The sequence below is a fragment of the Flaviaesturariibacter aridisoli genome (genome assembly GCF_004343705.1).
Classification (GTDB): domain Bacteria; phylum Bacteroidota; class Bacteroidia; order Chitinophagales; family Chitinophagaceae; genus Flavisolibacter; species Flavisolibacter aridisoli.
Window position 1 is genome coordinate 173015 of sequence record NZ_SKFH01000003.1, and the last position, 43762, is coordinate 216776.

Here is a 43762-nt window from a genome sequence, read left to right on the forward strand (position 1 = left end):
GTCCTTGAAAAAGGCCAGGGCCTCCTCGAGCTTTTCCTTCTTCGCCTTGTCCACCTTGTTGAGCACAAGCACACAGGGCACCCGCAGGCGGAGGGCGGAAAAAAGAACGTCGTTCTCCTCGAGGTTGTCCTGCACGTCTACGAGCAGCACGGCCACGTCGGCGTCTTCAAGGGCACTTTTCACGGCACCCATCATCCGATCGTGAAGCTTATAGCGGGTTTCGCTGATAATGCCCGGCGTATCCGAGAAGATGATCTGGTAGGCGTCGGTGGTCAGGATGCCCTTGATGCGGTGGCGGGTGGTCTGCACTTTGGGCGACACAATGGCCAGCTTCTCGCCGATCAGGGCGTTCAGCAGGGTACTTTTACCCGCGTTGGGCTTCCCGAAAATGTTGACAAAACCGGCTTTCATCGGCGCAAAGGTAAGGCCATCGGCGCGGACGGTCCGTTAAAATGCCCTGCCGGCCGCAGTTGACGGCCCCATTCCGGCAGTTGGCGCAGGCTGCCGGGGTCATGTCCCGGCCACCGGGAGACCTTTACACCATGATCCAGCCAGACAACCTCCTACCCTATGCGCATCCCTCCGTTCCCGGCGGCATCCAGCAGCCGGGCACCCACGACTTCCAGGAGATCCTGGACGTGTGGGAAAACTCGGTGCGGGCCACCCACTACTTTTTAAAGGAAGCGGACATTTTGCTCTTCCGGGCGCTTATCCCCCAATACCTGGAGCTCGTTGACCTCTATTGTACCCGCGATGCCACGGGGGCCATTAGCGGCTTCCTGGGCGTCGCCGCCGCCAAGATCGAGATGCTCTTTATTCGCCCCGACCAGCGGGGCCTCGGCATCGGCGGTACGCTCCTGTCTTTTGCCCTACACCGGTTGGGCCTCCGCCGCGTTGACGTGAACGAACAGAACACGCAGGCCTGTGCCTTTTACCGGCATGCCGGGTTTACCGAGACAGGCCGCTCGGACAAGGACGGTATGGGCATGCCCTACCCCCTGCTGCACTTTACCTACGACGCCGGCACTGCCTGAACAGCGCAGTTGCAGGTGGATATAGTGCTCCTACGGAAAAAAGAAAGGCGCCCATTGGGCGCCTTTCTTTTGGATGGTTGTTTACACGAGGCTTTTCTTTTTCTTGTCGCCCGACAGCAGCCAGGCTACGACACCTACTACGGCCAGGGTGGTAGCCACTTTGCGTACCAGGTGCCAGGGGGCGTGCTTCCACTCGGCCTTCCAGCCGTGCTCGGCGAAGATGTTGGGAATAATCCCTTTGCTGAAATCGTCGAGGTAGCCCTCGATGACGTTCACTCGGTCGGCGAAGATGAGCGGCAGCCAATGGCCAAAAGACCCTTCGCTGTACTTGAACGCATAGCGGCGGATGGCGCCGCTGAGGCCCGAAGGCGGCGTAGAGGTGCCGAAGACCGCTGTCACGTTGGGTCGCTCGTTTGACTTCAGTACTTCTACGGAAAGCGGCTGCAGCGTAGGCCGGTCGTAATGGATCCGCTGGTGATCATCACCCGTATAGTGCTTCATCGGGTACGTCGGCTCATTCTCGGGGTCGGCGTCGATGCCCCAGCCGTTGATGTGCTTGTATTTTTCACGCAGGCTTTCGATGTCCTCTGCTGTTTTATGTACGTGTTCCATATGGAAAAGTTTATTGGTTTTTTGGTCTGTTGGTTTATTGGCAACCAGTACCTGCCAGCCAATAACCCAAACGGATTACTCACTATTCATTACGCAGCCGACGGGATGAGAATCGGCTTGATACAGTTGTCGCGCTTGGCCGAGAAGATGTGGTAGGCATCCGACACCTCCGCGAGCGGCACGCGGTGCGTGATAATCTCTTTGGGGTTGAGCCGCCCGGCCATCACGTGCTCGATCAGGCGCGGCAGGAGGCGTTTCACCGAAGCCTGGTTGGCACGGATCGTGAGGCCCTTGTTGACCACGTTGCCGATGGGCACCATGTTGAACGTAGGACCGTATACGCCTACAATGGAGATGATGCCGCCTTTCTTCACCGAGTTGATCGCCCACTGGAGCGCCGTGGCCGAACCCGCCTGCAGCATGCCTTTGCGACCCGTAAGCGTTTGCAACATGGAGCCGGCGGCCTCGCAGCCTACCGCGTCGATGCAGACATCGGCGCCGAAATAATCCGTGGTTTTTTTGATGAACAAGACGGGGTCAGCGATCGACTCAAAGTTGTACGCTTCGCACTGGGCATAGCGTCGCACGAAGTCTAGGCGATACTCCAGATGGTCGATGACGATCACGCGGCCGGCACCGAAGAGCCAGGAGCATTTGGCGGCCATGATTCCGATAGGGCCGGCGCCGAACACCACAACGGTGTCGCCGGGCTTGATGCCGGCCATCTCGGCAGCCTGGTAGCCCGTGGGCACCACGTCGGTCAGCAGCACGGCGTCGTCGAGGTCCATGCCCTCGGGAATAATAGTGGGGCCTACGTTCGCATAGGGCACCCGCACATACTCTGCTTGTCCGCCGTCATAGCCGCCCGCGGTGTGCGAATAGCCGAAGATGCCGCCGACCGCCGTGGCCTGCGTGTTCGATTCGTGGCAGTTGCCGAAGAGCTCCTGCTTACAGAAGGGACAGCTGCCACAGGCGATGTTGAACGGCACCAGCACCTGGTCGCCGACTTTGATGTGCGTTACTTCCGGTCCTACTTCTTCCACGACGCCGGTAAACTCGTGGCCGAAGGTCATGCCGACACGGGTATCGGGCACGAGGCCATGGTACAGGTGCAGGTCGGAGCCGCAGATGCAGGAGCGGGTGACGCGGATGATGGCGTCCTGCGGGTGAAGGATCTCGGGCATGGGCTTGTTGCGATCGGCGCGCACGCGGAAGGGCCCGCGAAAGTTCATTGCTAGCATGACAGATTTTGTTTTGTTATGAAATCACTCTTTGCGCGTGATGGAGCAGGCGGTTATTTCCGGTAAAAAGCATGCCAGTTAACTGGCATCCCTACGCGCAGATGCAGGCGGGAAGCCCATCCGCGCTGATTTCTTATTCCATGGCCACCACTAAGCACAATTGCTTAACGGCCCGAAAATCCGTGTGGATAGTAAAAAAAAGAGGGTACCTTTTCCTACGACTAAATGCAGCCCGCTGCCACTGCCATGAGTCTCCTGCTAAACCAGCCAACGCCTCCTGCCCAGGTACCCGACGGGTCGGCCGCCCCGCTACCCGCCTCATCCTATTATTATGCCCTAGAGCGCCTCGAGCGACGCCTCTTCGAGATGAATGCCGAAGGCACCCATGCCCTGCATGAACTGCTGCAGGCCTACATCTGCGGCATCGAAGAGATGCACCCCGGCATTCATTGCGTGCTGCTCCTGCGGCGCGGCCAGAAGCTGTACCCTTTTGCCTGCGGCAGCATAGCGTCGGGTTTTATGGACAGCCTCGCCGATGGGGTCGACATTGCCGACAACACCGGCACCTGCGGCACGGCCGCCTACCTGCGCCGCATGGTAGTGACCACCGACATCAGCAAGGACGCACGCTGGGACGCCTGGCGCGACCACGCGCTGGCCCACCAACTCCGCGCCTGCTGGTCCACCCCGATCCTCGATAACACCGGCGAAGTGGTGGCCACCTTCGGTATGTATTACCACGACGTTAAAGCACCCTCCTCGCTCGAAGAAAATACGATCCTCCGCGCCGTGCACCTGCTCCAGGTGCTCCTCGACAACCAGCGCCGCGCCGAGCAGCTCCACCTCTCGCATATGCGCTATGAGCTCCTCTCGCAGGCCACCCATGACGCCGTGTGGGACTGGGATATCGCCAGCGACAACTGCGATTACAACTCCGCCTTCGAAACCCTGTTCGGCTACGGCCGAGATCGTACGAAAAACGTCTGGTCGGACAACCTGCACGCCGACGACCGCGACCGCGTGCTTGGCGGCTTATTCCGGGCCCGTCAGGACCCGGCGGTCTTCACCTGGGAAATGCAGTACCGTTTTCACCGCGCCGACGGCCGCATCGCCAACGTGCTCGACCGCGCCTCGATCGTGCGCGACGGATCGGGGCAGGCAATCCGCATGGTGGGGGCGATGCAGGACATCACGCCCATCAAGGAAGCAGAGCTGGAACTGCAACATCTCTCGCTTATTGCCAAGGAGACGGTCAACGGCGTGATCATGACCGACGCGGAGGAGCGCATCACCTGGGTCAACAAGGCCTTTACCGACATAACGGGCTATACCTCCGCCGAGGTGCTGGGCCGGAAGCCCGGCGATGTGCTGCAGGGACCACAAACAAGGCCACATGACCGGCGCTGCGTGCGAAAGAGCCTCGCCGCCCGCGAGTCTTTTACCTGTGAAATGCTCAACTACAACCGGAGCGGCGCTCCCTATTGGGTGGAGATCAAGGGGCAGCCCGTGCGCAACCAGCGGGGTGAGCTGGAGTACTACTTCGCCATTCTTACCGACATCACTGAAAAGAAAAAGCTGGAGCAGCTGGTGATCGAAGAGAAGATCGAAGCGCAGAAGGAGATCGCCAAAGCCATCATCAACACCCAGGAGCTGGAGCGCAGCGAGATCGGCAAGGAACTGCACGATAATGTCAACCAGATCCTGACCACGGCAAAGCTGTACGTGGAGAACATCTCCTATTACCCCGCACAGGGCGCTGAATTCGTAGCGCGCAGCTGTGCGCTGCTGCAGCGCTCCATCAACGAGATCCGCTACCTCGCACGCCAGCTGGTGACACCGGTGCTGAACGATATCGGCTTTCGCGCCACCATCGACGAGCTGATTGCTCATTACCTGTCGCTGGGCACCTTTCATGTGGACTTCCGTTACAGCCTCGGTGAGCGCAAACTGCCGCGGGAGCTGCAACTTACCTTGTACCGAATAGTGCAGGAGCAGCTCAACAACATTGTCAAGCACGCCGACGCCACCAGCGTGGAGCTGACGATCGGGATTGATTCCGGTCACCTGCGGCTCGCCATCAGCGACAACGGCAAGGGTTTCGACCCGGGAAAGACGGCACGCGGCGTTGGCCTGAAAAACATCCGCAACCGTGCCGACGTCTACCATGGGCAGCTGCGCCTGCAGTCGGCGCCCGGTTCAGGTTGCCACCTCACCGTGGATTTTCCCGTTCCGCAAAAGGCGCGGGCGCAGCCTTCGCTGCGCTTCCCGGATAGCGACTAAGGCCACGGCACTGAAATTGAAGCGTCCGTAGTTCTACAATGCCTTCCATGCTCTTATTTTCCTTCGCTCCCTGGCTGGGCGCACTGTTCTGGGGTCTTCTGTCGGGATCGGCGCTGCTGCTGGGCGCGCTGGCCGGCTACTTCCGCAACGTACCGAAGCGCAGCATCGGGCTCATCATGGCCTTTGGAAGCGGTGTGCTCATTTCGGCACTGGCCTTCGAGCTGATGGATGAAGCCTACCGCAACGGTGGCTTCATTGCCGCCGCCTCCGGTTTCCTTGGTGGGGCGCTGCTTTATTCGGGGGCCAACTGGGTGTTGAGTCACCGCGGCGCGCGGCACCGCAAGCGCTCGGGGCCCCTGCAGCCCAATGAATCGCAACACCCCGGCAGTGGCACGGCCATCGCCATCGGCGCCCTCATCGACGGCATTCCCGAGTCGGTGGCCATCGGGCTCACGATGACCCATGGCGGTAGTGTGAGTATGGCCGCGGTGATCGCCATTTTCCTGAGCAACATTCCGGAGTCGCTGTCAAGCTCGTCGGGGATGAAAAAAGCGGGGCGATCGGCCCGGTACATCTTCACCATCTGGGGTGCCATCACGCTGCTCTCCGGGCTGGCCGCGGTTGCGGGCTATAGTTTTTTCAGCCAGCTTTCCCCGGGCTGGACGGCTTCTCTCATCGCTATGGCCGCCGGCGGCATTCTGGCCATGCTGAGCAGCACCATGATCCCCGAGGCCTACGAGGAAGCGCACGATTTCATCGGCATCGTTACGGTAATGGGATTCCTGGCGGCATTCTTCCTGAGTAAAATGGGCGGATAATCGTTGAACCGGCTGATAAAAACCCGGCGATCATGAAATGAGAAAAGCCTCCAAGAAGGAGGCTTTTCAGGTAGTTGCGAAGACAGGGATCGAACCTGTGACCTTCGGGTTATGAGCCCGACGAGCTACCGCTGCTCTACTTCGCGTTGCAAATATAGGAGCCTTTTCATTCCCACCAAAAAAAAGTCCTGTCTTTTTTGACAGGACTAAAAATTCTTTGAAACAAGAGGAACCCGACAGGTCGCGCAAGCATGGGCGGCGGGACAAAACGCAAAGCCCAAAACTCCAAACCGCAAACTGTTTTTACCCTCGCTTCTTGATGTCCGAACCGCCCGACTTGTGGCTTTCGGCCAGGGTGGCGCTGCCGCGGTAATAAACATCGGAGCCGCCGGAGGCAGAAGCCCGGATCTCGCGGTTGACGGTCACATCCACATCCGAGCCGCCGGAAGCGTCGGCCGTGCAGGAGTCTACGGTCAGATCGCCGCCATTGAAATCGGATCCGCCCGAGGCAGACACCTTCAGCACGGTTGCTGTGCCTTTGATGTCGACATCGGAGCCGCCGGAAATGCCGGCTTCAAGCGTGCCCTGCACTGCAACGGAGCCTTTGAAGTCGGCGCCGCCCGAAAGGTCGAGCCGCAGCGAAGGGCTGTGCAGCGTGCCGTCCACGAAGACGTCGGAGCCGCCCGAGGCGCTCAGCTGGTCGATCATTTTGGCGGAAACATAGGCCTTGAGGTTTTTGTTGTTGCCCCAGACCATACCCTTGTTGTCGTTCCATTCATACCAGATGCGGAGGACGCCGTTCTCGACCGTGGTGCGGATGCGGTCGCGGAGCTCGATCGAGCGGGCCGATACGGCAACGGCCTCGTCGCCTTCACTGAGGTAGAGATCGATGCCGGCCGACACACGGACACCGTGAAAAGCCGCAACGGTGCGCAACTGCGCCATGTCGTCGTGGATGGTCTTTTGCGCGGAGGCGCCGAGCGAGAGGGTCAGCAGGGCGCCGAAAAGGAGTTGTTTCATATTGGAATGCATTGTTTTCTGTGGATGAGACGAACGGGGTTAAAAAATGTTACAGCCGTTGGAGCGGCCGGTGTAAATTTGCGCCGACATCCTCGGGGTGCCTCCCCTCGCCGCGGCGAAGGGAAGCTGAGATCATACCCGTCGAACCTGATCAGGGTAATGCCTGCGCAGGGAAGGCTGAACACTTCCTGTTCCCCCCTCTCCTATTCGCACCCGCATTTCCCTTTCATTTAAAACCCGTTTCAAATGAAAAGGACTGCCATTTTTCTTCTCCTCCTGCCCGCCGCCGCCGGCGCCCAGGATCGGCCGGCCCCGCCGGCCGACACGCTCGAACTGCTGCCCGTAGAAGTACGGAGCACGCGTGCCTCGCAAAAAGCGCCCTTTGCCCGCACCGAACTGGGCCGCGCTGCTATTGAACGACAGAACCTGGGCCAGGACCTGCCCTACCTGCTGGCGCAAACCCCCTCCACGGTGGTCTCTTCCGACGCCGGCACAGGCATCGGCTACACCGGACTCCGCATCCGCGGCACCGACCTCACCCGGATCAACGTCACGCTGAACGGGATCCCCTACAACGACCCCGAGTCTCAGGGCGTGTTCTTTGTCGACCTCCCCGACTTCGCCTCCTCGCTCGGCTCCGTGCAGGTGCAGCGCGGCGTGGGCACCTCCTCCAACGGCCCCGGCGCCTTCGGCGCCAGCATCAACCTGAGCACCAACGAAGTGCGCAAGACCGCCTACGCGGAAGTATTCAACACCTTCGGGTCGTTCAACACCTGGCGCAACACCGTGAAGGCCGGCACCGGCCTGCTGAAAGATCACTTCACCGTAGACGCCCGCCTGTCGCGCATTTCCAGCGACGGCTTTATCGACCGCGGGAGCAGCGACCTCAAGTCCTACTACCTCTCCGGTGCCTGGCTCGGCACGCGCAGCAGCCTCCGGTTCAACGCGTTTTCAGGCAACGAAAAAACGTACCAGGCCTGGAACGGCATTCCCGAATACAAGCTCTTTTACAATGCCGACAGCCTGCTGACGCATTACTACAACAACCTGGGCTCGCTGTACTTCACGCCCGCCGATTCGGCCAACCTGTTCGGCGCCGACCCGCGCCGTTATAACGGGTACCTCTACGCGAACCAGACCGACAACTTCAAGCAGAACCATTACCAGCTCTTTTTAAACCATCGCCTCAACAGCGGCCTGGCACTCGGGGCAGCGCTCTTCCTGACGCACGGCGAAGGGTATTACGAGGAGTATAAATACGGTCAAAAATACAGCAGCTACGGGCTGCCTAATTACACGCTCGGCGGCAACACGCTTACCCGCACCGACCTCGTGCGCCAGCTGTGGCTAAAGAACGACCTCTATGGGGCAACTTTTTCTGCCGAATGGAAGCGCCGCAGCCTCGAGCTCACCTTCGGTGGCTCCTGGACGCGCTTCGACGGCCAGCATTTCGGCACGATCATCTGGGCGCAGCAAGGCGTGGACAAAGACCACGAATGGTACCGCTACCCGGCGCGAAAAGACGACGCCAACGTATACGGCAAGCTGGGTTATACGATCGCTAAAAACCTTTCTGCCCTTGTGGACCTGCAATACCGGAGTGTGAATCACCTGGTGCGCGGCACGCGGAAGTTTCCCGGGCTGCTGGTGAACCGGAGCTGGAATTTCTTCAACCCGAAGGCGGGTTTGCGCTATGAAGGCCGCGGCTGGAGCGCGTTTGCGTCGTATGCCGTGGGTCAGAAAGAACCCAACCGCACCGACTTTGAAACCGGCGCCGGCATCACCGATCCGCGCCCCGAAAAGCTCCATGATTTTGAGTTGGGCGCCGAACACCGGGGGGAGAAAGCGCAGTACGGCGTCAACGGGTATTATATGCGGTACAAAGACCAGCTGGTGCTTACGGGCAAACTCAACGACGTGGGCGACGCTATCCGCGTAAACGTACCGAAAAGCTACCGCCTCGGCATCGAGGCCTGGGGCGGCGGGCGCATCAACCGCTGGCTGTCGCTGCAGGGCAACATCACCCTCAGCCGGAACCGCCTCTCGACCTTTACCGACTACGTGGCGCGCTACGATGCCGCCTTCGACTTCACCGGCTACGACACACTGAACTTTTCGAATACGCCCATCGCCTTCTCGCCCGATCTCACGAGTGCCGCCACCGTGGTGCTGACGCCTGGCAAAGGACTCGAGTTTTCGCTTGTCAGCAAAAGCGTGAGCCGGCAATACCTCGACAACACCGGCAGCGAGCGCAAGCAACTGCGCGGTTATTTTGTACAGGACGCCGAGCTGCGCTACACCTTGCCCCTGCGCAAGGCTTCGCGGAGCGTCGAGCTGTTTGCCCGCGTCAACAACCTCTGGAACAGGAAATACGAATCGAATGGCTATACCTATTCGTATGTATACGACAACAACCTCGTTCGCGAAAACTTCTATTACCCGATGGCGGGAACGAATGTGCTTACGGGGCTGAACATCCGGCTATAAGTAATAAGTAATGAGTGCTTACGCCCGGTTACGACAAAGCCCCCGCCGTTGGCAGGGGCTTTGTTCTTTACTCATTCCTGATTACTTATGGCTCATTTCTGCACCGGGTACTTTTCCTGCCAGGCCAGGATACCGCCCACCAGGTTGTAGGTATGCTTGAATCCCAGCTGATCGAGCACCATGCAGGCCATCATGGAGCGGTGGCCGCTGCGGCACTGGATGATCACTTCCTCGTCCTTGAGGTCTTCGAGCTCGTCCACCTGCATCGTTTGGATCTTGCCCAGCGGGTACAGGCGGCTGCCGGCGATATTGCCTTCGGCGTACTCGTGGGGCTCGCGCACATCGATCAGGTTGATCTTTTCGCCGCGGTCCATTTTGGCCTTGAGCTCGTCTACGGTCATATTGTTCATATCAAAACGGGTTTATTGGGGTTGTTGATCGACCGGAGCGGCCGGCGGCGGCGCTGCCGACGTAGTGTCGATGCGTACCGGCGGGTTCGCATCGAGCCAGAGGTCTACCATCTGGCCCGGGCGGATGCGGAAGGCGCGGCCCTTGCTGTCGCGCACTTCAGGGCTTTGGCGCACCACGTAGGCAGCCAGGGAGTCGCGCACACCGGTAGCCACCACCGATCCGAGAATATAACCTTCGCTCTGAATGAGCGCACGGGCCTGCTCGTAGGTCATTCCCACAAACTGCGGCACCTCCTTGGCATCCATCCCTACGCCCGAGCCCACCACCAGGTCGATGGTGCTGCCCACGCGGATCTTACTGCCGGGGCTGATGGGATTGCCGTTGACGGTCTGCTCCAGCACGGTTCCCTTGGCAAAATCCGGACGCGAAGTGGTATCGCCAAGGCGCAGGCCCAAGTTGCGCAGCAGCATTTCGGCGTTGCGCAGGTTGTAGCCGCGCAGGTTGGGCATATCCACGTCGGGCGGGATCACGCGGTTGACGGTCAGGTACACGGTGCGGTTCACCTTCACCACCGCATCGGCCTCGGGCACCTGCTTGATGACGGCTGAAGGCGCTAGGGAATCATAGTACACCGAGTCCTGGATCACGTAGTCGAAACCGCCGGTTTCCAGCAGCTTTTCCGCTTCGGCGAGGGTCTTACCGGTAACGGCGGGCACGTTGCGCGCCACCCCATGACGGGTGATGCCGTTGAGCGATAGCACGAAAATGAGCAGCAGCAAGAGCACCAGCGCCAGCGCCCACAGCAGGTTTACCCAAAGGGGGCGGCCGGTGATATTGCGGTGAATGAATTGTTTCAAGACCGGGTTGGATTTGAGGGTGCAAGATAAGGATTCGCTTACGAGCGGCTCAGGCACTCCTCCAGCAGGCTGCCGTAAAAATCGGTAAGCGTCATCCCGGCGGCCCGCACCTGCTGCGGGATTACCGAAGCCTCGCTCTGCCCGGGCACGGTGTTGATCTCGAGCATATGGGGACCGGTTTCGTTATCGTAGATAAAGTCGATCCGCACCACGCCGCTGCAGTTGAACACCTCGTAAATACGGCGGGCGGCGTCTTCCAGCGCCTCCTTCCAGGCCGCATCGATGTCGGCGGGCGTCACCTCGGACGACTTCCCTTCGTACTTCGCCTCGAAGTCGAAGAACTCGTTGTGGGCAATAATCTCGGTGATGGGGAGCACGCGGATGGCGCCACCGGCCTTATAAACGCCGACGGTGAATTCGCGCCCGCTGATCATTTCCTCCACCAGCACCTGGTCGTCTTCGCGAAACGCCTTATCGAGTGCCGCTGCCAGCTGCGTGCCTTCCGACACCTTGCTCATGCCGATGCTGGAGCCACCGTTGTTGGGTTTTACAAATACGGGCAGCTGCAGCCGGCCAAGGATCTTGTTCACATCGTAGGGGGTGTGCTTGAACAGGTGCACCGACTTCGCCACCTGGATGCCGCCCATCGCGGCAACGGCCACCGTATAGCGCTTGTTGAAGGTGAGCGCCGATGTAGCGGCATTGCAGGACGTATAAGGCAGGCCGATCATATCGAAGTAGCCTTGCAGCTTGCCGTCCTCGCCGGGTGTGCCGTGCAGGCCCACGAAAACCGCATCGAACTGCACCAGCTCGGCGCCCAGCGTGAGGGTGAAGTTCTCGCGGTTCACCAGGGTCTTCTGGCCGTCTTCGTGCTCGAAGTACCAGCCGTTCGGGTTGATATCAATGGTATAGACGTCATATTTCGCTTTATCGAGGTGGTTGTAGATGGTGCGGGCCGACTTATAGGAAATCACGGCTTCGCCCGAATAACCGCCGGTGATCAGTGCGATCTTCTTCTTCATGCTTTCAAAACTAGGGAGAAAATGGCACGCAGATCGCGCGGATCACGGCGGATCAAAACAAAAGGCATCGCGTTGCGATGCCTTTCTCTTTCTGCGTGATCCGCGCGATCTGCGTTCGTTACAGATGGAGGCGTTCTTTTTTCTCCATCAGCTGCGCCACGGTTTCCTGGTACATTTCGTCGGGCACGCAGCAATCTACCGGGCAAACGGCCGCGCACTGGGGCTCTTCGTGGAAGCCCTGGCACTCGGTGCACTTGCTCGGAACGATGTAATAGGTATCGTTGGCGATGGGCGCGTTGCGCTGGCCGGCGTCGACGGTGCTGCCGTCCACGAGGATATAGATACCTTTCACGGAGGTGCCGTCGGAGATCGACCATTCGACGCCGCCTTCGTAAATCGCATTATTGGGGCACTCGGGCTCGCAGGCTCCGCAGTTGATACATTCGTCCGTTATCTTGATCGCCATAAAGTCGGTTTGAAGTTACTTTTGTGCGACAAAAATAAAGGGTGCTCATGAATTTGCAAGAACGGATTGACGGGCTCGTACGCCTCGGCGAGTATATGGGCAGCGACGATCCCCGGTGGGAAGCGGCAAAGCGCAAGGCGTATCTCGACAACAACTGGTTTACTGAAGACTACATCAATCTCTCCGTAAACAACATCCGCTCCGCCTTTCTCCGCCGCGAGGCCCTCGAAGCCCTGGCGGAGCGCTACGCCATTCCGCACCTCCAGCCCCATCCCAAAAAGGTCGGCCTCGTGTTGGCCGGCAACCTCCCGCTGGTGGGCTTCCACGACGTGCTCTGCACCTTTCTTTCCGGGCACAAAGCCTATATCAAGCTTTCCTCCAAAGACGCCGTACTCCTGCCGGCATTGCTTGCACAGGCGGTGGAAGAGGCGCCGGCGACCGCTGAGTTTCTCGTGCCCAGCGAGCGCCTGACCGGCTGCGACGCCTACATCGCCACCGGCAGCAACAACACGGCCCGCTACTTCGAACACTATTTCGGCAAACACCCGCACATCATCCGCCGCAACCGGACCTCCGTGGCCCTGCTTACGGGCGACGAAACCCCGGGCGAACTGGAAAAACTGGCAGATGACATTTGCCAATATTTCGGTCTGGGCTGCCGAAATGTTACCCAGCTCTGGGTTCCGAAAGATTACGACTTTAAACCGTTGTTAACGGCGCTCGACAAATACAAGGAGCTGGAGCACCACAATAAGTTCCGCAACAACTACGATTACAACCTGGCCGTACATATTCTCAACAACCATTTTTATATGACCAACGGGACGGTATTGCTGGTCGAAGCCGCGAGCCCCTTTGCCCCTATCAGCCAGGTGCATTACCAGCACTACGAAGACCGCGCGGCGGCCGCAGAAGCGCTCGGGGCGCGGGAAGACATCCAGTGTATCGTTGGTGCGGGCCATACACCTTTCGGCGGGGCCCAGTGCCCGGCGCTGGACACGTTTGCGGATGGGGTGGACACGATGCAATTCCTGCTTTCGCTGTAGCCCGAAAGAACTACGAAGGTCTTAGTAAATGTTTGTTAAACTGAACAGTCGGTATCGGAAAACGCGCCTCCCTATTGTTATTTTGTTGGGCAGAGGCATGCATTTTGACAGTAATTGATAACCCTATTCAATAGCACACTATGAAATGGAAGCAAGTATTGATGATCGTTGCGATTAGTGCTGCGACCACTTTCGGCAGCATCTTCGCGTACCAGAAGTTCCTGTCGCCGGAGCGTTACAACATCGGCTCGGCGGAAAAAGGACTTCCCGCCAACTACGCGGGCTTTTTCAATGGCAGCCCCGGCGGCGCCGAGCCCATCGACCTCACCAGGGCGGCCAACGCCGGCGTTCCGGCCGTGGTGCACATTAAGACCAAGATCCCCGCGAAAAAGGTCTCCAACAACATCCAGCGGCCCCGCCAGGGCAGCGGCTTCTTCGACGACTGGTTCGACGACCTCTTCGGCCAGGGCCCCAACGTGATCCCCGAGCAGCGCGCTTCCGGGTCGGGCGTCATCATTTCTGAAGACGGCTATATCGTGACCAACAACCACGTTATTTCCAACGGCTCCGACGGCATCGCCGACGAGATCACCGTGACCCTCCACAACCGCAAAACCTACAAGGCCCGCCTCATCGGCCGCGACCCGAGCTCGGACCTCGCCGTGCTGAAGATCGACGGCAACAAGTTTCCCTTCCTCGTTTACGGCAACTCCAACAACGTGCAGCTCGGCCAGTGGGTACTCGCCATCGGCTACCCGCTGACGCTCGAAACGACCGTTACGGCCGGTATCGTGTCGGCAACAGGCCGCTCCATCAACATCAACCGCCGCCAGAGCGAAACGCCGGTAGAGTCGTTCATCCAGACCGACGCCGCCGTTAACCAGGGCAACAGCGGTGGTGCGCTCGTGAATACCAACGGTGAGCTCATCGGCATCAACTCGGCGATTCTAGCCCCAACGGGTACCTACGCCGGTTACTCCTTCGCCATCCCCGTGCAGATCGTCAAAAAGATCGTGGATGATATCGTGCGCTTCGGCGACGTGCAGCGCGGCTACCTCGGCATCACTTACATTGCCACCGACGACCTGAGCGAAGAGCAGATGAAGGCCCAGGGCCTGCAGGTCAACCAGGACGGCGTACTGGTGTCGGGCGTTTCGTCTGATGGCGGCGCCTTTGCCGCCGGCATCCGCAAGGGTGATATCATTACGAAGGTGAACGGCGCGGGCGTCAACTCGGGCATCCAGATGAGTGCCCAGATTGCTTCCTTCCGCCCCGGCGACCAGGTGGCCGTTACCTACCTGCGCAACAACAAGGAGATGACCACGCAGGTAACGCTCAAGAAAAAAGGCGACGTGGTGACGCAGAATATCGGCAACCGCCTCGGCGCCGACCTCGCCACGCTCGACAAGACGAAGGCCCGCCAGTACGGCATTACCGGCGGCGTGGTGGTGGAAAAGATCACCGACGGCGGTGCGATCAGCAACACGCGCATGCAGCCCGGCTTCGTGATCACTTCGGTCAACGGCCAGGAAGTAGCCTCGGTGGAGCAACTGTCGCAGGTCATCGCTACCCTCAGCGACCCGCGAATCCGCATCGAAGGCATCTATCCCGGCTATGACGGGTCGTATACCTACCCGATGACGCTGGATCAGTAAAACAGTCGAACAAGGAATAGTGAATTTCGAAGGGAAGTCTGAATGGGCTTCCCTTTTTCATTGGACCAGCCCGCATCACCATTCCTTGTTCTGCGGTTCATGGTTCTTCTGGGGCCCAGTGCAGAAATTAGGGGTTATTATACCGTCGCTCAGCCGTAAATTGGAGCTCCTAAAATGCACATGTAATGAAACGTCTGGCATCTCTTACCCTGGTGGGCCTTTCCGCAGCCGCGTTGCTGGCCTTTACGCCGCCGGGTAACGACAAACCCAAGAAGAAAAAATTCATCGACCCGGCCAATATGGACCAGAGCGTCCGGCCCGGCACCAACTTCTACCAGTATGCCAACGGCGCCTGGCTGAAGAAGAACCCCGTGCCGCCTTCCAAAACGCGCTGGGGCTCGTTCAGCGAGCTGCAGGAAGAAAGCAGCCGCCGCCTCCGCACGCTGCTGGAGGAAGCCGGCAAGAACAGCGCGGATCCGAAGCTGCAAAAGGTGGGCGACTTCTACCTCAGCGGCATGGATACGCTGCGCCTGGAAACCCTGAGCTGGACACCCATCAAAGAAGACCTGCAGCGCATAGACGCCATCGGCTCGGCCAGCGACTTCCTCAAAGAACTTCAGTTGGAGCGCACCCAGGGCATGGGCAGCGGCCTGCTGTCGGCCAGTGTGGGCCAGGACCGCAAAAAGGTGGAGCAATACATTCCTTCCATCGGCCAGGGCGGCATCACGCTCCCCGACCGCGACTATTACCTGAAGAACGACAACCGCAGCACCACCATCCGGAATGCCTACCGCGACCACGTGGGTAAGATGTTCGGACTGATCGGTGAAGATGCCGCTACGGCCGCCCGTCACGCAGACGCGGTGCTGCGCATCGAAACGGCCCTAGCTAAGGCGCAATACGCCCGCGTGGAGCTGCGCGATCCGTACAAGAGCTACAACAAATACGCGGTAAAAGACCTCGCCCTGCTTACCCCCGGCATCGACTGGGGCTGGATGCTGGACCAGGCGCGCATTAAAGGCGCCGACAGCGTGATCGTGAGCAATCCCAACTACCTCCGCACGGTAGACGTGTTACTCTCCGCCTTACCCATCGACGACTGGAAGACCTACCTGAAGTGGAACACGCTGAACAACACGGCGGCCTACCTCAGCACCGACTTCCGCACGCAGGACTTCAAGCTGCGCCAGGTGCTCAGCGGCCAGAAAGAGATGACGCCCCGCTGGCAGTTTGTAAGCGGCCTCGTAGACCAGCAGCTCGGCGACCAGCTCGGCCAGCTCTATGTTTCCCGCTACTTCAAGCCGCAGGCCAAGCAACGCATGCTCGACCTGGTAAACAACCTGCAGGAAACCTTCGCCGGTCGCATCCGCGGTCTTTCGTGGATGAGCGAGGCCACGAAGACCCGCGCACTGGAGAAGCTCAACGCCTTCGCCAAAAAAATCGCCTACCCCGATAAATGGAAGGACTACAGCAGCATCAGCATCGACAAGGGCGACCTGCTGGGCAACGTGCGCCACGCCGCACAATGGCGCTACAACGAGATGGTGGGCCGCATGGGTAAGCCCGTTGACCGCACCGAGTGGGGTATGACGCCGCCCACGATCAATGCCTACTACAGCCCGAGCAACAACGAGATCGCCTTCCCCGCCGGCATCCTGCAGTTTCCCTTCTTCGACTTCGCGGCCGACGATGCCATCAACTACGGCGGCATCGGAGCCGTAATCGGCCACGAGATTACCCACGGCTTCGACGACTCGGGCCGCCAGTATGCCGCCAGCGGCAACCTGAGCGACTGGTGGACAAAGGCCGACGCCGACCTGTTCAAGGAGCGCGCTGACCAGGTAGTAGCCCAGTACAACGGCTTTACCGTGCTCGACACCGTGCACGTGAACGGCAAGCTGACCCTCGGCGAGAACCTCGCCGACCTCGGCGGTCTCAGCATCGCTTACGAGGCATTTACCAAAACGAAGCAGTTCAAAGACGGCAAGAAGATCGACGGCTTCACGCCGCAGCAGCGCTTCTTCCTGAACTGGGCCCAGGTATGGCGAAGCAATTCCACTCCCGAAGCGCTGGCCCAGCAGGTGCTCACCGACCCGCACTCGCCCGGCGAGTACCGCGCCAACGGCCCTGTGGTGAACATGGACGCCTGGTACGCGGCCTTCAACATCCAGCCCGGCGAGCCCATGTACAAGGCTCCGGAAGCCCGGATCCGCATCTGGTAATCGATCCGTATTATTACAGGAAGGGCCTCCATCGCGGAGGCCCTTTGTTTTTACCGGTGCCGTGTAAGCGCACCGGGATTGTTTCGCTATATTAGCAATATCAAATTTTTTAAACCAAAACCGTTCTTTATGGGCTTTGTAAAAGAATTCAAAGAGTTCGCCTTAAAGGGAAATGTAGTCGACCTGGCTATTGCCGTTATCCTCGGTGCCGCTTTCGGCGCCATTGTCACCTCGCTGGTGGAGAACATTATCACACCGCTCATCCTGACGCCGGCGCTGCAGGCGGCGCACCTCAGCGACATCGAGCAACTCTCCTGGGGAGCGGTAAAGTGGGGCAAATTCGTGTCGGCCGTGCTCAACTTCCTGATCGTTGCGCTGGTGCTGTTCCTGGTGATCAAGGGCATCAACCGCATGAAGCGCCGCAAGGACGCTCCCGCCGTTGACGCACCCAAACCTCCGGAATATTCCCTGCAGGAAAAGCTGCTGATGGAGATTCGCGATGCGCTTTCGCGCAACAAATAATGTCTGTTGAATCGTACCAAATGAATAAGGAGAATCTCCCGGTCCAGGGCGATGCTCCTTATTTAATATTCAATAAACGTTATTTATTATTCAAAGGCAGCAGGCCTCACGGTCGCTCCTGCGCGCGCAGCCAACGTTCGGGAATATCGTTGTTGCTGGCCTGCTGGTAATCCTTGTAGGAGCAAGCGATGAATTGCTGGTCGGGCAGCTGCATCCACCAGCGGCCGGTGCGCTTGCTTTGCAGAAATACGGTATCCACCTCCGCGAACAACGTGTGAAATTCGTTGAACGAATCGCGGTCGCTGAGCGGCACTTCGCGATTGCCGCGGCTGCAGCCATCCACGAAATACCAAAGCATGTGCGCGATCTGCTGGGCCGTGAGCCCGTCGCGGTCCTTCTCGGGCTGGAAGTTGTAGATCCCGAGGCTTTGCAGCTCGGGGCTCATACCGGCATATTGCATCAGGGTACAGGCTTCCTCGCCGTTGAGCCCGTTGGGCGACAGCGTGGTGGCTGGGGCGAAGGCGCTGGCGAAAGCCGAAATGTCGAAGGTCAGGATCTGGCAGTTGCGGATCACGGGCTCCATCTCTTCAAGGTGTTCCTTCACGGTGCCCACGCGGAAACAGTCAAAGCGCAGCTTGTCCATGGTTTCGAGCATGCGCGGATGCACATAGTAGCTCTGGAAAGCCAGGTGGTTATAATGCTTCAGGAAGTTGGGTTCCGCCGTCAGCAGCTCCATAAGGAAGTTGTCGCTCCGCAGCGGCGAGTCAATGTGAATGTCCACCACGGCATCGATCCCAACGGCTTCCACCGTCTTTTTCTCATCGGCAAATGCATAATACTGCGCCAGCGTCAGGTCGTGGGCGCCGCCGAGTACGACCACGCGCTTGCCAATAGCCATCAGCTCGCGCAGCACGATCTTCAGCGCGGCCTGCGTATCGGCAGGGCTATTACCCGCTTTTACGTTGCCGATGTCGGCCAGCCCCACATCGGTGTGCCAGTAATACAGGTTATAAAAGGCGGCGCGCACCGCATCGGGCGCAGCGCTGAGCCCGCGCCGGCCGGCGCCCCGTTGCTCACCGCACCCCACCAGCACCACCTGGGCGGCATCAAGGTCGGGAAACTGCTCTTCAAAAACGGAGATCACCTTGCCCACCTGTCCTTCGCGATACCCCTGGTCATCGGAAAGTATCGAGGTATTGACCGGTTCAAGAAAGTCCACAAGGTTCAGGTAGTCCGACATCGCTTCAATTTGCGGCAAACTTAAGGAATGCGGCTTTAGCTTTACCGCTCAAACACTCGTATGGCCCGGCCATTCCTGCTCCTGTCGCTGCTGTTCACCCTCCCGGCTTTTGCACAGGAAAACCGGCGCATCCGTGTTGCCGACAGCAATAGCGGCAAAAGCATTCCTTTCGCAACGGTTGCGGAAAAAGGAGCCCGTACGATTGCCGCCGACAGCGCCGGTTGGGTGAATACAGTCGTTACCGGCAGCACGCCGCTGACATTGAGTGCAACCGGCTACCAGCCTAAGACCGTGCGCCCCGATACATTGACAAATGGCGCCACCATTTTCCTGTTGCGCAATGCGAACGAGGAAGAGGAAATAGTGGTACGATCCTTCCGTACCGAAAGCCGCATTGAAAACCTGCCGACGCGGATCGAGGTGCTGGGCAGCGAGGAAGTGACCGAGGAAGTGGGCATTAAACCGGGCAACATCGCCTCCCTGGTCGGCGACATCGCGGGGATCCAGATCCAGCAGGCATCGGCGGTGTCGGGCAACGTAGAAATGCGGATCCAGGGGCTCCCCGGCAAATACACGCAGCTGCTACGCGACGGGATGCCGCTCTTCGGCGCCTTCGCCGGCAACTTCTCGGTACTGCAGTTGCCCCCGCTCGACCTGAAGCAAATCGAGATCGTGAAGGGCTCCTCCTCCACCCTCTATGGCGGCGGCGCCATTTCGGGCATGGTGAACGTGCTGTCGAAGCGGCCGACGGAGGGTGCCCTGCAAAAGACACTGCTGCTCAACCAAAGCTCGCTGGGCGAGTCGAACGCCCACCTGTACCTGTCGCAGCGCCACGGCAGGACCGGCTTTACTTTTTTCGCCGGCGGCAACCGGCAGGTTCCGCGCGACGTTGACGGAGACGGCTATACAGACCTGGCAAAAAGTGAAGGCCTCAACGTTCACCCGGCACTTTACCTCTACCCGACGACTCGTCACAGCGTCTCCATCGGTTACACCGGCAACTTCGAAGACCGCCGCGGCGGCGACCTCCAGGTGATCAAGGGAACGCCGGATGCGCAACACGCTTTTTTCATCCGCAACCGCCTCGCCCGCCATACCGGCGACCTGCAATGGGAATACCGCATCAGCGACAGCCGCCGCCTGGCGCTGAAGGCCATCGGCAGCCTGTTCGACCGGTCCGTTGATGCCAACAGCTTTGGGGGCGTGACACTGAAGGCGCAACAGCTTTCCTACTATTCGGAATTTTCCTACCTGGTGAAAGCGGCCAAACATGACCTGGTGGCCGGCCTCAATCTTACCGGCCAGTCTTTCCATTCCGGCCAGCTGCACCTCCCGGCCGAAAACTCCAACACGGTGGGCGTGTTTGTGCAGGACGACTGGCGCCTGCACCCGAAATGGACCCTCGAAGGCGGGCTACGCACCGACTTCAACAGCCGCTACGGGGCATTTGTGCTGCCGCGGCTCTCGCTGATGTACCGTATTTCTACGGACTGGATGGCCCGCCTTGGCGGCGGACTCGGCTACCGGCTGCCCACCGTTTTCGAAAGCGATGTAGACGAGCGCGACTACTTTGCACTGACCAACAATGCCATCGAGGCCGAACGCTCCATCGGCGGCAACATGGACGTCAACTTCCACCGCAGCTTCGGCGAGGCCGACCTGACGGTGAACCAATCGGTCTTTATCACCTCGGTGCGCAACGTGGCGGAGCTGCAGGCAAACAGGGGTACGCCGCAGCTCTGGACGATGGCTGCCTCGCAGCCGCTGCTCACCCGCGGCACCGAAACCTATGTGCAGCTGCGCATCGACGAATTGGAGGCCTACCTGGGTTATACGTATACGGATGCCCAGCGGCGCTTTTACCCGGCGCAGCCGCAACAGCCCCTCATCGCCCGCAACAAGTTCGCCGCCGTGCTGGCCTATGAATTTTCGGACCATTTCCGCGCGGGGATCGAAGCGGCACAGATCGGGCGGCAGTACCGCGAGGATGGGAGCCGCACACCCGCCTACCTGCTGGCGGCGGCCATGCTGCGGTACGACTGGCGGCAGCTCTCCTTTGTACTCAATTGCGAAAACCTGTTCGACTACCGCCAGAGCCGGAAAGAATTCCTGCTGGCCGGCGGCGACCCCCAAAATCCGCGCTTCCGCGAGCTCTGGGCGCCCATCGACGGCCGGGTTGCCAACTTGTCGGTGCGTTTGAAATGGTGACGGGGCTCCTTTCTCCCTACGCCTTGGGATGGGTCGGCAATGGGCCGTATCTTCGCGGCCATGGAAGCCATCCTGCAACAGATCAACGATTACAGGCAAGAGATTGAAAGCACCGAGCTGGACAACACGCAGCAGTTGGAAGCCTACCGGATCCGCTTTCTGGGCACCAAGGGCCTCGTAAAGAGCCTTATGGGCGAGATGCGCAACGTTCCCAACGAGCGCAAAAAGGAATTCGGGCAGGTGCTCAACGACTTCAAGGTATTTGCGGAAGGCCGCTTCGAAAGCGCCCGCGAGCGGCTGGAAAGCAATGGCGCGGCCGAAATTACCGGCCAGGACCCTACCCTGCCCGGCGACGCCCTGCAGGCTGGTTCGCGTCACCCACTGAGCCTCGTGCGCCAGCGCATCATCGCCATCTTCCAGCGCCTTGGCTTTTCGGTGGCCGATGGTCCCGAGATCGAGGACGACTGGCACAACTTCACCGCGCTGAACCTGCACGAGAACCACCCCGCGCGCGACATGCAGGATACCTTCTACATCCACCAGAATCCCGACTGGCTCCTGCGAACGCATACGTCGAACGTTCAGATCCGCGAGATGCAAAAGGGACAACTGCCTGTCCGCATCATCTGCCCGGGACGTGTATACCGCAACGAAACGATCTCGGCGCGCGCGCACTGCTTTTTCCACCAGGTGGAAGGGCTGTACATCGACGAGCACGTATCCTTCGCCGACCTGAAGCAAACGCTCTATTTCTTCGTAAAAGAAATGTTCGGATCCGACATCAAGGTTCGCTTCCGCCCCTCCTACTTCCCTTTCACTGAACCCTCGGCTGAAATGGATGTAACCTGCACGATCTGCGGCGGCTCGGGTTGCAACCTGTGCAAGCACACCGGTTGGGTGGAGATCATGGGCTGCGGCATGGTGCACCCGAAGGTGCTGGAAAACTGCGGCATCGATTCCAACAAATACACCGGCTACGCCTTCGGCATGGGCGTGGAGCGTATCACCCAGATCCGCTATAACGTGAACGACCTGCGCCTGTATTCGCAAAACGACGTGCGGTTTCTCCGACAATTTACCGGGGCCGTGTAAAGACTCCGTTTACTACTGATAAAAGATGCGTCCGCCAGTTGGCGGACGCATCTTTTTATTTGAGCACGTTCACTGTGGTGTCGGCAACATTCGGCGGCAGGTTGGCGACAAAGCGCCCATTCCAGGAAAACCGCACATCAGCGCCTGCCGCTTTTTCGAAGCGCACTGTATCCAAATCGGCCGCCTTGAACCGGATGTAATAAGTCTGGTCGAACGCATACGGCCCCAGGTCATTGACGCCGTCCGGAACAGTTTGGGTGATGTACCCGAAGTGCACCCCGTACTTGCCGGCGGTGTCGGGATCCTGGGCATAGTGAGACGGATAGTTGGCGGCGGCGTTGGAGGCGTCGGCAACTACCGTCACCGAGTCGGGGTGAAACGGCTGCCCGCTGCGCCCGATGAGCACGGCGCCCGTGGCGCTGTCGCGGAAATAAAGCAGGACCCCGCGGGTGATGAAATGGTCACCAACGACGGGCTTGTCGCAGGAAGCGAGTATCGTCAGGAAAAGGGCACCAATGCCAAGGAGTTTTTTCATACGGGGTTAGTTTTTTGCTCCTATGACCACAAAAAAAGGCCGGGCGTTGCCCGGCCTTTGAATTATTTTCTACCGTACTTATACAATATTCCAGACTTCGTTGCCGCGGAGCAGCTTGTCGAGGTCAGCGCCTTTACGGGCCTTGGCGTCTTCGATTTGCAGGGCCATCATGTCTTCGTATACGGGGCGCTCCACCGAGTAAAACACGCCGAAGGGACGCGGCAGGTGGTGGTCGGCTTTCGGGTCGTCGAACATTCGAGTCAGGAGCTGCGCTTTCAGCAGGTCGCCTTCATCGTGGATCCAGAGGTCGTCGGCGCTGTAGCCTTCGCCCAGCGTTACCACTTCGGGGCGCAGGCCGTTAAGACGGATGCCCTTGTTTTGCGTGGCGCCGAAGACGAGCGGCTTTCCGTTTTCGAGAAACAGCGCTTCTTCCGGCTTGCTGCCCTTCTCAGTAAAGATTTCGAAGGCGCCGTCGTTGAAGATGTTACAGTTCTGGTAGATCTCCAGGAAGGAGGTGCCGTGGTGCCCGTGGGCACGGAGGAGCATCGCCTGCAGGTGCTTCGGATCGCGGTCCATGGAACGGGCCACGAAGGTGGCATCGCCGCCCAGCACCACCGCCAGCGGATTGAAAGGGTGGTCGATCGAGCCCATGGGGGTCGACTTGGTCACCTTGTTCTCTTCGGAGGTCGGCGAATACTGGCCCTTGGTAAGGCCGTAGATCTGGTTGTTGAACAGCAGCACGTTCACGTCGAAGTTTCGGCGCATGAGGTGCATCGTGTGGTTGAGGCCGATGGAAAGCCCGTCGCCGTCGCCGGTAACGATCCACACGCTCAGCTCCGGGCGCGCAGCCTTCAGCCCGGAGGCGATGGCGGTGGCGCGGCCGTGGATCGAGTGCATCCCGTAGGTGTTCATGTAATAGGGAAAGCGCGAAGAGCAGCCGATGCCCGACACGATCACAATGTCCTCTTTGGGCACACCGATCGTGGGCATTACTTTCTGCACCTGGGCCAGGATGGAGTAGTCGCCGCAGCCCGGGCACCAGCGGACTTCCTGGTCCGTGGCGAAATCTTTAGGGGAAAGTTGCGGTCTTTCTACGGTAGTCGTTTCCATTGCTATGAGCTCGGACAACAGCGGTTGTCCTTTTTACTTATTCAGAAATCAGTTCTTCCCAATACTCAGCGGCGCGGCGCGTATGCGGGATCACAATCGTTCCACCGACGATGTTCGCCACGGCGAACACTTCATACAGTTCCTCGGTAGTCACGCCGTTCTCGTGGCACTTGCCCACGTGGTACTTGATGCAGTCGTCGCAGCGGAGCACCATGGAGGCTACGAGGCCGAGGAGCTCTTTGGTCTTCACATCCAGGGCGCCCTTTTCGTAGGTGTTGGTATCGAGGTTCCAGAGGCGCTTCATCACGAGGTTGTTCTTGGAAAGAATCACCTCGTTCATTTTCGCCCGGTAGTCGTTGAATTCTTCAGCCAGTTTACCCATTTTACTCTGATTCTTAGGTGGCGCAAAGGTAGCCAAATACCGGCAGTCCATTTTGTTAACGATGGTTAACCACAGAATTCTATAAATTGGGCTGGAATACCCCGTTATGAAGAAAACGATCCTTGCCGGCGCCGTGGTAGCCGGTGTGCTGGCCCTTTCCTTTACCATCCACGGCGAGGAGCCCAAGTACAAGAACCTCAAGATCCTGCCCAAGAACATCACCCACGAGCAGATGGACAGCGTCATGCACCATTTTTCCGCCGCCCTCGGCCAGCGCTGCAACTTCTGCCACGTGCGCAACGACTCCACCCGGGTGTGGGATTTTGCCTCCGATGCCAACAAGCACAAGCTCGTGGCCCGCGAGATGATGACGATGACCAACAAGATCAACAACAAGTATTTCGAAGAAGCGGGCGATCCGAAAAAGCTGGATACAAAGCTGATGGTTACCTGTTTTACCTGCCACGGCGGCAAGGTGGAGCCGGCCACCGTACCGCCGCCGCGCCCGCCCCGCCCGGAGCAGGCACGCCCCCAAAGCGGAGTGGACAGCGTAAAGGCGAAGCAGTAAGCTGCGCGGGAAAGAATACAAAGTAGAAAAAGGTTCGGAACCGCAAAGAGAATAAGAAAAGAAGTTGGTACGCTAAGCAAACTTCAATCGAACGGCCCCCCTTTGGCGGGGCCGTTAACGTATTCCTTCGCGAAACGCTTATTCACTTCTTTTCTTAGCGGTTCCGAACCTTCTTTCTCTTCATCGCCTTAACCATCTGGCTAAAGATTTCTTTTTGGCCCCGCCTTACCTTAGTCACCCTATGGAAGGAACATTCGACTTCGGCATGATCGGCATCGGCGTGATGGGCTCCAACCTGCTGCTCAACATCGCCGACCAGGGCTATTCGGTGATCGGCTTCGACCTGAAAGAAGAACGGGCCCGCGCGCTGGAAGAGGCCGCCCGCCCCGGCAGCACGGTGAAGGGCGTGACCGATATCGCCGCTTTTGCCGCCGCCCTCAAAAGTCCCCGCAAGATCATGATGCTCGTGCCGGCCGGCAAGCCTGTCGACGCAGTTATTGCCAACCTGTTGCCCCACCTCCGGGAGGGCGACATCCTCATCGACGGCGGCAACTCGTATTACAAAGACACCCAGGCGCGCATCCGACAGCTGCAGCCGCAGGGGATCCACTTTTTCGGCATGGGCGTTTCGGGCGGCGAGCTCGGCGCACGCCTCGGTCCCAGCATGATGCCCGGCGGCGACGAGGAAGCCTACCGCTACCTCCGTCCCATCCTCGAATCGGTGGCTGCCCGCGCCGGCGACCAGCCCTGCGTGGCCTATATGGGCCGCGACGCTGCCGGCCACTACGTGAAAATGGTGCACAACGGCATCGAGTACGCCCTCATGCAGCTGATCAGCGAGGCCTACGACCTCCTGCACCGCGGCGCCGGCTACGATAACCAACGCCTCTCCGATCTTTTCAACCGCTGGAACGAAGGCGCCCTCCGCTCCTACCTGGTGGGGATCACCGGCGAGATCTTCCGCGTGGTGGATGAGAACGACCCCAACCATTTGCAGCTGGTAGACAAGATCCTCGACCAGGCGGGTTCCAAGGGCACCGGTAAATGGACCTCTCAGGACGCGATGGATATTCCCGTTTCCGTTCCCACGATCGACACGGCCGTGGCCCTCCGCGACCTGTCGGTGTACAAAGAACAACGCGCCGCGGCGGCCCGGCTTTACCCGCGCACCGGTACTAAACTGACCGTAAACGAGCAGGAGCTGGAAGACGCGCTTGGCTTTGCTTTCGTGATCGCCTATGCACAGGGATTAAGCCTGCTCCGTGAAGCTTCGAAGGCCTACGGGCTGCACATCCCGATGCGCGCGGTGGTACAGGTGTGGAAGGCGGGCTGCATCATCCGCTCGGGCCTGCTGCCCCTCTTTGAGCAGGTGTTCGCCGAAAACGCGGACGCGGCGAGCATCCTGCTGCACCCCGCGATCGCCGAATGGCTGGGACCCCGCGAAAAGGGTCTCCGCAGCACGATCGCCCAGGCCGTCGGCGCGGGCATCCCCTTAGCGGGCCTGAGCAGCGCCCTCGCCTACTTCGATGCCTGGCGCAGCGAGCGCCTTCCTACTAACCTTATCCAGGCGCAGCGCGACTACTTCGGCGCCCACACCTACCGCCGCACCGACCGGGAAGGGGTCTTCCACACGGAATGGCATAAAGACGAATAAAACAGCCGGGGTTTGTAGCTTGGGTTTTGTCGTAATCAAACCAGGAAGTTGCCCAACTACAAACTACCAACCACAAACCACAAACTTCTTCCCCATGGCACCCACGCTCATCTACATCTTCGGTGGAACCGGCGACCTTGCGCATCGAAAGCTGATCCCGGCGCTGTTCAATCTCTACATCGACGGCTACCTGCCGGGCCCATTTACGATTGTGGGCGTAGGACGCTCCAAGATCGAGGAAAGCACCTACCGGGCACAGATGCGCAAAAGCATCAAGGAATTCGCCCGCCGATCGGAGCTGACCACCAAGTATTGGTCGAAATTTTCGAAGAATATCACTTTCCAGACCCATGACCTCAACAGCGACAAATCGTATAAGGAAATGGCTGCGGGTTGGAAGGCGTTCCAGGAGGAACACGGCAAAGAGTCGCAGATCATCTTTTACCTTTCGGTAGCCCCGCAGCTGGCGCCGGTCATCGCCAAGCGCCTCCATGGCCACCGGCTCTGCCACGACCCTAAGCGCAGCCGGATGGTGTTTGAAAAACCCTTCGGACACGACCTGGCCAGCGCCCAGGAGCTCAACGTGATGCTGGGAAAGCTATTCCGCGAAGAGCAGATCTACCGGATCGACCACTTCCTGGGCAAGGAAACCGTGCAGAACATCCTTGCCCTCCGCTTCGCCAATGCCCTTTTCGAGCCCATCTGGAACGCCAACTACATCGACCACGTGCAGATCACGGCGGCCGAAACGGTAAGCATCGAAAGCCGCGGCTCCTATTACGAAAGCTCCGGCGCCCTGCGCGACATGGTGCAAAACCACGTGCTGCAGATGCTGTGTATGGTGGCCATGGAAGCGCCCATTTCCTTCGAGGCGGACGAGATCCGCAACAAGAAACTCGATGTGCTGCAGGCCTTGCGCCACATGCGGCCCGAAGACGTGCACCGTTACGCCGTGCGCGGCCAGTACGGACCCGGGTGGAGCAAGGGCAAAAAGGCCGCCGGCTACCGCCAGGAAAAAGCCGTCGACCCGCAGTCGAACGTGGAAACCTTCGCAGCAGTGAAATTCTATGTGGACAACTGGCGTTGGAAGGACGTGCCTTTTTACGTGCGCACCGGAAAGACGCTGGCGGCCAAGGAAACGCTCATTACCGTTCAGTTCAGGCCGGCGCCGGACTATGCTTTTCCCGATGAGGCGGCCCACACCTGGCGGCCCAATCGCCTCGTGATCGGCATCGCGCCGAAAATGGACATCCGCCTGCGCTTCCAGGCCAAGCAACCCGGGCCCAGCATGACGCTCCGGCCCGTGGATATGGTGTTCAGCTACGCCTCCCGCGACGAGGAAGACTGCCAGCCTGAAGCTTACGAAACCCTGCTGCAGGACGTCATCGAGGGCAACCCGACCCTGTTTATGCGCGCCGACCAGGTGGAGGCAGCCTGGAAAGCGATCCAGCCCATCATGGAGGTTTGGGGCCATAAGCCACCGGTGGACTTCCCCAACTATACCCCCGGCTCCTGGGGCCCGGAAGACGCGGAAGCGCTCATTGCACGGGATGGATTTAACTGGGCCACGCTGCCGGAAGTGTGAGGAGTGGCCGGTTACCAGTTACTAGTTGCCGAAGGACTGATGCCTGGCAACGGCGAACCGGAAACCCAAAACTGGAAACCGGAAACCGGCACCCCCCGTCTCCCGGCACGTTTTTAGAAACAATACTTTAAACTTCAGACTATGTTATGGCAAGGCAGGCGTGAGAGCGGCAATGTAGAAGACCGGCGCGGTATCGGCGGCGGATCGATTGCTGCAGGCGGCGGTATCCTGGGCGTGATCGCCCTCGTACTCAACTTTTTACTCGGGGGTGGCGGTGGCGGCACCGGCCAGCAAATGCCCGTCCCGGGCGGACAGCAGCCCGCCACGCAGGAGCAGCGCGCGGCGCAGGACCAATTGTCGCGCTTTGTAAAGGTGGTGCTGGCCGACACCGAAGACACCTGGGGAGACATTTTCCGCCGAGCCGGCGAAACCTACCCGGCCCCTACGCTTGTGCTGTTCAGCGGCTCCACCCAGAGTGGCTGCGGCTACGCCAGCGCGCAAACGGGCCCCTTCTACTGCCCGGCCGACCAGAAACTGTACGTGGATCTTTCTTTTTACGATGAGCTCCGCAGCCGCTTCGGCGGCGGGGGCGACTTTGCCATGGCCTATGTGGTAGCGCACGAGGTGGGGCACCACATCCAGACCCTGATGGGCACTTCCGAAAAGATGGCCCGCGCCCGGCGCCAGCTCAGCGAGGCCGAGTACAACCAGTATTCGGTACGCATGGAGCTGCAGGCTGACTTTTATGCCGGTGTGTTTGCGCACTACCAGAAGGGCAAAGGCTACCTGGAAGAAGGCGACATCGAGGAAGCGCTGCGCGCCGCCAACGCCATCGGCGACGACCGCCTGCAGAAGGAGGCCCAGGGCTATGCCGTACCGGAAAGCTTCACCCACGGCACTTCCGAGCAGCGCATGCGCTGGTTCAAGAAAGGCTTCGAAACCGGCGACATCAAACAGGGAGACACGTTCGGTACCCAGGATCTCTGATGCCGGATGCCAGGGGTCGGACGGGAATTGGGAAGTCGCTCACAAATAAATCAGAAATCAGGGATCAGAGATCAGACATTTTTCTTACTTTTGCGGTCCTTTCACAAAGCCCACGGGTGTGGTGACCTGTAGGCAGCGATCGAAAATCCGTCTGGTTCTCCCCAGGCTCATTTAAAAAAAAGGTAAAGAAACTGATATGAAACGTACATTTCAACCCCATAACCGCCGTCGTAAGACCGTTCACGGCTTCCGCAAGCGCATGCAATCCGCTAATGGCCGTAAGGTTCTGGCCAGCCGCCGCGCCAAAGGTCGCCACAAGCTGACCGTCAGCGACGAGCGCAAACTCAAGTAATCCACGCGTAACGCGTCGAACGTATACACAAATAGCCCCTCACGGGGCTATTTTGCATTACATCTTCGAATATTTCCAAAATGAAACGCTTCGGACTTCCTGCCACCGAAAAGCTCAAAAGCCGCAAGGCCATCGACGCCCTCTTCCGCGGTGGGCAGCGCTTTTCGGTGTTCCCGGTGCTCGTATGGCATCGCTGGACGGCAGGGGCTGCAGAGCCCGGGTTGCAGGCCGGGTTTACCTGCAGCAAGAAGCACTTCAAGCGGGCCCACGACCGCAACCGCGTCAAGCGGCTGCTCCGCGAAGCCTACCGCCTCCAGAAGCCCGAGCTGCTGGAAGCGGTGCACGGCCGTGAGCTCCACGGTGAGCTGTTTTTCGTGTTCGTGGACAAGACCCTTCCTACCTTTGCTGTCATCCACGCGGCTGTAGGCAAAAGTCTGCGGCACCTCCAAAAGAAAAGCCATGAAGTTGCTCACTAGGATCCTCGCCCTGCCCTTCATCGCGCTCATCCGCATCTACCAGAAAGTGATCTCGCCCTGGCTGGGCCCCTCCTGCCGCTACACGCCCACCTGCTCCCAATACGGCCTCGAGGCCTTCCGCAAGCACGGCGTCTTCAAGGGTTTCTGGCTAACGCTGAAGCGCGTCGGTAGCTGCCATCCCTGGGGCGGATCGGGCTACGACCCGGTGCCCTAGCACCCTGTCCCCCGAGGAGGGCACCTAGTTCGGCTTCATATGGGTCGCAACATTTCTATTTTCAATTCACACAAAAACCCGGATCGCATTGCGATCCGGGCTTTTTATTCCTCGCTTTCGGTGAGGTCAGGAGGGGCTGTAGAAGAATTGCTCCCGCACGATCTTTCCGTCTTGCCAATGTTGCACGGCCACCTGCGTGTAGTTGCGTACACCCCAATCTTTGTGCGTATAATCGTACTTCCAGGTCACCATGGTGACGTTGTCACCCACGGCCACATCCCGTACCGATGCACCACGGAACTCCGTGATGGCTCCGAAGAATTCGATCTCACGGGTGCGGTTGGCGTCCTTGCCTACGGTGGGCGCGGTTTCGTTCTCCTGCATCACTACTTCATCATCGTAATAGAGCTCGAAGCCTTCCATGGCCTTGCCTTCGAGGATCAGTGCGTTCAGATGCTCAATCTTTTGTTTCAGCGTTTCCATTTTCTTGTTTTTTCAAATGCAAAAATGGCTGCAGAAAGTGTCTGCAGCCATTAACATAGGACAGGAAATAACGTTGATCCAGATCAATCAATACGGTGCGCAACCAGTCCCCTCACGTGGCATCCGACATCCGGCAACTACCAATTCTCCATCTGGTCTTTATTGTAGTTATACCGGTTCACGATGTCGCCCTTGTACCAGTTGGGACTGTAGCGAACAAAGAAGGAGAGCCAGACGGTACGCGAGATGCGCATCAATGGCGGCTGCAAGATGCCCAACAGCACTGCGTTGACGCCGATCCACCAGAAGAAGCGGCTGTCGTGTAGCGACATCCCGATGATGGCCCACCACAGCACGAACGTAACAACACTGAACAGTACAGCGATGGCGTAGGAGATCATGATGGTGCCGTAGTAAAATCCCGGCTCCATGTCGAGCGGCTGCCCACAGACGGGGCACTTGTCGTTCATCGTCATCAGGCCCTTGATGCGGAAGGCACCTTTGTATTTGAAAAGGTCGCCGCGGCGGCAGCGGGTGCATTTGTTGTTGAGTAGGCTCGGTATCAGCGGCGGTTTTTGATCTTGTCTATAGGCACACATATCGATTCGGTTTTTCAGTGTTGTAGTTTGCGAAACTGCTCGGGCGTCTGGCCCTCGTATTTCTTAAAAAATCGGTTGAAGTAAGACGGGTCTTCAAAGTGCAGGCGATCGGCTACTTCCGCCACGGTGCTGCCCGCGCCGATGAGCAGGCGCTTGGCCTCGAGCAGGACGCGGTCGCGGATCAGCTCACCGGCTGTCTTGCCCAGCAGGTCGCGGCACAGGGCGTTGAGGTGGTTGGGCGTTACATAAAGGAGGTCGGCGTATTGCTTTGGCAACCGGAGTGTAATGAAATGCTCCTCGATCAGTCGGCGAAAGTTGCGCAGCAGGAGGCTCTTCTGGGCCGGCACCACGGTATTGTCGGCTACCGTACAACTACGGTCCACGAGGATGAAATATTCCAGCAGCCAGAGGCGCACCAGGTCGAAGGAAGAGGCTTCGGCAGCCGCTGCTTCCCGCAGGATGCGTTCCAACAGGGCAACGGCCCCTCTTAACTGATCCGCGGAGAGTTTGCACACACATTGCTCAGGGTAGCCGCTGAAAAAGGGGAAGCGCTCCAGGTAGCGGTCATTTTGCAGGAAGCTCTGGAAAAAGCTTTCGTTGAAATGCACGATGTAGCCTTCCACCGTTCCTTCAAACTGCCAGCCATGCACCTGTCCGGGTGCCATGAAATAGGCCCCGCCGACTTCCACCGGGAACCGCTGAAAGTCGATGGTATGGGTTCCGCTTCCTTCGGTGAACAACACGAGGTGGTAAAACGAATGCCGGTGTGGATGGTGCAGGTGCCAGTAGTGCTGGGGCAGGTAGTCCGACAGGCGGGCCGCCAGCAGGCCATGCCGTGCCGCATCGTCGATGCTGCGGATGTCGTAAACCGGTATGGCGGCCTTGCTCATGGCGCAAAGGTACCGCGATAAGTACCGCCGGGTATGGACCCGGAACGGGCAAATCTGGCACTTTTTACCGATGGCGCCTATTTCATGCGTTGCTTCCGGATGCGGCTCAGCGATTCGGGGGTGATGCCGAGATAGGAAGCGATCTGCCGTTGCGGCACCCGCTGCTCGAGCTGCGGATAGCGTTCGCGAAACTGCCGGTACCGCTCCTCGGCAGTGTCGCTCATGGCCGACACCACGCGTTCCTGCAGGGTGATGAAAGCACGCTGGAGCAGGATTCGGAAAAAGCGTTCGAACTTCGGCACCCGCTCAAACAGCAGGTCCCAGGAAGCCTTGTCCATACACAGCACCTCGCTGTCTTCGAGCGCATCGATGGCGAGCCGTGCCGGGCTTTGGGTGATAAACGAATTCATGTCGCCGATCCACCAGTCCTCCACGGCAAACTGCAACACGTGCTCCGCCCCTTTCGCATCGATCGTATACGCCCGCAGGCAGCCGCTGTCGACAAAATATTCATAGCGGCAAACGTCACCTTCCTGCAGCAGAAACTGGCGCTTGCGCACGGTGCGGCGGTGCAGCAAGGAGCAGAAAAAAGCTTCCTCTTCCGGGTTGAGGTCGATGCGCCGGCGGACGTTGTCGAGCATGCGTTCGTACATCCCGTAAAAGTAGCGTCTAATGGTCTAATGGTCTATTCGTCTATTGGTAAATGCGCATTCGCTGATTCGTGTTAGGGCCATTTTGTTCAACCAGCATCTTTCCCAAACGAAAGAGAGTCTGCTTGTGCAGACTCTCTTACCAATAAACTAATAATCTGATAGACTAATCAACTGATTACTTACCGTACAGCTCACTCACTTTGTTCCAGTTCACTACGTTCCAGAAAGCGGCCAGGTATTCGGGGCGGCGGTTCTGGTACTTGAGGTAGTAGGCGTGCTCCCAAACGTCGCAGCCCAGCAGCGGCGTGCCTTTCACTTCGGCCACGTCCATCAGCGGGTTGTCCTGGTTCGGGGTGGAGGTCACCTCCAGCGAGCCGTCTTCTTTCTTGATCAGCCAGGCCCAGCCGGAGCCGAAGCGCGTGGCGCCGGCGGTGTTGAATTTTTCTTTGAATGCGTCGAAAGAACCGAAGGCCTTGGTGATGGCTTCGGCCAGGGCGCCCGTCGGTTGTCCACCGGCTTTAGGGCCGATTACGGTCCAGAAGAACGAGTGGTTCCAGTGGCCGCCACCATTGTTGCGCACAGCGGGAGAGATCGACCCGGCGCTGCGCACCAGCTCTTCGAGGCTCTTGTTTTCGTGCTCGCCGCCGGCAACAGCCTTGTTCAGGTTATCTACATAAGCCTGGTGGTGCTTGCCGTGGTGGATCTGCATGGTCTGGGTATCGATATGCGGCTCCAGTGCATCGTGTGCATAGGGAAGTGCAGGAAGGGTAAATGCCATAACAATTGGGTTTTGTGACACAAATGTACGGCAGTACCAAAAGTTCTGGAGCCCGAAGTGGCGTCAACGTACAGCGCCGGGCCCGCAAACTAACGCTGAGTGTAGCCGAAGTGTCCGTTTGCGTAAGCCAGCAATGTAAGCGCTAGCGGCGGCGGGCGAAAAATTCCTTCATCAGGGCCCGGCAGTCGTCGGCCAGCACGCCGTATTCCACAACGGTTTTCGGATGAAAGGGTGAGTTGTCGCCGGTGACGCGGCGGTGGCCGTTCTTCTCATCGGTAGTACCGAACACCACGCGGCCGATTTTGCTCCAGTAAAGGGCGCCGGCGCACATGAGGCAGGGCTCAACGGTCACGTACAACGCTGCTTCGGGGAGGTATTTGCTGCCGAGGTAGGAAAACGCCGAGGTCAATGCAATCACTTCTGCATGCGCCGTGCAATCGTTGAGCCGCTCCACCTGGTTGTACCCGCGCGCAATGATCTTTCCCCCCAATACCACCACGGCGCCCACGGGCACCTCCTCGTCGTCGAAGGCCCGCTGCGCCTGGGCCAGTGCCTGCCGCATGAAAAACTCGTCGTCCATGATGCGAAAATAGGCCGCAAGCGGCTATAGAGAAAGAACGCGGGTACCGCAAGCGGCACACGCAGATCAATTAAGATTGTTTATGATTTTGCTCACGCGCGCAAACGGGTACCTGCGTCCATCCTAAAAAATCATAAAAATCTGCGGCCTTTCTCAACCACCGGCGGTGAGGTCAATGCTTCACATATGCCTTCTTGTTATTCAGCAGCATCCACCGCGCCGTCTCGTAAAATCCTTCCGTCACCGGCGCCATATGGCGGCGCAGAGAGTCGCTCTGACGGGCGCTGAGGGGAGCGTAGCCCGGCAGCGTCGTCAGCTCGTCGCGTTGCAGGTGCAGGTTGCGGGTGTAATAGAAGGAATCGGTCACCATGCCGATCTGGAAGCCGTCGTGGTAGATGATGAACGCATAGTCGCGGCTCTTCGGTCCGCGGAGATCGCGGCCGAGTGTCGTGTTGGTGTAGGGAATGCCGGCGATGCCCGCAGCCGTGGGCAGCACGTCGATCTGCGACACTACCTCGTGGCGGCGCTCGGCCTTCAGCAGCTTCGGGGCATAAAAAAGCAGCGGCACGTGCTCGTCGGTGAGGCGCAGGCGGTCCCAGTCGGCGCCGTACACCGCGGCCGCATTGCCCGACACACCGTGATCACCCACGAATACGAACACCGTATTATCGAAATAAGGCTGCTTGCGCGCGGCTTCCATGAAGGTTTTAATGCAATGGTCGGAGTAGCGGAAGGCGTTGAACTCGGCCTCGGATTCAAACCCGTATTTCTTCAGGGTATCGAGCGGTACCGAGAGCGACTGAAAGCCGGTCTCGCCCTGCGGAATGGTGAAGGGACGGTGGTTGTCGGCAGTCTGGATGATGGCGAAGAACGGCTTCTGCTGCGCGCCCAGTACGCGGTCAGCTTCCAGGAACAGGTCCTTATCGGAGATGCCCCATACATTCACCGGCGCCTTTTTAAACTGGCCTTCGGTGATCATCCGAACCCCGCCGATATTCTGCACGAGGCCCTGGAAGTTGTTGAACGAGGCGTCGCCGCCGAGGAAGTAAAACTTCTCGTAGCCGGCAAAGTCGTTGACGATGGTATGCTGGTCGAGCGCTTCGGGGTTGCGGGTGGAGAACTTCGACAGCTGCACGTCGGGCGTGCCGGTGAGCGTGGCGAAAAGGCCGCGGGCGGTGGAAAAGTGCGGCGAAAAGCAGCGGTCGAAGAAAAGTCCCTCCTGTGCCATCCCGGCTACATAGGGCGTGGTGTTGAGCGGGTTGCCGCTGAGGCTGCTTTTATACATGCTGAACGATTCACAGACCACCAGCACCACGTTGGGGCGGCTGCCGGCATGGCCGGCCTGCGGACGCTGGTAGTAAAAACCGTCGTTTTGCAGGCCCATCCAGTCTTTCAGCACAGGAAAGGCGGCGCGTGCCGCGCCTTCGTTGGATTGCGGCTTGCGGAAGCGCAGGGTGGTAAAGAAATTCTGCAGCGGGTTCAGCGCCAGGAAGGCGCGGAAGGAATCATGCAGGCCAAAGGCGGCCTTCCATTGCAACGGCGTGGCCGAGGGGCTCCCATACCCGAAGAAGCCGAGCACCAGCAGTCCGGCACCGATCCACTTGCGGCGGTAGGGAATGCCGCGGCCTTCGGTACGCGACACCACGTAGAAGTGGGTGCGCCAGAAGATCCAGCGCAGGAACAGCACGGCCACCACCAGGCCACCCACCATCCACACGATGGGATAGGATTGCCAGAGCATGCGGGCCGAAATGCTGGCGTCTTCCGCGAAGTTGAGCGCCGACGCGCCCAGGCGGTTCTGGTTATAGGCAAAGCAGCCGAAGTCAGCCGCGAAGAAAAAGACGATGAAAAAGGTCATGGCTGCCAGGTACCAGGTCCAGAGCTTCTTGTTCCGCTCGGCATAAAAAGGCGACAGGCGGGGCCAGAGGCTCAGCAGCACGATGGGCGCCAGCACGAGGGCGATCCAGCGAAGGTCGAAACGCAAACCCAGGAAAAAGGAAGGCAGCAGGTCGTGCACCGAAACGGCCGCCGGCTTGAACAGGGCCAGCATGAGCATCCGCATCCCCGTAAAAAGCACGAGGTAGATGAACAACAGGTTGATGACCCAAAGGAGGGTTTTAGGCAAACGGGTTCTTGCGAGCATGGTTTCGAGCAGACTTGGCGCAAAGTTGCCCCTTTTGTCCGGTCCGCCCCGCAGAAATACGGTAAAACGGCGCATTTCCGCGCCCGCTGCGGCAGAGCTACCGGGAGGCGCTGTGGCCTTGTCTTTGCTCAAAAACCGGTAGCTTTACCGCTGCTACTATAACTGAGCCGTAGATGGAAATATTCATATTGCTGGGACTGATTTTGTTGAATGGATTATTCGTGATGTCGGAGATCGCGCTGGTTTCCGCCCGGAAGCCCCGCCTGGAGTCGGCCGCTGAAAAAGGCGACGCCCGCGCCCGTTCGGCTCTCGACCTTTCCATGAACCCGGAAATTTTTCTCTCCGCCGCCCAGATCGGCATCACGGTCATCGCGATCCTTACCGGTGTGTACTCCGGCGAGCGCTTCGGCGCTTATCTCCAACCCTGGCTCGAACGCTTCGACACCCTGCGCCCCTACGCCAAAGGGCTGTCCACCACGATGGTGGTGATCGTCGTCACCTTCCTGTCGATCGTGTTCGGCGAGCTGATCCCCAAACGCATCGGCCTGCAGCGCGCCGAGACCATCGCCAAGCTGATGGCCAAGCCAATGCGCATTTTTGCCAAGATCACCCACCCCTTCGTGTGGCTCCTCAATAAAACCTCCAACGGCTTCTTCAAGCTTTTTAAGATCCGCACCGTGTCCGACGACACCGTTACGGAGGAAGAGATCAAGGCCATCATCAGCGAAGGCACCGAGGCCGGCACCATCGAGGAAGAAGAACGCGAGATGATCGAGCGCATCTTCCACCTTGGCGACCGCAACATCACCTCGCTGATGACCCACCGCAGCGATATGGCCTGGTTTGACCTCACCGACCCCGAACTGCAGGTGCGCGAGCGGATCATCGCAGAACCCCACTCTATCTACCCGGTGTGCGAAGGCGATATCGACAACATGAAAGGCATCGTCTCGATCAAGGACCTCTACGTAGCCAACGACCTTTCCAACTTGGAAAACCTGCGCACGCTGATGAAGCCGGCGCTGTTCGTGCCCAACAACAACTCGGCCTACCAGGTGATGGAAAAGCTGCGCGCCACCAAAAACTACGCGGCCTTCATCGTGGACGAATACGGCTCCGTGCTGGGCATGATCACCCTCAGCGACATCATGGAAGCCATCATCGGCGACATGCCGGAGATGGGCGATGAAGAAGACTACGCGATCATCGGCCGCGAGGACGGCAGCTTCCTGGTGGATGCACAGATCAACTTCTACGACTTCCTCTCCTACTTCGACAAGACCGACTACCTCGACGACGAATTCCAGTTCGACACCCTGGCGGGCTGCATCCTCCACGAGCTGGAGCGCATTCCCCACACCGGCGACACCCTCTACTGGCGCGACTTCCACATCGAGATCATCGACATGGACGGCCACCGGATCGACAAGGTGCTGGTGAAGACCGACGAAGAGCCTGGCCCCCTGTCCCCCGAAGGGGGCACATAGGTTGGAACCTGTCTTCCTTGTGGATTCATCACGTTGTTCGACAATTTTTCAATTGTCAACGCTCAATATTCTGAAATTTAAAAGCCCCGCCAATGGCGGGGCTTTTGTATCAGGCAACTTTGGGAACATTTCCGGTAAGAAAAGAGGAACCGATCTGAGTGCCCCCTCCGGGGGACAGGGGGCCGTTAAAAACTGAAGCTCACCCCTTTATTGGGATAATCCAGCTTCGTGCTCTGGCGTTTCCCATTCACCGTTACATGTACCAGGTTGATCTGCTTTTCAGAAAAGTCGTAGAGCAGCGCGTTCTGCACGTCCACTTTGTGCGGCGCGGTCGTGATGGCCGGCACTTCGAAATAGCAATAGAGCGCTTCCTTTTCCTTTTCAAATCCGAGGTAGTGCAGCGCCTGCGCCTTGCCGTCGACGGAGAGCGACAGGTTTCTCTGCATATAGGCGGCCACCAGTTTGTCGTTACGCGCATGTTGCGGCTCCGCCGACAGGTCGAGGCCGGGGGTAGCGCGCTGCAGCACGTCTTCGAGGTCTTCGGCGAACAGCTTGCAGCTCACTTCGAGCTGCTTTTCGCGTGGGTTGTGGGTGATCTCGGTAACGCTCACATACATCGGGTGAAAAAAGGCGGCGAGAACCGGAACGAGCCATTTAAACGACAGGAGCGCCATTGACGGATTTTTTTTGCTTCCCGCAAAACTCTGGATTATTTTGCTGCGTCCCTTTGAAAAAACGTTAAAAGGCGTCTGCACTACATGAGCGATTTCGGGTTTTATTTCCGCCTCGGGTGGGAACACATCATGAGCATCGATGCCCTCGACCACCTCCTCTTCGTATGGGTGCTGGCGGCCATCTACCTGCTCCGCGACTGGCGCCAGGTGCTGGTGCTCGTCACCGCCTTCACCATCGGCCATTCCATCACCCTTGCGCTGAGCACCCTCAACGTCGTGGAAGTGCCCTCGTCCTGGACCGAATTTCTTATTCCCTGCACCATCGTCTTTACCGCCGCAAGCAACCTGTTCCGGCGCCACTTCGAGCCGCGCTACCTGCGCATCAACTACGTGCTGGCGCTTTTCTTCGGGTTGATCCACGGCCTCGGCTTCGCCAACACACTGCGCTTTATGCTGGTGAAGGGGCAGAGCCTCGGCTGGGGCCTCTTCGGCTTCAACGTTGGCCTCGAGGCCGGCCAGGTAGTAGTGGTAAGTGTGGTGCTGCTCCTTAGCTGGCTGCTGGTGCAGCGGCTGCGCGTACCGCGGCGCGAATGGGTGCTGTTTGTATCGGCGGCGGTTTTTAGTTTAGCTTTGAAAATGGCGCTTGAGCGTCTCCCTTAAACACTTATACAACACATGAACGACATGAAAAAGCTTCTCATCGCCTGCGGCGTCCAGCTCCTGGCCGGTGGCTTTGTCTGGGCCCAGAACCCGGTGAACAACCCGGGCTCCAACCACGGCAACAAGTTCGAGCAGCTCGGCACCACGATGCCGACGCCCAACGAATACCGCACGGCCTCCGGCGCTCCCGGGCCGAAGTATTGGCAACAGCGCACCGACTACGACATCCGCGCCACCCTCGACGAGCCGAACCTCACCCTCCGCGGCTCCGAAACGGTTACCTACTACAACAACTCCCCCGACGTACTGTCGTTCCTGTGGCTGCAGCTCGACGAAAACGAGCACAGCTCCACGAAGAATGCCGGCTACCAGGCCAATTCGGCCATGCCCCGCAACGCCTCCGTGGGCCAGCTCGAAAACATCGAGCGCCAGCGCGGCGAAAACGGCCTCGGCGTGAACATCCTCAAGCTCACCGACGCCGCCGGCAATACACTCCACTACACCATCAACAAAACGATGATGCGGGTGGAACTGCCCGTGCCGCTGAAGCCGGGCCAGAAGTTCGTGTTCAACTGCGACTGGAACTACAAGATCCCCGACCGCCTGACGCTCGGCGGCCGCGGTGGCTATGAATACTTTCCCGAAGACGGCAACCACCTCTTTACCATCACCCAGTGGTATCCCCGCCTTTGCGTGTACAGCGACTTCCAGGGCTGGCAGAACCACCAGTTTACTGGCCGCGGCGAGTTCGCCGTGGGCTTCGGCAACTTCAAGGTGGCCATGACCGTGCCCGCTGACCACATCGTAGGCGCTACCGGCCTCTGCCAGAACCTGCAGCAGGTGCTGACGCCCGCGCAGTTTGCCCGCTGGAACAAGGCCCAGACCTCCTCCGAACCCGTGGAGATCGTGACCCTCGCCGAAGCGAAGGCCGCTGAAAAAGGAAAGAGCACGAAGACCGAAACCTGGATCTTCAAAGCCGACAACGTGCGCGACTTTGCCTGGGGCTCTTCCCGCAAGTTCGTATGGGACGCGATGGCCGCCGACGTGGAAGGCAAGAAGGTGCTGTGCATGAGCCTCTACGGCAAGGAAGCCTACAGCCTGTACCGCAAGTACTCGTCGAAGGCCGTGGCCCACACCATCAAGACCTACTCGAAGTTCACCATCCCTTACCCCTACCCCGTTGCCCAATCGGTGGAAGCCGCCAACGGTATGGAGTACCCGATGATCTGCTTCAACTACGGCCGCACCGAGAAGGACGGATCCTATTCCGAGAACACCAAGAACGGTATGCTCGGCGTGGTGATCCATGAAGTGGGCCACAACTTCTTCCCGATGATCATCAACTCCGACGAGCGCCAGTGGACCTGGATGGACGAAGGCCTCAACACCTTCGTGGAGTACCTGACGGAAGAACTCTGGGACAACAAGTTCCCCTCGCGCCGCGGACCGGCCTTTACGATCACCGATTACATGAAGCTCCCGAAAGACCAGCTGGAGCCGATCATGACCAACTCGGAGAACATCCACCCCGCCGGCTTCGGCCCCAACGCGTACTCCAAGCCCGCCACCGGCCTCAACATGCTGCGCGAGACCATCATGGGCCGCGAGCTGTTCGACTACGCCTTTAAAGAGTACGCCCGCCGCTGGGCCTTCAAGCACCCGACGCCCGCCGACTTCTTCCGCACCATGGAAGACGCCTCGGCCGAAGACCTCGACTGGTTCTGGCGCGGCTGGTTTTACAGCACCGACGTGACCGACATCTCGCTCGACAGTGTCAAATACGCCAAGGCCGATGCCGTAATGAACAGCGCGCGCATGCGCGACACCACCGTGATGGTGCCCCTGCCCAAGCCGCAGCTCAATGCTTTCGAAGACGTGTCGAAGATCCGCAACCGCGAAGACAAGCACATCCGCTTCGCCACCGATGCCGACACCTCGCTGCGCGACTTCTACTGGCGCTACGACCGCGGCCTGGAGCCCGTGGATACCGCCCGCTACGCTTCGGCCGTTCCCGCCTCGCAGGAGCCGCTCGACGATGCCACGAAAGCCAAGTACGCCGGCAAACACTTCTACGAGCTGTCCTTCTCCAACAAGGGCGGCCTGGTGATGCCCATCATCGTGGAGTGGACCTACGAAGACGGCACGAAGGAAGTGGAGCGCATCCCCGCCCAGGTATGGCGCCACAACGAGAACAAGGTGACGAAGTTCTTCATGAAAGACAAGCGCGTGACCGGCATTAAGCTCGACCCGATGCGCGAGACCGCCGACATCGACGAGTCGAACAACTCCTGGGGCAACCCCGATGCGCAGCCGAGCCGCTTCCAGCTGTTCAAAGCGAAGCAGGGTGCCGCCCGCGGACAAAGCACCGGCGTGAACCCGATGCAGAAGTCAGCCGAGAAGAAAGGCTTCTGATTTTTCCCGATAACGCATGCAAAGCCGCCCCTGCCGGGGCGGCTTTTTTTTGCGGGCAGGCGGCGCCCCTTTACCAAACAAACCCGGATGCTTAACTTTCCGGTCAAACCCGACTGCATTTTATGAGATTCCTTTTCTTCTTTCTTGCAACCGCGCTCCTTTCCTCCTGTGGTCCTTCCGAAGAACCGCTGTCGCCCGCCGAAGCGGCGGCCTTTGCCCGCAGCGTCGACTCCAGCATCCGCGACGATCGCTTCAGCCGCCTGGATGAAGTGATCGACAAAGACCTGCTGGCCCAGGAAACCGCCCGTGCCGCCGGCAAAAAGCTGGACGCCGACCTGCGCCGCGGCGTCATTGAAGGACTGAGCAAGCACGGCTTCAGCCAGCAGGTGTCGGCAGAAGTGGCCAAAGGCGGCACCTACCGCCTCGTGCGCACCTACGAAAAAGAAGGCAGCCAGCACATGATCTTCCGGCTCTACGGCGATGACGGCGTCAACTACCACGACTTCTCGCTGACGAAGCTCCGGGGCCAGATCCGCGCCCGCGACGTATACATCCTCCTCTCCGGCGAGATGCTGAGCCAGACGCTCGCCGGCTTGCTTAAAACACTTTCGGAAAAAAGCAGCGACGCCGAACGCCAGGCCACCCAGATGCAGCGCGCCTCGCAGCAGCTGAGCCTGCAGAACTACAGCGCCGCCCGCGCGGTGCTCGACTCGCTGCCCGCTTCCATCCGGGCCAGCCGCACCGTGCAGATCATGTCCATCGTGGTAAGCAGCCACCTCGATTCGGCGATCTATACCCAGACGCTGGCGGACTTCGAACGCCGGTACGGCAACGATCCTTCCGCGCAGTTCGCCCTCTTCGACCACTACTTCGCCCGCAAGGATTTCGCGCGCAGCCACCGCATCGTCGACAACATGGACAAGCTGGTGCAGGACCCGCTGCTGGACTTCTTCCGCGCACTACTGTACGAGCAGGAAGAGAAGAACACCGAAGCCGTGGCCGCGCTGGAGCGGCTGAACAAAGCGATGCCCGACTTCGAATCGGGCGCCCTCGAGCTGCTGAACCTGTACGTGATGATGGACAACGTGGAGCAGGGCAACCGCCTCATTGCGTCGTACAAGGCACAAAAGGATTTTCACCCCGAATACCTGCGCTACATCCGCCTCAAGTACCACGAGCAGGGGCTTCATTTCAACTGGTAAACCGGCGCCCGATGAACGATACCACCTTCGAGCCCGGCAGCGCGCTCGGCGCCGAGGAAGCCGCCGCCCTCACCCGCCTCTGGAACGGCGCCTTAGCGGGCGGGGGCAGCAATCGCTGGGACAACGACCTCCGCGCCGTATCGGCCCTCGGCCTCGGCATGCAGGAACTGCTCCAATACCTCTACCAACGACGCCCCGGCCTACGGGAATTTCTGCTTTGGGCGGAGCAACAACGTAGTTCTACGGAAGCGCCATCCGTGGAGGAAGACACGCTCGGCCCCGCCGACCTGGCACACTGGCACGAGCACGGCTACGTGCTGATCCGCGAGGCAGTAACCGCGTCCGAGCACCGCGCCGCGGCCCGCGCCATCTGGGAATTTTTGAACGCGTCGCCGGAAGATCCCGCCAGCTGGTACCGGCCGCACGAGGCCAAGTCGGGCATGATGCTGACGCTCACGCAGCACCCCGCGCTGCGCACTGTGCGCGCCTCCGCCCGCATCCGCCGCGCCTATGAGCAGTTGTACGACAGCACGGCGATCTACCCGGTAGTAGACAAGGTGAGCTTCAACCCGCCCGAGTGCGCGCACTACTCCTTTATGGGTAGCCGCCTGCACTGGGACACGAGCCTGGCCCTGCCCATCCCCGGCCGCCTGCAGGGCCTTCTTTACCTCACCGACACGGGCGCCACCGATGGCGCCTTTCACTGCGTGCCCGGCTTTCACCGCCGCATCGGCGACTGGCTCGCCACCCTGCCGGCCGGCACCGACCCGCGGGAGGCCGCGCCGGGGCTGCTGGCGTCCACCCCCATCGAAGGAGCCGCCGGCGACTTCGTCATCTGGCACAGCGCGCTTCCCCACTGCGCCACGCCCAATCGCGGGAAAACGCCACGCCTCGTGCAATACCTCACCTACCTGCCCGATGGCTTCGAAGACCACCGCCCCTGGCGCTGAGTCGGCAGGCCGCAGTCGGCCTTTGTGCGCGAAGACGCGAAGGCACGACGGCGCGACGAGGCTCCAATTATCCGTTTCATTGCGAGCGCAACGAAGTGGAGCGAAGCAATCTGTAGCCCGTCCACGCTGCAGCCAAAAGGGGCAACAGTGCCAGC

Annotated in this window: 42 protein-coding genes, 1 tRNA gene and 1 riboswitch (1 of these 44 only partly in view); of the genes, 22 read left to right on the forward strand and 21 right to left on the reverse strand. The window is 59.4% G+C overall.

Annotated features, from left to right (window positions below; genetic code table 11):
- On the reverse strand, positions 1-411 hold the 5' portion of the coding sequence (era, locus tag E0486_RS03640) for a GTPase Era (protein WP_131850778.1). 459 nt of this gene lie to the left of the window's left edge; 411 of the gene's 870 nt are visible here — the first part of the coding sequence; its start codon is at positions 409-411; its stop codon lies beyond the left edge, outside the window.
- Between the two features lie 131 nt (positions 412-542).
- Here era and E0486_RS03645 point away from each other — a divergent pair, with 131 nt between their 5' ends.
- Positions 543-1034, forward strand: a complete 492-nt coding sequence (locus E0486_RS03645) for a GNAT family N-acetyltransferase (protein WP_131850779.1) — start codon at positions 543-545, stop codon at positions 1032-1034.
- Positions 1035-1115: 81 nt separating this feature from the next.
- Here E0486_RS03645 and E0486_RS03650 read toward each other — a convergent pair whose 3' ends face one another.
- On the reverse strand, positions 1116-1646 hold the full coding sequence (locus tag E0486_RS03650; protein WP_131850780.1) for a hypothetical protein: 531 nt from the start codon (positions 1644-1646) through the stop codon (positions 1116-1118).
- Positions 1647-1735: 89 nt separating this feature from the next.
- Positions 1736-2887 carry a zinc-dependent alcohol dehydrogenase gene (locus E0486_RS03655; protein WP_131850781.1) on the reverse strand — a complete coding sequence of 384 codons (1152 nt, stop codon included), beginning with the start codon at positions 2885-2887 and terminating at the stop codon, positions 1736-1738.
- Positions 2888-3133: 246 nt separating this feature from the next.
- On the opposite strand from E0486_RS03655, the gene E0486_RS03660 reads away from it, so the two are divergent.
- Entirely contained in the window at positions 3134-5167 is a 2034-nt protein-coding gene (locus E0486_RS03660; protein ID WP_165917178.1) for a PAS domain S-box protein, read from the forward strand.
- A gap of 47 nt (positions 5168-5214) precedes the next feature.
- A complete protein-coding gene (locus E0486_RS03665; protein ID WP_131850783.1) occupies positions 5215-5985 on the forward strand; it encodes a ZIP family metal transporter in 771 nt (256 codons plus the stop codon).
- Positions 5986-6059: 74 nt separating this feature from the next.
- Here the strand turns inward: E0486_RS03665 and E0486_RS03670 are convergent.
- Together E0486_RS03670 and E0486_RS03675 are read right to left on the reverse strand one after the other, a co-directional pair.
- A tRNA-Met gene (locus E0486_RS03670) sits at positions 6060-6131 on the reverse strand.
- A 157-nt stretch (positions 6132-6288) separates the two neighbouring features.
- Complete coding sequence (locus tag E0486_RS03675) at positions 6289-7005, reverse strand: head GIN domain-containing protein (RefSeq protein WP_165917179.1); 717 nt, start codon at positions 7003-7005, stop codon at positions 6289-6291.
- Between the two features lie 83 nt (positions 7006-7088).
- A riboswitch (TPP riboswitch) is annotated at positions 7089-7196 on the forward strand.
- A gap of 55 nt (positions 7197-7251) precedes the next feature.
- Between E0486_RS03675 and E0486_RS03680 the strand changes: the two genes are divergently transcribed.
- Entirely contained in the window at positions 7252-9492 is a 2241-nt protein-coding gene (locus E0486_RS03680) for a TonB-dependent receptor (protein WP_131850785.1), read from the forward strand.
- Between the two features lie 92 nt (positions 9493-9584).
- Here the strand turns inward: E0486_RS03680 and E0486_RS03685 are convergent, their stop codons facing one another.
- The 4 genes from E0486_RS03685 to E0486_RS03700 all read right to left on the reverse strand — a co-directional run bounded on the left by E0486_RS03685 (position 9585) and on the right by E0486_RS03700 (position 12248).
- The gene (locus tag E0486_RS03685; protein ID WP_131850786.1) at positions 9585-9902 is read right to left on the reverse strand and encodes a rhodanese-like domain-containing protein; all 318 of its coding nucleotides are present in this window, start codon (positions 9900-9902) and stop codon (positions 9585-9587) included.
- 12 nt (positions 9903-9914) lie between these two features.
- Positions 9915-10760: a PASTA domain-containing protein gene (locus tag E0486_RS03690; RefSeq protein ID WP_243697368.1), complete on the reverse strand. Its 846-nt coding sequence runs from the start codon at positions 10758-10760 to the stop codon at positions 9915-9917.
- A gap of 38 nt (positions 10761-10798) precedes the next feature.
- Positions 10799-11782, reverse strand: coding sequence for a D-alanine--D-alanine ligase (locus E0486_RS03695; protein ID WP_131850787.1), 984 nt, complete (start codon positions 11780-11782; stop codon positions 10799-10801).
- Between the two features lie 118 nt (positions 11783-11900).
- The gene (locus E0486_RS03700) at positions 11901-12248 is read right to left on the reverse strand and encodes a 4Fe-4S dicluster domain-containing protein (RefSeq protein ID WP_131850788.1); all 348 of its coding nucleotides are present in this window, start codon (positions 12246-12248) and stop codon (positions 11901-11903) included.
- Positions 12249-12295: 47 nt separating this feature from the next.
- On the opposite strand from E0486_RS03700, the gene E0486_RS03705 reads away from it, so the two are divergent.
- The 4 genes from E0486_RS03705 (at position 12296) to mscL (ending at position 17693) form a co-directional block, all read left to right on the forward strand.
- A complete protein-coding gene (locus E0486_RS03705) occupies positions 12296-13294 on the forward strand; it encodes an aldehyde dehydrogenase family protein (protein ID WP_131850789.1) in 999 nt (332 codons plus the stop codon).
- Between the two features lie 140 nt (positions 13295-13434).
- A complete protein-coding gene (locus tag E0486_RS03710; RefSeq protein ID WP_131850790.1) occupies positions 13435-14949 on the forward strand; it encodes a trypsin-like peptidase domain-containing protein in 1515 nt (504 codons plus the stop codon).
- Between the two features lie 185 nt (positions 14950-15134).
- Positions 15135-17171, forward strand: a complete 2037-nt coding sequence (locus E0486_RS03715; RefSeq protein ID WP_131850791.1) for a M13 family metallopeptidase — start codon at positions 15135-15137, stop codon at positions 17169-17171.
- 129 nt (positions 17172-17300) lie between these two features.
- Positions 17301-17693, forward strand: a complete 393-nt coding sequence (gene mscL / locus E0486_RS03720) for a large conductance mechanosensitive channel protein MscL (protein WP_131850792.1) — start codon at positions 17301-17303, stop codon at positions 17691-17693.
- Between the two features lie 106 nt (positions 17694-17799).
- Here mscL and E0486_RS03725 read toward each other — a convergent pair whose 3' ends face one another.
- The gene (locus tag E0486_RS03725) at positions 17800-18933 is read right to left on the reverse strand and encodes an arginase family protein (protein WP_131850793.1); all 1134 of its coding nucleotides are present in this window, start codon (positions 18931-18933) and stop codon (positions 17800-17802) included.
- A 60-nt stretch (positions 18934-18993) separates the two neighbouring features.
- Here E0486_RS03725 and E0486_RS03730 point away from each other — a divergent pair, with 60 nt between their 5' ends.
- Positions 18994-21141 carry a TonB-dependent receptor gene (locus E0486_RS03730; protein ID WP_131850794.1) on the forward strand — a complete coding sequence of 716 codons (2148 nt, stop codon included), beginning with the start codon at positions 18994-18996 and terminating at the stop codon, positions 21139-21141.
- Positions 21142-21201: 60 nt separating this feature from the next.
- Positions 21202-22233 (forward strand): phenylalanine--tRNA ligase subunit alpha, encoded by a 1032-nt coding sequence (pheS, locus tag E0486_RS03735; RefSeq protein WP_131850795.1) that lies wholly within the window; start codon positions 21202-21204, stop codon positions 22231-22233.
- Positions 22234-22288: 55 nt separating this feature from the next.
- On the opposite strand, the gene E0486_RS03740 is transcribed toward pheS, so the two are convergent.
- The 3 genes from E0486_RS03740 to E0486_RS03750 form a co-directional block, all read right to left on the reverse strand.
- A complete protein-coding gene (locus E0486_RS03740; protein ID WP_131850796.1) occupies positions 22289-22768 on the reverse strand; it encodes a hypothetical protein in 480 nt (159 codons plus the stop codon).
- 78 nt (positions 22769-22846) lie between these two features.
- On the reverse strand, positions 22847-23878 hold the full coding sequence (locus tag E0486_RS03745) for a 2-oxoacid:ferredoxin oxidoreductase subunit beta (RefSeq protein ID WP_131850797.1): 1032 nt from the start codon (positions 23876-23878) through the stop codon (positions 22847-22849).
- Between the two features lie 37 nt (positions 23879-23915).
- Positions 23916-24260 carry a carboxymuconolactone decarboxylase family protein gene (locus tag E0486_RS03750; RefSeq protein ID WP_131850798.1) on the reverse strand — a complete coding sequence of 115 codons (345 nt, stop codon included), beginning with the start codon at positions 24258-24260 and terminating at the stop codon, positions 23916-23918.
- A 106-nt stretch (positions 24261-24366) separates the two neighbouring features.
- Between E0486_RS03750 and E0486_RS03755 the strand changes: the two genes are divergently transcribed.
- The 7 genes from E0486_RS03755 to yidD all read left to right on the forward strand — a co-directional run bounded on the left by E0486_RS03755 (position 24367) and on the right by yidD (position 30096).
- Entirely contained in the window at positions 24367-24828 is a 462-nt protein-coding gene (locus tag E0486_RS03755) for a c-type cytochrome (RefSeq protein WP_131850799.1), read from the forward strand.
- Positions 24829-25069: 241 nt separating this feature from the next.
- Complete coding sequence (gene gndA, locus E0486_RS03760; protein WP_131850800.1) at positions 25070-26482, forward strand: NADP-dependent phosphogluconate dehydrogenase; 1413 nt, start codon at positions 25070-25072, stop codon at positions 26480-26482.
- Positions 26483-26576: 94 nt separating this feature from the next.
- The gene (gene zwf / locus E0486_RS03765; protein WP_131850801.1) at positions 26577-28067 is read left to right on the forward strand and encodes a glucose-6-phosphate dehydrogenase; all 1491 of its coding nucleotides are present in this window, start codon (positions 26577-26579) and stop codon (positions 28065-28067) included.
- A 141-nt stretch (positions 28068-28208) separates the two neighbouring features.
- On the forward strand, positions 28209-29054 hold the full coding sequence (gene ypfJ, locus E0486_RS03770) for a KPN_02809 family neutral zinc metallopeptidase (protein WP_131850802.1): 846 nt from the start codon (positions 28209-28211) through the stop codon (positions 29052-29054).
- A gap of 196 nt (positions 29055-29250) precedes the next feature.
- Positions 29251-29406, forward strand: coding sequence for a 50S ribosomal protein L34 (gene rpmH, locus E0486_RS03775; protein WP_131850803.1), 156 nt, complete (start codon positions 29251-29253; stop codon positions 29404-29406).
- A gap of 80 nt (positions 29407-29486) precedes the next feature.
- Positions 29487-29882 (forward strand): ribonuclease P protein component, encoded by a 396-nt coding sequence (gene rnpA / locus E0486_RS03780; RefSeq protein ID WP_131850804.1) that lies wholly within the window; start codon positions 29487-29489, stop codon positions 29880-29882.
- Complete coding sequence (gene yidD / locus E0486_RS03785) at positions 29866-30096, forward strand: membrane protein insertion efficiency factor YidD (protein ID WP_131850805.1); 231 nt, start codon at positions 29866-29868, stop codon at positions 30094-30096. The genes rnpA and yidD overlap by 17 nt, the downstream gene beginning before the upstream one ends.
- Before the next feature lie 126 nt (positions 30097-30222).
- Here yidD and E0486_RS03790 read toward each other — a convergent pair whose 3' ends face one another.
- From E0486_RS03790 to E0486_RS03820, 7 genes are all read right to left on the reverse strand, one after another.
- A complete protein-coding gene (locus E0486_RS03790) occupies positions 30223-30579 on the reverse strand; it encodes a nuclear transport factor 2 family protein (protein WP_131850806.1) in 357 nt (118 codons plus the stop codon).
- Positions 30580-30716: 137 nt separating this feature from the next.
- Positions 30717-31178 carry a DUF983 domain-containing protein gene (locus E0486_RS03795; RefSeq protein WP_131850807.1) on the reverse strand — a complete coding sequence of 154 codons (462 nt, stop codon included), beginning with the start codon at positions 31176-31178 and terminating at the stop codon, positions 30717-30719.
- A gap of 14 nt (positions 31179-31192) precedes the next feature.
- Complete coding sequence (locus E0486_RS03800) at positions 31193-32068, reverse strand: helix-turn-helix transcriptional regulator (RefSeq protein ID WP_131850808.1); 876 nt, start codon at positions 32066-32068, stop codon at positions 31193-31195.
- 77 nt (positions 32069-32145) lie between these two features.
- Positions 32146-32721: a Crp/Fnr family transcriptional regulator gene (locus tag E0486_RS03805; RefSeq protein WP_131850809.1), complete on the reverse strand. Its 576-nt coding sequence runs from the start codon at positions 32719-32721 to the stop codon at positions 32146-32148.
- A 175-nt stretch (positions 32722-32896) separates the two neighbouring features.
- Positions 32897-33499, reverse strand: coding sequence for a superoxide dismutase (locus E0486_RS03810; protein ID WP_131850810.1), 603 nt, complete (start codon positions 33497-33499; stop codon positions 32897-32899).
- Positions 33500-33641: 142 nt separating this feature from the next.
- Positions 33642-34079 carry a nucleoside deaminase gene (locus tag E0486_RS03815; protein ID WP_131850811.1) on the reverse strand — a complete coding sequence of 146 codons (438 nt, stop codon included), beginning with the start codon at positions 34077-34079 and terminating at the stop codon, positions 33642-33644.
- Between the two features lie 172 nt (positions 34080-34251).
- The gene (locus E0486_RS03820; RefSeq protein ID WP_165917180.1) at positions 34252-36204 is read right to left on the reverse strand and encodes an LTA synthase family protein; all 1953 of its coding nucleotides are present in this window, start codon (positions 36202-36204) and stop codon (positions 34252-34254) included.
- Between the two features lie 191 nt (positions 36205-36395).
- On the opposite strand from E0486_RS03820, the gene E0486_RS03825 reads away from it, so the two are divergent.
- Entirely contained in the window at positions 36396-37709 is a 1314-nt protein-coding gene (locus E0486_RS03825; protein ID WP_131850813.1) for a hemolysin family protein, read from the forward strand.
- Between the two features lie 185 nt (positions 37710-37894).
- On the opposite strand, the gene E0486_RS03830 is transcribed toward E0486_RS03825, so the two are convergent.
- Positions 37895-38383, reverse strand: coding sequence for a DUF6702 family protein (locus E0486_RS03830; protein WP_131850814.1), 489 nt, complete (start codon positions 38381-38383; stop codon positions 37895-37897).
- Positions 38384-38467: 84 nt separating this feature from the next.
- On the opposite strand from E0486_RS03830, the gene E0486_RS03835 reads away from it, so the two are divergent.
- The 4 genes from E0486_RS03835 to E0486_RS03850 all read left to right on the forward strand — a co-directional run bounded on the left by E0486_RS03835 (position 38468) and on the right by E0486_RS03850 (position 43607).
- The gene (locus tag E0486_RS03835; protein ID WP_131850815.1) at positions 38468-39043 is read left to right on the forward strand and encodes a HupE/UreJ family protein; all 576 of its coding nucleotides are present in this window, start codon (positions 38468-38470) and stop codon (positions 39041-39043) included.
- Between the two features lie 24 nt (positions 39044-39067).
- Positions 39068-41455, forward strand: a complete 2388-nt coding sequence (locus E0486_RS03840) for a M1 family metallopeptidase (RefSeq protein WP_131850816.1) — start codon at positions 39068-39070, stop codon at positions 41453-41455.
- A 122-nt stretch (positions 41456-41577) separates the two neighbouring features.
- Positions 41578-42657, forward strand: coding sequence for a tetratricopeptide repeat protein (locus E0486_RS03845; RefSeq protein ID WP_131850817.1), 1080 nt, complete (start codon positions 41578-41580; stop codon positions 42655-42657).
- Between the two features lie 11 nt (positions 42658-42668).
- Positions 42669-43607 (forward strand): phytanoyl-CoA dioxygenase family protein, encoded by a 939-nt coding sequence (locus E0486_RS03850; protein ID WP_131850818.1) that lies wholly within the window; start codon positions 42669-42671, stop codon positions 43605-43607.
- Positions 43608-43762 lie beyond the last annotated feature (155 nt).

Excerpts from the sequence above, each read along its gene's own strand:
- E0486_RS03710 (WP_131850790.1), top strand. The coding sequence starts at position 13,435 with ATGAAATGGAAGCAAGTATTGATGATCGTTGCGATTAGTGCTGCGACC.
- E0486_RS03645 (WP_131850779.1), top strand. The coding sequence starts at position 543 with ATGATCCAGCCAGACAACCTCCTACCCTATGCGCATCCCTCCGTTCCC.
- E0486_RS03800 (WP_131850808.1), bottom strand. The coding sequence starts at position 32,068 with ATGAGCAAGGCCGCCATACCGGTTTACGACATCCGCAGCATCGACGAT.
- E0486_RS03715 (WP_131850791.1), top strand. The coding sequence starts at position 15,135 with ATGAAACGTCTGGCATCTCTTACCCTGGTGGGCCTTTCCGCAGCCGCG.
- E0486_RS03840 (WP_131850816.1), top strand. The coding sequence starts at position 39,068 with ATGAAAAAGCTTCTCATCGCCTGCGGCGTCCAGCTCCTGGCCGGTGGC.
- E0486_RS03825 (WP_131850813.1), top strand. The coding sequence starts at position 36,396 with ATGGAAATATTCATATTGCTGGGACTGATTTTGTTGAATGGATTATTC.
- zwf (WP_131850801.1), top strand. The coding sequence starts at position 26,577 with ATGGCACCCACGCTCATCTACATCTTCGGTGGAACCGGCGACCTTGCG.
- E0486_RS03830 (WP_131850814.1), bottom strand. The coding sequence starts at position 38,383 with ATGGCGCTCCTGTCGTTTAAATGGCTCGTTCCGGTTCTCGCCGCCTTT.
- E0486_RS03750 (WP_131850798.1), bottom strand. The coding sequence starts at position 24,260 with ATGGGTAAACTGGCTGAAGAATTCAACGACTACCGGGCGAAAATGAAC.
- E0486_RS03705 (WP_131850789.1), top strand. The coding sequence starts at position 12,296 with ATGAATTTGCAAGAACGGATTGACGGGCTCGTACGCCTCGGCGAGTAT.
- E0486_RS03755 (WP_131850799.1), top strand. The coding sequence starts at position 24,367 with ATGAAGAAAACGATCCTTGCCGGCGCCGTGGTAGCCGGTGTGCTGGCC.
- E0486_RS03680 (WP_131850785.1), top strand. The coding sequence starts at position 7,252 with ATGAAAAGGACTGCCATTTTTCTTCTCCTCCTGCCCGCCGCCGCCGGC.
- rnpA (WP_131850804.1), top strand. The coding sequence starts at position 29,487 with ATGAAACGCTTCGGACTTCCTGCCACCGAAAAGCTCAAAAGCCGCAAG.
- rpmH (WP_131850803.1), top strand. The coding sequence starts at position 29,251 with ATGAAACGTACATTTCAACCCCATAACCGCCGTCGTAAGACCGTTCAC.
- E0486_RS03730 (WP_131850794.1), top strand. The coding sequence starts at position 18,994 with ATGGCCCGGCCATTCCTGCTCCTGTCGCTGCTGTTCACCCTCCCGGCT.
- E0486_RS03655 (WP_131850781.1), bottom strand. The coding sequence starts at position 2,887 with ATGCTAGCAATGAACTTTCGCGGGCCCTTCCGCGTGCGCGCCGATCGC.
- E0486_RS03835 (WP_131850815.1), top strand. The coding sequence starts at position 38,468 with ATGAGCGATTTCGGGTTTTATTTCCGCCTCGGGTGGGAACACATCATG.
- ypfJ (WP_131850802.1), top strand. The coding sequence starts at position 28,209 with ATGTTATGGCAAGGCAGGCGTGAGAGCGGCAATGTAGAAGACCGGCGC.
- mscL (WP_131850792.1), top strand. The coding sequence starts at position 17,301 with ATGGGCTTTGTAAAAGAATTCAAAGAGTTCGCCTTAAAGGGAAATGTA.
- E0486_RS03790 (WP_131850806.1), bottom strand. The coding sequence starts at position 30,579 with ATGGAAACGCTGAAACAAAAGATTGAGCATCTGAACGCACTGATCCTC.
- E0486_RS03665 (WP_131850783.1), top strand. The coding sequence starts at position 5,215 with ATGCTCTTATTTTCCTTCGCTCCCTGGCTGGGCGCACTGTTCTGGGGT.
- gndA (WP_131850800.1), top strand. The coding sequence starts at position 25,070 with ATGGAAGGAACATTCGACTTCGGCATGATCGGCATCGGCGTGATGGGC.
- E0486_RS03795 (WP_131850807.1), bottom strand. The coding sequence starts at position 31,178 with ATGTGTGCCTATAGACAAGATCAAAAACCGCCGCTGATACCGAGCCTA.
- pheS (WP_131850795.1), top strand. The coding sequence starts at position 21,202 with ATGGAAGCCATCCTGCAACAGATCAACGATTACAGGCAAGAGATTGAA.
- E0486_RS03660 (WP_165917178.1), top strand. The coding sequence starts at position 3,134 with ATGAGTCTCCTGCTAAACCAGCCAACGCCTCCTGCCCAGGTACCCGAC.
- E0486_RS03845 (WP_131850817.1), top strand. The coding sequence starts at position 41,578 with ATGAGATTCCTTTTCTTCTTTCTTGCAACCGCGCTCCTTTCCTCCTGT.
- E0486_RS03700 (WP_131850788.1), bottom strand. The coding sequence starts at position 12,248 with ATGGCGATCAAGATAACGGACGAATGTATCAACTGCGGAGCCTGCGAG.
- E0486_RS03745 (WP_131850797.1), bottom strand. The coding sequence starts at position 23,878 with ATGGAAACGACTACCGTAGAAAGACCGCAACTTTCCCCTAAAGATTTC.
- E0486_RS03850 (WP_131850818.1), top strand. The coding sequence starts at position 42,669 with ATGAACGATACCACCTTCGAGCCCGGCAGCGCGCTCGGCGCCGAGGAA.
- E0486_RS03815 (WP_131850811.1), bottom strand. The coding sequence starts at position 34,079 with ATGGACGACGAGTTTTTCATGCGGCAGGCACTGGCCCAGGCGCAGCGG.
- E0486_RS03675 (WP_165917179.1), bottom strand. The coding sequence starts at position 7,005 with ATGAAACAACTCCTTTTCGGCGCCCTGCTGACCCTCTCGCTCGGCGCC.
- E0486_RS03805 (WP_131850809.1), bottom strand. The coding sequence starts at position 32,721 with ATGTACGAACGCATGCTCGACAACGTCCGCCGGCGCATCGACCTCAAC.
- E0486_RS03740 (WP_131850796.1), bottom strand. The coding sequence starts at position 22,768 with ATGAAAAAACTCCTTGGCATTGGTGCCCTTTTCCTGACGATACTCGCT.
- E0486_RS03695 (WP_131850787.1), bottom strand. The coding sequence starts at position 11,782 with ATGAAGAAGAAGATCGCACTGATCACCGGCGGTTATTCGGGCGAAGCC.
- E0486_RS03685 (WP_131850786.1), bottom strand. The coding sequence starts at position 9,902 with ATGAACAATATGACCGTAGACGAGCTCAAGGCCAAAATGGACCGCGGC.
- E0486_RS03725 (WP_131850793.1), bottom strand. The coding sequence starts at position 18,933 with ATGTCGGACTACCTGAACCTTGTGGACTTTCTTGAACCGGTCAATACC.
- yidD (WP_131850805.1), top strand. The coding sequence starts at position 29,866 with ATGAAGTTGCTCACTAGGATCCTCGCCCTGCCCTTCATCGCGCTCATC.
- E0486_RS03650 (WP_131850780.1), bottom strand. The coding sequence starts at position 1,646 with ATGGAACACGTACATAAAACAGCAGAGGACATCGAAAGCCTGCGTGAA.
- E0486_RS03810 (WP_131850810.1), bottom strand. The coding sequence starts at position 33,499 with ATGGCATTTACCCTTCCTGCACTTCCCTATGCACACGATGCACTGGAG.